The 57,671-nt window shown below is 39.5% G+C and carries 49 protein-coding genes and 4 pseudogenes; 33 read left to right on the top strand and 20 right to left on the bottom strand.

The window, feature by feature from the left end; genetic code table 11:
- Positions 1–147 precede the first annotated feature (147 nt).
- Entirely contained in the window at positions 148–327 is a 180-nt protein-coding gene (rpmF, locus tag ACFIKQ_RS02340) for a 50S ribosomal protein L32 (protein ID WP_005774555.1), read from the top strand.
- 1,621 nt (positions 328–1,948) lie between these two features.
- Here rpmF and ACFIKQ_RS02335 read toward each other — a convergent pair.
- From ACFIKQ_RS02335 to ACFIKQ_RS02325, 3 genes are all read right to left on the bottom strand, one after another.
- Positions 1,949–2,533 carry a CarD family transcriptional regulator gene (locus ACFIKQ_RS02335; protein ID WP_375635507.1) on the bottom strand — a complete coding sequence of 195 codons (585 nt, stop codon included), beginning with the start codon at positions 2,531–2,533 and terminating at the stop codon, positions 1,949–1,951.
- 305 nt (positions 2,534–2,838) lie between these two features.
- On the bottom strand, positions 2,839–3,180 hold the full coding sequence (gene fdxA / locus ACFIKQ_RS02330) for a ferredoxin FdxA (protein ID WP_375635508.1): 342 nt from the start codon (positions 3,178–3,180) through the stop codon (positions 2,839–2,841).
- 21 nt (positions 3,181–3,201) lie between these two features.
- Positions 3,202–4,782: a hypothetical protein gene (locus ACFIKQ_RS02325; RefSeq protein WP_375655787.1), complete on the bottom strand. Its 1,581-nt coding sequence runs from the start codon at positions 4,780–4,782 to the stop codon at positions 3,202–3,204.
- A gap of 580 nt (positions 4,783–5,362) precedes the next feature.
- On the opposite strand from ACFIKQ_RS02325, the gene ACFIKQ_RS02320 reads away from it, so the two are divergent.
- A complete protein-coding gene (locus ACFIKQ_RS02320) occupies positions 5,363–6,274 on the top strand; it encodes an RNA polymerase factor sigma-32 (protein WP_015856975.1) in 912 nt (303 codons plus the stop codon).
- A gap of 317 nt (positions 6,275–6,591) precedes the next feature.
- Here the strand turns inward: ACFIKQ_RS02320 and ACFIKQ_RS02315 are convergent, their stop codons facing one another.
- Positions 6,592–8,169, bottom strand: coding sequence for a M48 family metalloprotease (locus ACFIKQ_RS02315; RefSeq protein ID WP_375635510.1), 1,578 nt, complete (start codon positions 8,167–8,169; stop codon positions 6,592–6,594).
- Positions 8,170–8,316: 147 nt separating this feature from the next.
- Between ACFIKQ_RS02315 and ACFIKQ_RS02310 the strand changes: the two genes are divergently transcribed.
- The 4 genes from ACFIKQ_RS02310 (at position 8,317) to rimJ (ending at position 12,426) form a co-directional block, all read left to right on the top strand.
- A complete protein-coding gene (locus ACFIKQ_RS02310) occupies positions 8,317–8,952 on the top strand; it encodes a thiamine diphosphokinase (RefSeq protein WP_375647356.1) in 636 nt (211 codons plus the stop codon).
- 103 nt (positions 8,953–9,055) lie between these two features.
- On the top strand, positions 9,056–9,442 hold the full coding sequence (locus tag ACFIKQ_RS02305) for a hypothetical protein (RefSeq protein ID WP_015856972.1): 387 nt from the start codon (positions 9,056–9,058) through the stop codon (positions 9,440–9,442).
- Positions 9,442–11,304, top strand: a complete 1,863-nt coding sequence (locus tag ACFIKQ_RS02300; RefSeq protein WP_375655834.1) for an ABC-F family ATP-binding cassette domain-containing protein — start codon at positions 9,442–9,444, stop codon at positions 11,302–11,304. The genes ACFIKQ_RS02305 and ACFIKQ_RS02300 overlap by 1 nt, the downstream gene beginning before the upstream one ends.
- 558 nt (positions 11,305–11,862) lie before the next feature.
- On the top strand, positions 11,863–12,426 hold the full coding sequence (rimJ, locus tag ACFIKQ_RS02295) for a ribosomal protein S5-alanine N-acetyltransferase (RefSeq protein ID WP_375655832.1): 564 nt from the start codon (positions 11,863–11,865) through the stop codon (positions 12,424–12,426).
- Positions 12,427–12,968: 542 nt separating this feature from the next.
- On the opposite strand, the gene ACFIKQ_RS02290 is transcribed toward rimJ, so the two are convergent.
- Complete coding sequence (locus ACFIKQ_RS02290) at positions 12,969–13,229, bottom strand: DUF2312 domain-containing protein (protein ID WP_005774567.1); 261 nt, start codon at positions 13,227–13,229, stop codon at positions 12,969–12,971.
- A gap of 263 nt (positions 13,230–13,492) precedes the next feature.
- Between ACFIKQ_RS02290 and ACFIKQ_RS02285 the strand changes: the two genes are divergently transcribed.
- From ACFIKQ_RS02285 to ACFIKQ_RS02275, 3 genes are all read left to right on the top strand, one after another.
- Positions 13,493–13,981, top strand: coding sequence for a DUF1036 domain-containing protein (locus ACFIKQ_RS02285; protein ID WP_375644447.1), 489 nt, complete (start codon positions 13,493–13,495; stop codon positions 13,979–13,981).
- The gene (pyk, locus tag ACFIKQ_RS02280) at positions 13,978–15,414 is read left to right on the top strand and encodes a pyruvate kinase (protein WP_375655785.1); all 1,437 of its coding nucleotides are present in this window, start codon (positions 13,978–13,980) and stop codon (positions 15,412–15,414) included. The genes ACFIKQ_RS02285 and pyk overlap by 4 nt, the downstream gene beginning before the upstream one ends.
- Positions 15,415–16,081: 667 nt before the next feature.
- Positions 16,082–16,273, top strand: a complete 192-nt coding sequence (locus tag ACFIKQ_RS02275; RefSeq protein WP_375655783.1) for a hypothetical protein — start codon at positions 16,082–16,084, stop codon at positions 16,271–16,273.
- Between the two features lie 635 nt (positions 16,274–16,908).
- On the opposite strand, the gene ACFIKQ_RS02270 is transcribed toward ACFIKQ_RS02275, so the two are convergent.
- Entirely contained in the window at positions 16,909–17,286 is a 378-nt protein-coding gene (locus tag ACFIKQ_RS02270; RefSeq protein ID WP_375635514.1) for a cell division protein ZapA, read from the bottom strand.
- Positions 17,287–17,298: 12 nt separating this feature from the next.
- On the bottom strand, positions 17,299–17,574 hold the full coding sequence (locus tag ACFIKQ_RS02265) for a DUF4164 domain-containing protein (protein ID WP_005774573.1): 276 nt from the start codon (positions 17,572–17,574) through the stop codon (positions 17,299–17,301).
- A gap of 334 nt (positions 17,575–17,908) precedes the next feature.
- On the opposite strand from ACFIKQ_RS02265, the gene tkt reads away from it, so the two are divergent.
- The 6 genes from tkt to ACFIKQ_RS02235 all read left to right on the top strand — a co-directional run bounded on the left by tkt (position 17,909) and on the right by ACFIKQ_RS02235 (position 25,828).
- Entirely contained in the window at positions 17,909–19,915 is a 2,007-nt protein-coding gene (gene tkt / locus ACFIKQ_RS02260) for a transketolase (RefSeq protein ID WP_375655781.1), read from the top strand.
- A gap of 202 nt (positions 19,916–20,117) precedes the next feature.
- Positions 20,118–21,125 (top strand): type I glyceraldehyde-3-phosphate dehydrogenase, encoded by a 1,008-nt coding sequence (gene gap, locus ACFIKQ_RS02255; RefSeq protein WP_375655779.1) that lies wholly within the window; start codon positions 20,118–20,120, stop codon positions 21,123–21,125.
- Between the two features lie 514 nt (positions 21,126–21,639).
- Positions 21,640–22,833, top strand: coding sequence for a phosphoglycerate kinase (locus tag ACFIKQ_RS02250; protein ID WP_375655830.1), 1,194 nt, complete (start codon positions 21,640–21,642; stop codon positions 22,831–22,833).
- 129 nt (positions 22,834–22,962) lie between these two features.
- Positions 22,963–23,994, top strand: a complete 1,032-nt coding sequence (locus tag ACFIKQ_RS02245) for a class I fructose-bisphosphate aldolase (protein ID WP_375647357.1) — start codon at positions 22,963–22,965, stop codon at positions 23,992–23,994.
- 912 nt (positions 23,995–24,906) lie between these two features.
- Complete coding sequence (locus ACFIKQ_RS02240; protein ID WP_375655777.1) at positions 24,907–25,074, top strand: hypothetical protein; 168 nt, start codon at positions 24,907–24,909, stop codon at positions 25,072–25,074.
- Between the two features lie 622 nt (positions 25,075–25,696).
- Entirely contained in the window at positions 25,697–25,828 is a 132-nt protein-coding gene (locus ACFIKQ_RS02235) for a hypothetical protein (protein ID WP_375655775.1), read from the top strand.
- A gap of 1,219 nt (positions 25,829–27,047) precedes the next feature.
- Here ACFIKQ_RS02235 and ACFIKQ_RS02230 read toward each other — a convergent pair.
- The 3 genes and pseudogenes from ACFIKQ_RS02230 to rpmE form a co-directional block, all read right to left on the bottom strand.
- Positions 27,048–27,299: pseudogene (locus ACFIKQ_RS02230) on the bottom strand (ABC transporter); the annotation flags it as partial.
- Between the two features lie 338 nt (positions 27,300–27,637).
- The gene (locus tag ACFIKQ_RS02225; RefSeq protein WP_375635519.1) at positions 27,638–27,763 is read right to left on the bottom strand and encodes a hypothetical protein; all 126 of its coding nucleotides are present in this window, start codon (positions 27,761–27,763) and stop codon (positions 27,638–27,640) included.
- Positions 27,764–28,006: 243 nt separating this feature from the next.
- Positions 28,007–28,228 (bottom strand): 50S ribosomal protein L31, encoded by a 222-nt coding sequence (gene rpmE, locus ACFIKQ_RS02220; RefSeq protein ID WP_015856961.1) that lies wholly within the window; start codon positions 28,226–28,228, stop codon positions 28,007–28,009.
- 187 nt (positions 28,229–28,415) lie between these two features.
- Here rpmE and ACFIKQ_RS02215 point away from each other — a divergent pair, with 187 nt between their 5' ends.
- Both ACFIKQ_RS02215 and ACFIKQ_RS02210 read left to right on the top strand, forming a co-directional pair.
- On the top strand, positions 28,416–30,206 hold the full coding sequence (locus ACFIKQ_RS02215) for an ABC transporter transmembrane domain-containing protein (RefSeq protein WP_375655773.1): 1,791 nt from the start codon (positions 28,416–28,418) through the stop codon (positions 30,204–30,206).
- A gap of 879 nt (positions 30,207–31,085) precedes the next feature.
- Positions 31,086–32,354, top strand: coding sequence for a hypothetical protein (locus ACFIKQ_RS02210; RefSeq protein ID WP_375655771.1), 1,269 nt, complete (start codon positions 31,086–31,088; stop codon positions 32,352–32,354).
- Positions 32,355–32,828: 474 nt separating this feature from the next.
- Here the strand turns inward: ACFIKQ_RS02210 and ACFIKQ_RS02205 are convergent.
- The 7 genes and pseudogenes from ACFIKQ_RS02205 to ACFIKQ_RS02175 form a co-directional block, all read right to left on the bottom strand.
- Positions 32,829–33,105, bottom strand: a pseudogene (locus tag ACFIKQ_RS02205) (inositol monophosphatase family protein); the annotation flags it as partial.
- 92 nt (positions 33,106–33,197) lie between these two features.
- Positions 33,198–33,989, bottom strand: a complete 792-nt coding sequence (locus ACFIKQ_RS02200) for an inositol monophosphatase family protein (protein WP_015856959.1) — start codon at positions 33,987–33,989, stop codon at positions 33,198–33,200.
- Positions 33,990–34,000: 11 nt separating this feature from the next.
- Positions 34,001–34,576, bottom strand: coding sequence for an elongation factor P (efp, locus tag ACFIKQ_RS02195; RefSeq protein WP_273787683.1), 576 nt, complete (start codon positions 34,574–34,576; stop codon positions 34,001–34,003).
- 486 nt (positions 34,577–35,062) lie between these two features.
- Positions 35,063–35,428, bottom strand: a complete 366-nt coding sequence (locus tag ACFIKQ_RS02190; RefSeq protein ID WP_375644450.1) for a helix-turn-helix domain-containing protein — start codon at positions 35,426–35,428, stop codon at positions 35,063–35,065.
- 603 nt (positions 35,429–36,031) lie between these two features.
- The gene (locus tag ACFIKQ_RS02185; RefSeq protein ID WP_375655769.1) at positions 36,032–37,075 is read right to left on the bottom strand and encodes a tetratricopeptide repeat protein; all 1,044 of its coding nucleotides are present in this window, start codon (positions 37,073–37,075) and stop codon (positions 36,032–36,034) included.
- A gap of 342 nt (positions 37,076–37,417) precedes the next feature.
- A complete protein-coding gene (locus ACFIKQ_RS02180; RefSeq protein ID WP_273787687.1) occupies positions 37,418–37,783 on the bottom strand; it encodes a helix-turn-helix domain-containing protein in 366 nt (121 codons plus the stop codon).
- Between the two features lie 366 nt (positions 37,784–38,149).
- On the bottom strand, positions 38,150–38,515 hold the full coding sequence (locus tag ACFIKQ_RS02175; RefSeq protein ID WP_375652711.1) for a helix-turn-helix domain-containing protein: 366 nt from the start codon (positions 38,513–38,515) through the stop codon (positions 38,150–38,152).
- Between the two features lie 496 nt (positions 38,516–39,011).
- Between ACFIKQ_RS02175 and ACFIKQ_RS02170 the strand changes: the two genes are divergently transcribed.
- Both ACFIKQ_RS02170 and ACFIKQ_RS02165 read left to right on the top strand, forming a co-directional pair.
- The gene (locus ACFIKQ_RS02170; RefSeq protein ID WP_375619989.1) at positions 39,012–39,200 is read left to right on the top strand and encodes an antitoxin; all 189 of its coding nucleotides are present in this window, start codon (positions 39,012–39,014) and stop codon (positions 39,198–39,200) included.
- Positions 39,200–39,463, top strand: a complete 264-nt coding sequence (locus tag ACFIKQ_RS02165; protein WP_375655767.1) for a type II toxin-antitoxin system RelE/ParE family toxin — start codon at positions 39,200–39,202, stop codon at positions 39,461–39,463. The genes ACFIKQ_RS02170 and ACFIKQ_RS02165 overlap by 1 nt, the downstream gene beginning before the upstream one ends.
- A 401-nt stretch (positions 39,464–39,864) precedes the next feature.
- On the opposite strand, the gene ACFIKQ_RS02160 is transcribed toward ACFIKQ_RS02165, so the two are convergent.
- Together ACFIKQ_RS02160 and ACFIKQ_RS02155 are read right to left on the bottom strand one after the other, a co-directional pair.
- Positions 39,865–40,509 (bottom strand): TIR domain-containing protein, encoded by a 645-nt coding sequence (locus ACFIKQ_RS02160; protein ID WP_375655765.1) that lies wholly within the window; start codon positions 40,507–40,509, stop codon positions 39,865–39,867.
- 310 nt (positions 40,510–40,819) lie between these two features.
- On the bottom strand, positions 40,820–41,482 hold the full coding sequence (locus ACFIKQ_RS02155) for a thiamine phosphate synthase (RefSeq protein WP_375655764.1): 663 nt from the start codon (positions 41,480–41,482) through the stop codon (positions 40,820–40,822).
- Positions 41,483–41,848: 366 nt separating this feature from the next.
- Between ACFIKQ_RS02155 and ACFIKQ_RS02150 the strand changes: the two genes are divergently transcribed.
- From ACFIKQ_RS02150 to tolB, 11 genes and pseudogenes are all read left to right on the top strand, one after another.
- Entirely contained in the window at positions 41,849–42,991 is a 1,143-nt protein-coding gene (locus tag ACFIKQ_RS02150; protein WP_375655762.1) for an OpgC family protein, read from the top strand.
- Between the two features lie 182 nt (positions 42,992–43,173).
- Positions 43,174–43,692 (top strand): DUF1465 family protein, encoded by a 519-nt coding sequence (locus ACFIKQ_RS02145; RefSeq protein ID WP_015856950.1) that lies wholly within the window; start codon positions 43,174–43,176, stop codon positions 43,690–43,692.
- Positions 43,693–43,704: 12 nt separating this feature from the next.
- Positions 43,705–43,976 (top strand): annotated as a pseudogene (locus ACFIKQ_RS09120) (DUF1465 family protein); the annotation flags it as partial.
- A 963-nt stretch (positions 43,977–44,939) separates the two neighbouring features.
- Entirely contained in the window at positions 44,940–45,455 is a 516-nt protein-coding gene (ruvC, locus tag ACFIKQ_RS02135; protein WP_273787693.1) for a crossover junction endodeoxyribonuclease RuvC, read from the top strand.
- Between the two features lie 13 nt (positions 45,456–45,468).
- Complete coding sequence (gene ruvA / locus ACFIKQ_RS02130) at positions 45,469–46,083, top strand: Holliday junction branch migration protein RuvA (RefSeq protein ID WP_375655760.1); 615 nt, start codon at positions 45,469–45,471, stop codon at positions 46,081–46,083.
- A gap of 13 nt (positions 46,084–46,096) precedes the next feature.
- Positions 46,097–47,191: a Holliday junction branch migration DNA helicase RuvB gene (gene ruvB / locus ACFIKQ_RS02125; protein ID WP_375613207.1), complete on the top strand. Its 1,095-nt coding sequence runs from the start codon at positions 46,097–46,099 to the stop codon at positions 47,189–47,191.
- Positions 47,192–47,404: 213 nt separating this feature from the next.
- Complete coding sequence (gene ybgC / locus ACFIKQ_RS02120; RefSeq protein WP_375635534.1) at positions 47,405–47,845, top strand: tol-pal system-associated acyl-CoA thioesterase; 441 nt, start codon at positions 47,405–47,407, stop codon at positions 47,843–47,845.
- Positions 47,846–49,578: 1,733 nt separating this feature from the next.
- Positions 49,579–50,292, top strand: coding sequence for a protein TolQ (tolQ, locus tag ACFIKQ_RS02115; protein WP_375652716.1), 714 nt, complete (start codon positions 49,579–49,581; stop codon positions 50,290–50,292).
- Positions 50,293–50,307: 15 nt separating this feature from the next.
- Positions 50,308–50,760 (top strand): protein TolR, encoded by a 453-nt coding sequence (gene tolR, locus ACFIKQ_RS02110; protein WP_273787696.1) that lies wholly within the window; start codon positions 50,308–50,310, stop codon positions 50,758–50,760.
- Between the two features lie 106 nt (positions 50,761–50,866).
- Positions 50,867–52,279 carry a cell envelope biogenesis protein TolA gene (locus ACFIKQ_RS02105; protein WP_375655758.1) on the top strand — a complete coding sequence of 471 codons (1,413 nt, stop codon included), beginning with the start codon at positions 50,867–50,869 and terminating at the stop codon, positions 52,277–52,279.
- A 43-nt stretch (positions 52,280–52,322) separates the two neighbouring features.
- On the top strand, positions 52,323–53,648 hold the full coding sequence (gene tolB, locus ACFIKQ_RS02100) for a Tol-Pal system beta propeller repeat protein TolB (RefSeq protein WP_015856942.1): 1,326 nt from the start codon (positions 52,323–52,325) through the stop codon (positions 53,646–53,648).
- A gap of 1,079 nt (positions 53,649–54,727) precedes the next feature.
- Here the strand turns inward: tolB and ACFIKQ_RS02095 are convergent.
- On the bottom strand, positions 54,728–55,474 hold the full coding sequence (locus ACFIKQ_RS02095; protein WP_005774608.1) for a YebC/PmpR family DNA-binding transcriptional regulator: 747 nt from the start codon (positions 55,472–55,474) through the stop codon (positions 54,728–54,730).
- A gap of 367 nt (positions 55,475–55,841) precedes the next feature.
- Here ACFIKQ_RS02095 and ACFIKQ_RS02090 point away from each other — a divergent pair, with 367 nt between their 5' ends.
- The 3 genes and pseudogenes from ACFIKQ_RS02090 to ACFIKQ_RS02080 all read left to right on the top strand — a co-directional run.
- Positions 55,842–56,537 (top strand): DUF1013 domain-containing protein, encoded by a 696-nt coding sequence (locus tag ACFIKQ_RS02090; protein ID WP_375611764.1) that lies wholly within the window; start codon positions 55,842–55,844, stop codon positions 56,535–56,537.
- A 201-nt stretch (positions 56,538–56,738) separates the two neighbouring features.
- Positions 56,739–57,260 carry a peptidoglycan-associated lipoprotein Pal gene (pal, locus tag ACFIKQ_RS02085; protein WP_375655756.1) on the top strand — a complete coding sequence of 174 codons (522 nt, stop codon included), beginning with the start codon at positions 56,739–56,741 and terminating at the stop codon, positions 57,258–57,260.
- Between the two features lie 52 nt (positions 57,261–57,312).
- A pseudogene (locus tag ACFIKQ_RS02080) lies at positions 57,313–57,671 on the top strand (tol-pal system protein); the annotation flags it as partial.

Below are 57,671 nucleotides of genomic sequence, written 5' to 3'. Positions count from 1 at the left end.
CATTTTTGGTAAGAGGAGGAGCATTTTGACATTGCCTCTTCTTGTTTATCAGTGTATAACATCTTAAAATTTTATGGTGTTTTTAAATGAAGCATTGTCATTTTTGACATTGCTTTTTCTGTTTTAATGGATTTGGAGTGTCTTTTTATGGCTGTACCTAAACGAAAAACCTCTCCAGCGAAGAGGGGCATGCGCCGTTCGGCTGATGCTCTGAAGGCGCCGACTTATATCGAAGATAAAAATTCTGGTGAATTACGTCGTCCTCATCACATTGATTTGAAAACGGGAATGTATCGCGGGCGTTCCGTTTTAGTGGTTAAAGACTGAGCGTTTTATCTCTTTTCCAGTAGTAAACTTCTTTTGATTCATGAGTGAATGCACGTTTGTGGCGTGCATTTTCGCTTTAAGGTGGATGTTGAGGTCTCCTTGTGTCGCCCTTATCACATTGATTTATAAAGATCATTCGTTTTTTTTGCGTCTTGAATGAAAGATCTATCGTAGGATTTTCTCATTTCAAATTTCGCTCATGTTGAATCAATGGCAATCACTTGCTTTTCGGTCATAAGTGGGGCTGGTATGTGGGTAAAAACTCTATAAGAAAGGACAAAATGTCTATAATGAATACTTTCAAATGTAAGGATTTTTGTAATATTGGGGGTTAGTGTATGCTGATACCAGGGTGTTTTCTTATAAGCAGAAAAGAGAAAACCGTTACAAGACAGAAGGTGTACACATTCAATAATCTTTAGTGCTTTTGATGATAAAGGCACATGAGACTTTTCTATGAATATCACGCTTTCTTTTTATATTTTTGAACTAAGAATTGTCCATATATTTTTTCTTATTTTTGTGAATATAAGGGATTTGTTACGAACAGCTTGTAAAAATAAGTAAACTTAGAACCAGATGTTTTATGTATGGGGTTGAGCGAGGTATTTTATCAAAGCCGGTATGACTCTCCAGTTCATCGCTGGTTTATGAATGGTTTTATGGTGTTGCTTACCTAAGTTTGTGATTTTTTTGTTATCTGTTCATCAATATCTAATCTTTAGCGGTCTGTTTAAAACAGAGGTTAAGACTTTTAAGAGTTCTATGAATCGTTTTAGATTTTGTATGTCCGATTGGAGTAAGAATATTGCGTATATCTCGTAATCTCTGAAATGAGAATATAACCTCATTTTGGAAAAATATGAAGTTGCAAGGGGCAATATCAACGCTCATTTGTATTGTTATTTTTTTAAGTTAGCTTTACAAACTTTCAAAAGTATTTGGAATGCCTGTTACAGAATGGAGATAATGGTTTATTTCATGCTTTTGTTTATCGCGTTCTTTAATGGGGAATGCTTCTCATGCAAAATAGAGCGCCCAAGACAAAATATGCTTATGTTGTACTGTCACGCGTTTTTTTTAAAAGAAATATTTGTTGCATCCATTTTATGACGGCGTTTTTGAATGTTATAATGGTTTTGTAGAAGGGTAAATGGTAAAGTTTCGGTGCAGTGTATAAACGGCACTATGATCTTTACGCTTAATGAAAAAGCAAGCCCGCATCCTTACACATCTTGCCAGATTCCAATGTTGGTATATCCTTTGGTGCTTGAGACGGTTCTACTAGCTCTTTTTGTACAGTTTTTACTCACAGATCAGCTCCGCTTGCGACCGAAAAGCAAGTGATTTTGATTGATTCAACATGAGAGAAATTTGAAATGAGAAATCTTACGATACTCAAGATTCTAATTTAATATGAATAATGCTAGATTATGATGATTAATCAATTTGTTATCTATGAAGCAAGCAAATAGGGAGAAGGAATTTGTCGAAAAGTTAGATTGTTTATAGGTTGGCGCAGGTTAAGAAACTTTGTCCTTAAGGGCAGAGAGGATGTTAAAAAAATAAAACCAGCAAAAGCTGGTTTTATCAAAATATCTCATTATGATGAAAGAGTGTGTTATGCAGCGTAGACAGCTTTACTGCTTTCATCTGTTTCTTCTCTCTCAGTTTTAAATTCGCGTTTCGGTTTGTTGGAGAGATGCATCTCTATGAGATTGATAGCTTCTGTTTCAGAAAGACTATTAATAACCGCAATTTCGCGGGCCATTCTTTCAAGAGCAGCTGTATAAAGTTGGCGCTCAGAGTAAGATTGTTCAGGCTGTAGATTAGAGCGGAAAAGATCACGGACCACTTCGGCGATACAAATAAGATCTCCTGAGTTGATTTTAGCATCATATTCTTGCGCACGACGTGACCACATGGTTCGTTTAACGCGTGCTTTTCCACGTAAAACTTTTAAGGCGCGGTCGACAGAATCACTAGCAGATAATTTACGCATTCCAACGGAAAGGGCTTTTGCAATGGGGACTTTGACATCCATCTTATCTTTCGCGAAATGAATGACAAAAAGTTTTAATTTATGTCCTGCAACTTCTTGATCTTCAATCGCTATAATTTGTCCTACTCCATGCGTAGGGTAGACTATATATTCAGAGGTTGCAAATTCTTTGGTCTTGGAAGACGTTCCATGTTGGGATGCCATAATTTTAGTTTACTCCCTTATGATCAACAAATGTATCGGAAAACAGGTTATAAACCTGAGGGTTGAGTTTTCTTTAACCAAGTATATTGTACCAATTAAGCGAGCATAAAAGCCGAGTACTTTTAAATCCAAAAAAAATACATCGCTTTACTATAAAAAGCAAAGAAAAATACTTAGAAAGATGATCATGTTAAAATAACATTAACATCAAACTTCCAAAGAATCAATCATTTCGCTTAAGGATTTTTTTATTTTTACAAGAGAAGTCTTTCAATTGTTGGAGGAGGAGGGTGTACACTGTATCATTACTCTTCGCCGCTTCCTGGATTTTCTGAAAAATACTTTTCTAATTTATTTGGAACGCCATCCATTTCTTTTGCTTGAGGAAGAGGATCTTTTTGGGTGGTTAGATTAGGCCATTTGTCTGCATAATGAAGATTAAGTTCTAACCACTTTTCTAATCCTGGTTCTGTATCAGGTAAAATCGCTTCTGCTGGGCATTCTGGCACACAAACACCACAATCGATGCATTCGTCTGGGTGGATAACAAGCATGTTTTCCCCTTCATAAAAACAATCAACAGGGCAGACTTCAACGCAATCCGTATATTTGCAGTGAATGCAGTTGTCGGTTACTACGTGGGTCAAGATCAAACTCCATTTGTTATTTTAATTCTCTTTAGAGGAAAGTGTGTGCGTGTTTTTATGATTGGTGAGTTGATCGCGTAGTATAGCTAGTTTTGCAAAAGGTGAATCAGGATTAAGGCGCTTTTCTTTTTGAAAAGGCTTATGATTTGCATGTTTGCCTTGGGATTTGTGGAACTTATGAGAGCGTTTTGTTTGTGATAGCGCTTCTTGAGGGGAATTTTCATTTGTGTGTTCCCCTTTTTTTACAGCGCTCTTCGATTTATTTTGCCACTTATTTCCTAATTTATCACGTTTTTTTTGCGCGTGGTGATGAAATTGATGTCTATAATGCCATAGTAAAATAACTTTATCTTCTTCTGTAGGGAGAGGGGTTTTGGCAAAATTCCCAACAGGTTCAGCCGCCGGTAAACGATTGGTTTTATGGGGATGTTTTTCAATACCAGAGGATAAAGTATTTGGGTATGAGGTATTTTTTTCTTCTTGTGTTGTTTCTGAATCGCTTATTGTTTTCCATTGACTGCCAACGCATTCTGCTGCGGGAACATCTTGCATTGTCTCATTGATAGGGGAAGAGGCTTGGTGTGCAAGGAGATTTTGTTCAAAAACAGTATTGCTTATGCTGTACGATTGATAACCAAGTCCTTTGAGGATTTCTTCCATATCGTTTCCATTAGCCCCAAGAATGGACATCATAGCTGGTGTAACAAAAAAACTTTTGCCATCATAGGCGCCATCGGGTTTGGGATCACTTCCTTGTTTCCAATGCAGTGCGGGGCGGATGAGATTGGCGAGACGTTCTAAAATATCAATCCGTACAGCACGTTGTCCTAAGATTCGGTAGCCGGCTAATTGATAAAATTGGCGGTTATAGGTAGGGTCAACAATCAAAGAGGTTCGACCAGCAGATAATGCTGACAAAATTTCACCCAAACCAGCTTGATCTTGTCCCGCATTTTGAAGATTCCACAGGAGAGTAATGGCTTGAACCGGAGCAGGTTTAAGCATTCCGGCAACATAGATGTGAAAAGCGCCAAAACGCACACCTAGACGCCGAAGCACGGCACGTGATTCTTGCGCAAGTTCTTTGACAATGTCTAAGACTTCGCGGCGTGGTAAAATCCCTAAAGAGTTAAAAAGTTGTAAAGCAAGATTGTTTGTCGAATCCGTTAAATTATCAGCATTACGCAAATCAAATAGAGGTTTTAAAGTCGTTTCAAAATGAAAGGTGACAAAGCGTTCTAATCGTTTCACAACGTTATCGCGAGATTCTCCTGTGAGTTGTTCATCTGCTAAAACAATCAGTTTTGGTTTGAAAAAATCTTCTGTTGCTACAAGCTGTCCTACGGGCTGACCAATCCAGCGCACAATTCCATCAGAACCGAGGGTAAAATCTCCATTTGCACAAGCACAAAAACGTGTTGCACGTTTGGAAAAAGCAAGAATCAAATTTTCATTCTCTGTTGAAATTTGCTTCTCAGCTATTTGATCGGTACTGTTTTTGTTGGCATAAAAACGAAAACCTTCAAATTTACCCCTTCCGTGTTTTTCAATGAGAATATCATCTTGAAGAATTTCATCCTGTTGAACAATCTTGCTATCCATGATCATTTTCTTTCTCAGTGCGAAATTGGTCAAAAGCTTTTTGCGACAATTTCATAATGCTTCTTTTTCTTTAACATGTTTGTTGCGTTTGCTTCAATCACTCTTGTCGTTTTTTGCTGTTTCTTTTTGCGCCTTTAAAACTTGGATGATTCTTTTTTTATTCAGTTTTCATTCAGTTTGGATGCTTTATATTTGCAAATTACACTTATTAGTTGTATTGTAAAGATGAAAGCATAAATAAATTCTTCAATTTAAAAGGAAACAGAACCGGTTATTAATAAACAGCTTTTGTTTTACATGATCATTTTATTTTTTTTGCTGTTTTGTCATGAAAAGCGAAGAGAAAGTTTTTTCAAATATTTCATAGGCTAAAAGGCATATTGTAAAGGCATTTTGCAGGTGAAATTGTGTCTTATGACAAGAAATTTTACCATGACAGTAAAAAAAAACAATTGCGATTATAAAAATACACGTTAAAGTAGTGGATACAGAAGTTAACAACTTTTGCGTTCTTTTTAAGCAAAGAACAATGATGTCGTTGCCAAATCAATTTTGATAATTTTAATCGCAAGGGGTTATTATGGGTAATCTTTCAAATGCTGTTTATAAAAGCAGCAAAAATTATAGCGATGCAGACAAAAGCTTAGGACGTAATATGATGCGTTCTGCTATGCAAGCGCCTTATCTTGAACGACAAAAAGAGCATGATTTGGCTCTGCGGTGGAAAGACAAACGTGATGATGATGCCATGCATCAAATTGCAGCAGCTCATATGCGTTTAGTGATTGCTATTGCTAACCGTTTTAAACGTTTCAAAATGCCATTGGGGGATTTGGTACAAGAAGGGTATGTGGGACTATTGGAAGCAGCTGCACGTTTTGAACCTGATCGGGAAGTGCGTTTTTCAACGTATGCAACGTGGTGGATACGCGCTTCTATTCAAGATTATATTTTGCGAAATTGGTCAATCGTTCGAGGGGGAACTAGTTCTTCGCAAAAAGCACTTTTCTTTAATCTTCGGCGTTTGCGTGCAAAGCTGATACAAGATGATAGTGCTTTGTCAAAACAGGATATTTTTCGCACAATCGCTGAAAAGCTTGGCGTTTCCGTGCGCGATGTTGAAACGATGGATTTTCGTTTTTCCAGTTCTGATAATTCCTTGAGTGTTTCTGTTTCTGAGAACAGTGATAATCCCATTGCTAAGATGGATGTTTTGGTGGATGATAGTCCTCTTCCTGATGCTTTAATTGAGCAAGTAATTGATGGTCAACGGCGTACACAATGGCTTTACGACGCGTTACAAATTCTCAATGAACGGGAGTTGGAAATTATTCGCTTTCGTCGCTTAAATGAAGAGGGTGCAACTCTCGAAGTTTTGGGTGAAAAGTTAGGAATATCAAAAGAGCGCGTGCGTCAAATTGAAGCTCGGGCTTTGCAGAAATTGCGTTCTGCTCTTCTTACGGTTCATTCAGAAGATGCTTACGATATATAAGCAGTGAAAGGCTTTGTGGGAGGAAGAGAGAGAACGTATAAGTAAGGGGGTATATGAGAGTATGATGAAGTTGGATTTAGAGGATTGCCAGATTTGTCTAGGGATATGCCTCCTTGGGGATGTGTTTGGTGCTATTGATGAACAGAGGAAGATTGGGGGTGATATTAGTTCGAGGAAGTATGTATCAAACGGAGTCGTATGAAGGTATGATGAAATTGGTTTTTGAAATGTCCCTCTTCATTTGTGAATATGCTTTAAGGGGGAGGGAGTCATACAGATAGAAAAGAATCAAAACTGTAGCAGATGAGAAAAAAGGCTTATTCTGTAATGATTTTCACTTTTGTACCTGCGGATAAAGTTTGTGTTGGTGAGAGGGCGTTGAGGATGCGAAAGAGTTTTTCTTTATCTGGTGTGTGTTGCATTTTATTGGCTAGGTTTGCAACGTTTTCTCCTTGTTTAACGCGGACAACACGGATTTTTAAGGGCTTCAGTTTTTTTAATTGTGAAGATGAAAGAGAATGAAAGCTTTGTAGCGTTTTTTGGGCAACCTCTACAAAATTTTGAGAATTATGTGGGGCGGCTGTCAGAAAACGAAAGATGTGGTTGTTGAATGGAATGACAACTACATCAAATTGCCATTGCTCATTGGTAGCATGGGCTCGTGCTCCAAGTAAACTTTGGCTTTGGAATCCTTGACGCGTAAATTCTTGATGGGGGAGTCCCTGAATTGTGATGGGGCGGATAGATGATTGGTCTAGCCCGATAATCCAGCCGCTTTTCAAATAATCACTCGCAGATATTCCAGCAGGATGCGGAATAGCATCAAAACGAATCGCAATTTTATCTGGTCCACTGGCCCAAACAGTGTGTGCTGAATGTTCTATTGTAAAATTGTTTGGAACAGAGAAAGCTATGCGCAACTGTGGGTGAATAAATTGGTTGCCTCGTACAAAACCTGTATAAAATCCTCCTCCAAAAATCATGCCATCAATGCTTTTGAGAAAAGAATCGCGATCGGTTGTTTTACTATTCCCTTTACTTATTTTACGCGCTTTTTCTATCGCAAGCCGAATGCGTTGAGGGGTGGTTGGGTGAGAGGCTAGAAAATCTAGAGAGGCATTTTGGGTGCCGGAGATATTACGCAAAGCACTATAGGCTTCCATTGTTTGAAGAAAGCGTGGTGAAGCAAATGGATCATATCCTGCTTGTTGGAGCATTTCAAGTGCAAGGGAATCAGCTTCTAGCTCTTGATTGCGGGAAAATTGCGCGAGTTGTTGCTTGTTTTGCGTAGGGTTATGAAGTTTTTTGCCAATAGAAGAAAGAAGATGTGAAGATATGTGATTTGCCATCTTTAATTGGGCTTCTTTTTGCAGGCGTAAAATGCCATGATTGGCTCTAATATGTGCTATCTCATGGGCTAAAATGGCTGCAACTTCTGAAGAATCATTGGCTAATGCCAGCATACCACGAGTGATGTAGATCGCGCCATTGGGGAGCGCAAATGCGTTAATACTTTCTGAGTTTAAAATGGTTACAGAATAGCTTTGATGAGAACTATGGGATGCAACTGTCAGTTTACGGACAATCTTTGCTAAAAGGTGTTCAAGTTTTACATCATAATAAGCGCCGCCATACATTTGCAAAATACGTGGGTGTTGCAGAGCGCTTAATGTGACATAGATATTGTGATTGTTGGTACGTTTGATCGTTTTAGAAGAAGTGGAAGAAAGCCTATCATTTTGAGAGAGGGGCGTATGACAAGCCGAAAGGAGAAACGTTAAACTTATGAAAGTTGCTTTATACAGGCGTGAGCGAAAAAGAAACTTGCGTTGAAAAATGGAGTGCGTTGGATCATGGTGCACATTGTTTCTGCGGAGTAATTTGGCAAATTGCATTTGTATCTTTGTATCGTATGTTTCTTCAAGAGAGTCATCAGGGATAAGGATTCGTTTGGCTATATCACGCTTTTTGTTTATAAAAAATGACTCTCACTGATAAAAGGGTGCGCTATAAAGGAAATTTTGTGAAAGGCAAAGTATGGCATGACAACATTTACGATATTGTTAAATGGAGATGTTTGTATCACTGATCGCTTGCTTAATCAAATTCAAAACAGTCGGGTGATTGCTGCTGATGGTGGTATGCGTCATGCGGCAGCGCTTAATGTGTTGCCTGAGTTGTGGTTAGGCGATTTTGATTCATCGGATGAGAATTTAATACGCGAATATAGTCATGTTCCGCGTGAGATTTTTCCCTCTGATAAAGATATGACAGATAGTGCTCTAGCTTGCGAAAGAGCGCTGCAAAATGGTGCTAAAAAGCTTATTTTGTGCGGTGCTTTGGGAGGTGAAAGAAGTGATCATAGCCTTTCTCATATGACGCAAGCATTGGTGATGGCTGAAAGGGGCATTTCAGTGTTGTTGACAAGCGGTTTGGAAGAAGGCTGGCCGGTTTTGCCAAGACCTTGTTCGTATGATTTGCCTAAGGGATGTTTGTTTAGTATTATCGGTTTTTCTGATTTAAAAGGCTTAACTCTTGCAGGGGTAAAATGGCCAATTTGTGACAAAAATGTGTCATTTGGCTCTTCTTTAACACTTTCTAACCGTATTTGGGGAACCTTTTCTTGCCATTTAGGTTCTGGAAAAGCTATATTGTTAGCGTCTGTGCCTATTCCATAAAGCTCTTCCAATATATTTTGAATAAGGCAGGGGGGGGCCTAGTGATTAAGTGCCGACATAAACGATATATTATGTATTGATCTTGAGAAGGAAAGGTTTTGATATGTTAAAATCAATTTTTAAAGTGGCTGTTGTTTCAGCCATTGGTTTCAGTTCAGTCGCTTGTACCACAAACGATGAACGCGTTGCACGTTACGGCGTAGGAGGAGCAGCAATTGGTGCTTTGGCTGGAACTGCTATTGCTGGAAGTACTCCTGGAGCAGCACTTACCGGTGCAGCATTTGGTGCTTTGGCTGGAACAGTAACAGGTGCGGCTGCAAATCAAAGAAAACAACAAAGACAGGCATCACAATTGTGCACGTATCGTGGTCGTAGAGGGCATGTTTACCAAGCACCTTGTGCACAAAGAGTCCCTGTACGGCAATTGTGTGCTTACCGTGATGCAAGAGGGGTGATGTATAAAGCACCTTGTCCGCACCGCGTTCGTTAATGGCGCCGCCGCTCCTGCGGCTTGACCGCATTTTCTTAAATTTTGGAAAAACGCCTTTGCTCAATCAAGCTTGTTTATCGGTTGAGCAGGGGGCGCGTATCGCGCTGGTTGGCCGTAATGGTTGTGGAAAATCAACCCTATTAAAAATTGCCGCAGGAATATTAGAGCCTCATGGTGGCGAAATTTTTCGCCACCCGCGAGTGACGCTCCGTTATGTCTCACAAAATCCGGATTGTTCAGGATTTGAAGATATTAACGCTTATATGGAAGCGGGGCTGGACGATATATCTGATGTTCAGTGGATCAATACGCTTCGCACAAATTTAGGGTTTTCGGGGGCGGAAAAATTGGAAACGCTTTCGGGAGGCGAAAAGCGGCGTGTTTCATTGTTACAGGCCATTGCTGCAAAACCCGATATTTTGTTCTTAGATGAACCAACCAATCATCTCGATTTACCAACCATTGAATGGCTGGAAGCTGTTTTATCGTCTTTGCGTTCAGCGATTGTGGTGATTTCCCATGATCGGCGATTTTTAGAAAATGTTACGCGGTCAACGGTATGGCTTGATCGTGGCACAACCAAAAGACTGGAAAAGCGTTTTTCAGAATTTGAAAGTTGGCGTGATAAGGCGTTGCAAGAAGAAGCCATTGAGCAGCATAAATTGGGGCGCCAAATTGCCCGTGAAGAACAATGGTTGCGTTATGGCGTGAGTGCACGGCGTAAGCGTAACGTACGGCGTTTAGGCGAATTAAAAAACTTAAGACAGCGTCATCAAACCTATAAAGGGCAGCCTGGAAATGCACTTTTGACAGCAGCGAAAAGTCATGAGTCTGGGCAATTGGTGCTTGAAGCAAAGAAAATTTCAAAATCCTATGGTGATCGCATTATCGTGAAAGATTTTTCTTTGCGTATTCAGCGTGGTGATCGAATCGGGTTGGTAGGACCCAATGGTATCGGAAAGACAACGCTCCTTTCTGCATTAATTGGGCAAGAAGCCGTGGATAGTGGAACGGTGAGTCATGGCTATAACCTTTCTATGGCATTGCTTGATCAGCAACGTATTTTAAATGAAGAAGAAACTTTAGCGCATTATTTAACGGGAGGAAGAGGTGATACTCTTGTGATCAATGGGCTGGAGCGGCATGTAGTTTCTTATATGAAAGACTTTTTATTTTTGCCTGAACAAGCACGCACTCCCCTTAAAGAATTTTCGGGGGGAGAAAGAGCACGCCTCATGCTTGCACGACTTCTTTCACGTCCTGCAAACTTTTTGATACTTGATGAACCGACCAATGATTTGGATATGGAAACTTTGGATTTGTTGCAAGAATTTATTGCTGATTTTGCGGGAACAGTATTGTTGGTCAGCCATGACAGAGACTTTTTAGATCGTACTGTAACGCATATGTTGGCACCTCAAGGTGATGGTCATTGGGTTTTGTATGCGGGCGGCTATAGTGATATGATGGCGCAAAACCAGCATGCTCTGAGTTTACAACGAAAAAAAACAGAATTATCGCAGCGTAAAGCACCTTCAAAATCTCATGTGGGAGAGCTTTCAAAGCAGGACTCATCAACAGATCATAGCTTGATAGTGCGGGAGAAAAAAACACGAGGTAAATTGTCTTATAAGCAGGTTTATGCATTGGAAAGATTGCCTGAAGAAATTGCTGTTTTGCAAAATGAAATCAAAAAAATTGAACAAGAGCTCTCTGATCCAGCTCTTTATCGCAGTGATAAAGAGCGTTTTGAGCGTTTATCAACAGCGTTGGAAAAAAAGAAAAATACTTGCACACAAAAAGAAGAAGAATGGTTAGAACTTGAAATTTTACGCGAAGAAATGGAAGCGTGTTCACGGTAATATCTAAAAAATTTTAAAAGATTTGTATTGCATCATCGCTTTTCTTGGATTTGTTACAAGAGTTTGTGGCTGATTTAGCGGGAACAGTGTTGTTGATGAGTTATGGCAGAAACTTTTTAGATCGCACTGTAACATATAGCTTTTCAAGGTGATGGTCATTGGGATTTGTATGCGGGTGCAGTGATATGATAGCGCAAAACAAGCATGCTCTGAGTTTACAAGGCAAAGAAACAAAACTATCTTTGCCGTGAGTTTTTTCAAAATTTCGTATATGGAAGTACGCTAGTTCCATTGCATACTTTGCCAGTCCCCAATGTTGCTACAGCCCCCTTGGAATTTGAGAGCATTCATAAGAAACATTCCCTTATCTTTACCTTATATCCTAAATGCACCAACCCCGCTTCTGACGGAAAAGCAAATGATCTTCATTGATTCTAACGTGAGAAGTGTTGTGATGGGGAAAGCTTACTGTATTCGACGTTATGATTTAAGTTTAAAAATGATGATTTGTTAGGATAAATCAACGTGTTATTGTAACATTTCGAGGAGGAGAAAATGATGGCAATTAAAACAAAGCGAACAATTTCCACATTGATCGGTTTAGAAGATGCAGCTGAACTGTCTTCTTATTACCTCCGTAATGCGAATCATCTGCGTCCTTTTGAACCTGTTAGATCTGATGGTTACCACAGCCTAACAGCTTGGGAAATACGAGCTAATGCATTTGCTTATGAAAGTGCACAAGGACAAGCATACCGATATGCCGTACGATTAAAAAATGAAAAAACAGTCATTGGTGTTGTGAATTTTACAAATGTGGTTCGGGGTGTTTTTCAAGCTTGTCATCTTGGTTTTTCTCTTGATGAAAAACAACAAGGCAAAGGTCTCATGTTTGAGAGTTTATCGGCTCTAATACGGCATATCTTTCATGTTTATCATCTGCATAGAGTGATGGCAAATTATATACCTGAGAACATAAAAAGCGAACGTTTATTAAAGAGCCTTCATTTTGAAAAAGAAGGCTATGCCAAAGACTATTTGATGATTTCTGGAAAATGGAGAGACCACATTCTAACCTCTCGAATCAATGATCTGTATGAGCCCGTTAATAGATTCGAATAAAGTTTTGTTAAAAGTTCTATCAAGGGGCTTTTTATCAAATGTGTAAATATGCCGAATTTCTGCCTATCCTAAAAGACGAAGATCCTTAACCACCTCTTCTTTTGTAAACAGTTCAGACTCTCATTTAGCGGATTTCAACTGCTGACCACTTTATATGTTTCTTTTCGTAGATAATGAATTGATTTATCATCATCATTCATTTTTTCAATTTGAAGGAAGAGAGTCCTCAATATCGTAAGACTTTCTCATTTCAAATCTATAGATGTTTAATCATAAAAATCACCTCTCTTGCACATCACAAACTGGATTGGCGTACAAGTGAGGGTTTGTGTGGATAAAAATGATTGGAGGACAAGGATAAAAATGCTCTGTATAAATCCTTTTAATGTGAGGGCTGTTGCAATATTGTGTATTCTGTGACCGATAGTCTCGTTACAAGTTACACAAACTGCTTATTGTTGGGTGAAATTTTTATACATTCATTTTTTTTTTGCATTTTGCGTTTTCTTTTCTTAAGAAAATTTCCAATGGTATCAATGATTTTAATTCATACCAAGCGCATTTTTATAAAGCTCAATGATTGCTTCTTCTTCCATTCGTTCGTGCTCTTCTTTTTTACGCAACCGTATAATGCTTCGAACAGCTTTACTATCAAAACCAGAGCCTTTAAGTTCAGTGTAAACGTCTTTAATATCATCAGAAATGGTTTTTTTCTCTTCTTCTAGTCGTTCAATACGTTCGATAAAAGAGCGTAATTGGTTTACGGATATAGCGTGTGTTTGATCGGTTACTGTATCGTTCATTGTATTTTTCTCCAAGTTATATATTTTAAGTTGTTTTTCGACGACGAATTTATGTTGAAAAAGCTTGAAAAACAAAAAGTAAATCAAGCTACACTGTTTTTTTACAAATTGACTTTAAATATTTTGTAAAATTTTTAAGATATATGCATTGATAAAAGGGCTATAAAAAGAAAAATATAAAAATATACGTTTTAGACTTGAAAAGCTTTTGAAAAAGAAGTGTGTAATTTGTTTTGAGAATTTGACATCATAGAGGAAGTTTTGTGATTTTAAAAAAACGATATTGGGTGTTTCAAAAAGGATTAAAGGTTTTTCTCTTGAGCATTTTGCTCTTGTTTCCCCTTGTTGTTTTTGCAAAAGCTGACTTTAGGGTTTGTAATACAACCCAACAGTCTGTAGGGGTTGCTCTTGGATATCGTACATTTTCAGGGTGGGTGAGCGAAGGCTGGTGGACGGTACCCGTGACGGAGTGTAAAACCTTAATTGAGGGGCCTCTTGCTTCACGGTTTTATTATTTTTATGCGGAAGGGGCACAAAAAAAAGGGAACTGGGCAGGCTCTGTAACCATGTGTGTGCAAGATAGCCAATTTACCATTCAAGGGGTTCATGATTGTTTCCCTCGAGGATATCAAAAGGCTGAATTTAAAGAAATCGATACCGGAAATCAAACCAGTTGGATGGTACAGTTGACGGATGAGTCTTTGTTAAACAATTCTGTTGTCCCTTCTCTTTCAGGAAATGCTCCGCCGTGAAACGTGCACGTAAAGTGAAAATTATAGCGACTCTTGGTCCTTCTTCTTTTTCCAGTGAAATGATTGAGAAGCTTTTTAGGGCAGGAGCAGACGTTTTTCGTCTTAATATGAGCCATACTGACCGTGATATGATGGTTGATTTGGTCAAGTCTATACGAGAAGTTGAAAAAACAGTTCGGCGACCCATTGGTATTTTAGTCGATCTTCAAGGGCCAAAACTGCGTGTGGGTCGTTTTACTAAGGGTCAAGAAGATTTGCGTGTTGGGCAAAGCTTTACGTTAGATAATCGCGATGTGTCAGGTGATGCACAGCGTGTTTTTTTCCCTCATGAGGATGTATTTTCGGCTGTTAAACCAGGGGATCGGTTGTTGATTGATGACGGAAAACTGGAACTGCGTGCGCAAGTTTGTGATGGTCATTCTGTACAGTGTCGCGTGGTTGCTGGAACCCGTATTTCTGATCGAAAGGGTGTCAGTTTTCCCGATACAATTTTGCCTTTTGATTCGATGACGTCAAAAGATAAAGAGGATCTTCAGACTCTTTTACAGCAGCCTGTTGATTGGGTTGCTCTTTCTTTTATTCAACGTCCAGAAGATATTATAGCGGTACGTCGATTGACGAAAAGCAAGGTGTCTTTGATGGCTAAAATCGAAAAGCCTCAAGCCTTGGAGCATATAGAGAAAATTATTGATGTATCCGATGGTATTATGATTGCACGGGGTGATCTTGGAGTGGAAATGCCTTTGGAAAGGGTTCCTGCACTTCAGATGGAGCTCATAAAAGCTTGTCGTTTAGCAGGAAAGCCTGTTGTGGTGGCAACACAAATGCTCGAATCAATGATCTCATCTCCTGTTCCGACACGCGCAGAAGTGTCGGATGTTGCTACAGCAGTTTATGCAGGAACAGATGCGGTGATGTTGTCTGCTGAATCTGCTTCTGGTCGTTATCCTGAAGAAGCCGTGCTTATGATGGATCGAATCGCGCGGCAAATCGAACAAGATCACACTTATGCAGCTCAGGTTGGGGCACAACATCCAGCACCAGAATCAACAGGAACAGATGCGATTTCTCTTGCCGCGCGTCAGATTGCTGAAACACTTGAATTAGCAGCTATTGTTGCCTATACGGCTTCAGGAACAACGGGGGTGCGCGCCTCTCGTGAACGTCCCAATAGACCGATTATTGCTTTATCTCCCATTGTGGAAACAGCACGGCGTTTAGCTTTAGTTTGGGGGCTTCATTGTGTGGTTGCGCAAGATGCACGGAATTTAGAGGATATGGTTGATCGTGCAGCAGCCATTGCATTTCAGGAAGGTTTTTGCAAAGGGGGAGATCGCTTTCTTGTGACAGCTGGTGTTCCCCTTGGAACGCCTGGAGCGACAAATCTCTTGCGTATTGCTTCTGTCTCTCAAGATGGAACGAAAGGGATTTGAGCCGTTTACGCATGGTGTTTTTTCATGCGCCTTTGAACAGGCTTTAAACACAACGCGTGTGCGCTTTTTGTGAATGCTTCCATAGACCTATTATTCTTTTATCTCCCATTGTAAAGATAGCAAGGCGTTGCTTTAGGTTGTCAGGTTTGGGGATGGGAGCAGATGCGGTGATGTTGTCTGTTGATTTTGTTTTAGTTCTGAGGAAGCTGCTTTTACGGTAGGGCATTTAATGGGAGACTCCCTTTTATTTCATTGAGGCAGGCATAGTGGGGATTGCTTTATTGATGTTTATACGAGCGAGATGTTCATTAATAATGAGAGTTCATTCTTTTGCTTTTTGAATGAGAGCCTTGAAATTTTTCTCATTTTAAACTTTTGCAAACAGAATTGAATAAAATTAAAATTATGTGCCTAAAAAGTCATGCTGGTATGTCATGAAAAAAAGTGTTGGGTGAATGTGTTTTAAAAATATACTTTGTTGGCGCATTTGCAACATATTGATTTATAATGATAATATAGCGTTCTTTATATTCTATCAAAATCCCGAATACCGCAAGATTGTTTTATTTTAAATTTGTGCATGTTTTGTCAATCATAACTATTTGCTTGCACGTCACAAGCGGGGGGGCTTGTGGGGAAAAACTGTACAAGAAAGGCGTCCCCTCGTATGAATCTTTTTAAGAGCCAAGGGGGGGCTGTTGCAATATTGGAGGCTGGTTATGATGGTGCTGGTTTGCTCTTTCTTTTATTAAGCGTGGAGATTTTGAGGACTGGGGAGAGAGATATGGATGGATTGTTTGTTATAAGGATAAAGATGTTGGTAGAGAATGTTTTCAAGAGCTATTATTGTAGTTTATGATGTTTGAAGTTGTCGCAGATTAACATAATCTTCGGGTTTGGCTTTCTTCTTGCTCTAAAGGATGAAAATACTAAAGTTCACGCTGGTTTATAAATGATACGGTTCTTCTTAGGAGGGTTTCATCTGATGGACATTCTAGGTGCAAAGACTCCATAGTGCTTATATTATCAAATGGCGGTGTTTTACGGTATAATAGATAAGGTTATTTTTTAAATATATCTTAAATCTGCTTGATATTATCTAGGGGTAAGGACTTTTGGTATGCATTCATAGGGAACATGAATATAGTTCTTTTTCTCGAAGGATGCTTTATTTGTTTATTTCTGTTGTCATTTATATGATTTTTTTACAATGATGTTGGTTTTTTATCTTGTTGTGCTGTTAAAAGACATCTCATTTGAAGGGTGGTGATATAAGGTTTCCTCTTTGATATAAGAAGTGTTTGTGCAGGGGTGAAATATTCAGGGCCGAGTTTTTCTTGTTGAGTTTTAAGTTTATCCCATAAGTGGTGAGTAGCTGGAATCCTCTCTATAAAAAACTGGACCATTTACAGACTGGTGTGGGTTTAAGAGTTTTTATCCTGTGAGGTGTAGCGGACAAGTAAAATCACTGGTTTGTTACGCGCTGATGTACTTTTAGAAATCTTCCTGTTCTTGAAAGTTTGTGCTGTTTTGATCATCTTTGAGCAATTGGTTGGTGAGATTTTCAATGCGTTGTGTGGTGTCACGCATAATTTTCCCCATGGTGCGGTCTCTTTCGTTGTGGAGTCGTAAAAGAGCATTGTAGTCTTCTTGTAGTTTTTTATTTTCTCGTTTTATTTCTTCCATTTCATCGATAATCATTATGCCAGCCATAACCGATAAACGATGGTCGCCAATTTCACCAAAATTGTTCTTTAAATGTGTGATATATTGATCCAATTGAGCAGCAAGCGCGATAAGACGACGTTCTTGTCCTTTATCACAAGCCATGCGATAAATTTTACCATCAATGGTAACGGAAACAGTTTCCATACATTCAAACCTTTATCTATCAATGACAACACGAATTGTTTCCATTGCTTTAATAAGACGTTTGGAAACTTCTTTGTTTACGGACTCTAAGCGTTCAATTTGGGCTTCAGCTTTGTCAAGCGCTTGAGCAAGATGGCTGCGGTCAGCATTCATTCGTTGAATTTCTTCTTCCCATTCGTTATTTTTATCAATAACGGCATTGCGGTTTATTATGGTGATCTCTAAAGTTCTAAGTGCTTTTTCTAGGTGCTCTAGAGCATCTTGTAGAACCGTCGTTTCTTGGTTCATTGCTTTTATCCTTTGGGTAATTGTATCCTTTATCAATGTGTTATGCAAAAACGAATCACTTTCAATTTTGTATTGTGTGCATTTTATTTTTAAGTATGTAGGATATTTTAGCAAGCAAAGCAGGGGATAGATATAAATTAAAAGCTGGATTTTTTGCGCGTATTGACATAAATGACATGGATATACAGGACGCGTGAGGGGAATGTTGTTAATGTTATTGAAGTGGTGGCAAAAAGTTTCACGCTAATGGTTAAAAAATAGTATTCCTTGAGAATTTTAAGAGAATACGGAAAAAGCAACAGAATAACGTATTTAACGAAATGGTCGATTATTCATGACAAATACCCACCAACAGAATCAGATGGCCAATGCTATCCGTTTTCTTGCTATTGATGCGATTGAAAAAGCAAATTCTGGTCATCCGGGCTTGCCAATGGGGGCAGCCGATATTGCTACGGTCCTTTATACACAATTCCTTGCTCATGATCCTAAAAATCCTCGCTGGCCTAACCGTGATCGTTTTGTGTTATCGGCGGGGCATGGGTCTATGTTGCTTTATGCTCTCTTGTATCTTTCTGGTTATGAAGATCTCTCTCTTGAGGATCTCAAAAATTTTCGCCAGATAGGGTCTAAACTTGCTGGGCATCCAGAATATGGGCATATTGCAGGAATCGAAACAACCACTGGGCCACTTGGACAAGGGTTGGCAAATGCTGTGGGAATGGCGATTGGTGAGCGTTTGCAAAATGCCCGTTTTGGTGATCTCATCAATCATTACACTTACGCGTTGGTGGGTGATGGATGCCTTATGGAAGGGATATCTCAAGAAGCGATTTCCCTTGCTGGCCATTTGAAACTCAATAAGTTGATTGTGTTGTGGGACGATAATAATATTTCCATCGATGGAGAGATTTCACTTGCTGATAGTACTGATCAGATTGCGCGTTTTAAAGCTTCTGGTTGGGAGACCCATAAAGTCAATGGGCATGATCAAGCAGCAATTGCGCGGGCTATTGAGGCGGCACAAAATTCCGATAAACCAACTTTGATTGCTTGTAAAACAACAATTGGTTTTGGAGCGCCAAATAAAGCGGGTACCAATAAAGTTCATGGAGCTCCTTTGGGCGCACGAGAAATCACTGAAACCCGTATCGCTTTAGGGTGGGAGGCTGAGCCTTTCGTTATTCCAGCCGATATTCTCGATAGTTGGCGCTTGGCTAGTCTCAATGCTGCTAAAAAACGTCAAAAGTGGGAAGCAAAATTTGCTGATCTTCCTGTCTCAGAGCGTGTGGAGTTCGAAAGATTGATGCGAGGCGATCTCGTGGGTGGATTTGATGGCGCTATTGATACTTATAAACAAAAACTGGTTGAAGAGCGCCCCGTTGTTGCTACGCGTAAAGCCTCGGAAATGGCTCTTGAAGTGATCAATGAAGTCGTTGTTGAGACCATTGGTGGTTCGGCTGATCTAACCGGATCTAATAATACCAAAAGCAGTCAGATGAAAAGTATCTCTGCTGAAGATTTTTCAGGGCGCTATCTGCATTATGGAATTCGCGAACATGCAATGGGAGCCGTGATGAATGGTCTTGCCCTTTATGGCGGCTTTATTCCTTATGGGGGAACCTTTTTATGCTTTTCTGACTATATGCGTCCCGCTATGCGGCTCTCTTCTTTGATGGGATTGCGGGTGATTTATGTCATGACTCATGATTCCATTGGTCTTGGTGAGGATGGTCCTACCCATCAACCCGTGGAGCATTTGGCTTGCCTGCGCGCAATGCCTAATCATCTTGTGTTCCGCCCTGCTGATGCTATGGAGACAGTTGAGTGTTGGCAATTGGCTTTGAAAGCACGCAAAACGCCTTCTACCTTGGCTTTGAGTCGACAAAATCTACCGCTTTTGCGTCAAGAGTATGAAGAAGAAAATCTCTGTATGCTCGGTGCTTATGAATTCCTAACAGCTAGCGATGATGCACAAGTGACGCTGTTTGCTTCTGGTTCAGAATTGCAAATTGCGGTGGAGGCACATGCGGTGTTAGAAGAAAAAGGCATTCCAACGCGTGTGGTTTCTGTGCCTTGTTTTGAACTCTTTTCTCAACAATCTCTCTCCTATCAGCGTGCTCTCATTGGAGATGCGCCGATTAAAATTGCCATTGAAGCTGCTGTCGCCCAAGGATGGGACCGTTTTATTGGCTGTGATGGTGTGTTTATTGGTATGGAGGGCTTTGGGGCAAGTGGAACAATTGATGCCCTTTATGCGCATTTTGGTATTACTTGTGAGAATGTGGTCGCCACTGTTGAAAAAGAGCTTGGAAAGATCAAAGAGAAAAAGACAAAATGACAGCTTGTGTTGTCATGAATGGGGTGATTTTAGGACATCATATTCTGTGCAGTGTTCTGGATGATCTTGTGCATTATTGTGGATAAGTGAGTGAGTGATCAAGATATTGACATTGTGGGAATTAATGATTTGGGATTGGTGAAATACCCATTTATTGTGTTTTAAATGTTGTGCTTAAAAAATTGATGAGGAAACATGTGAAATGACAGTTCGTGTTGCAATTAATGGGTTTGGTCGTATTGGTCGCAATATTTTACGTGCGCTTGTGGAAAGTGAACGGCAAGATATTGAAGTGGTCGCAATTAATGATTTGGGATCGGTGGAAACAAATGCCCATTTATTGCGCTATGATTCAGTTCATGGGCGTTTCCCTGGGACCGTTAAGGTGGTAGGGGATGCCATTGATGTGGGGAGTGGTTTAATAAAGGTATGCGCAGAGCGTGATCCTGCTCAATTGCCTTGGAAAGATTTGGATATTGATATTGCTTTAGAATGTACAGGCATTTTTACTGCGCGTGATAAAGCAAGTGCTCATTTGGATGCGGGGGCAAAGCGTGTTCTTGTTTCTGCGCCTTCTGAAGGAGCAGATCTTACGGTCGTCTATGGGGTTAATCATCAATCTTTAAGCAGCGAGCATCGCGTTGTTTCAAATGCTTCTTGTACAACCAATTGTTTGGCGCCTGTTGCACAAGTCTTGCACAACACGGTGGGCATTGAAAAGGGCTTTATGACAACAATTCATTCTTATACGGGTGATCAACCTGTGTTGGATACAATGCATCGTGACCTTTATCGTGCACGTGCGGCAGCTCTTTCTATGATTCCTACCTCAACAGGAGCGGCAAAAGCTGTGGGATTGGTCTTGCCAGAATTAAAGGGATTGCTTGATGGTGTGTCGATTCGTGTTCCGACCCCTAATGTTTCTGTGGTTGATTTGACATTTACCGCTAAGCGTTCCACAACAATCGAAGAAATTAATACAGCCATTGCTGCTGCTGCAAAAGGTCCTTTGAAGGGCGTTTTGGACTATACAGAAGAAAAACTTGTGAGTTGTGATTTTAATCATAATCCTCATTCAGCTATTTTCCACAATGATCAAACAAAAGTGATTGATGGTAAGCTCTGTCGCGTTTTGGTTTGGTATGATAATGAATGGGGCTTTTCTAACCGTATGAGTGATACGGCTGTGGCTCTTGCTAAGACAATATAAGAGGACCTCAGGGTCCTCCTTTTTATAGGAAAAAGTCTCATTTTTGTACAATTTTGAGAAAAACAGATAGAGGATATTGTTCTCATGCGCTGGAGAAAAGAGACTATTGAAAAATTGATGATGTGTTTTGTTTTAATACTGGGTCAATACGTGCTTTTAAAAGCTGCATGAAAGAGTAAACTTTGAAAAAGTAAGATCTGAATGAGATATCCTTTGAGAAAACATTAGAAAATTAGGAGATGTAAATTCTTTTGCCTAGAAGTAAAAGGAAGCTTTAATAGAGATCAAGTTGAGCCAATGCATTTGTTTGCCACAATGGGATATGAAGATTAAGAACAATGGTGGGCTTTTGTACATTTGATGATGAAAGCTTTGGCTTTTCAAGCAGAGGGTGAGAGATAGGCTGTCGTGGATCTCTTGTAAAAGCAAAGAGGGGGATAAATGGAAAGAAAAGTGGGCAGGGTTGTTGGATGCGTTTTTATTTGAAACAATGGAAAGTGAAGAGGAAGCAGTGATGGGGTTTCGTACACTTGATGATGTTGATGTCACTGGAAAACGTGTTCTTGTGCGGGTGGATTTTAATGTGCCAATGGCGCAGGGCAAGGTCTGTGATACGACACGCTTAGAGCGACATAAAGAGACACTCGTTGAGCTACAAAAGCGGGGTGCTAAACTTATTCTGCTTTCTCATTGTGGTCGCCCCAAAGGAAAGGTAGAGCCAGAGTTTTCACTCCGTCCTGTTGTGCAAGTGCTGGAAAAGATCATTAATCAGCCTGTTTCTTTTGCTCCTGACTGCATCGGTTCGGTGGTGCAGGTTGCGGTTGAGTCATTACAAAATGGGGGTATTTTACTGCTTGAAAATGTTCGTTTTTATGCTGGTGAAGAAAAGAATGATTGTTCTTTTGCGGAAGCTTTGGCTCATAATGGGGATCTCTATGTCAATGATGCTTTTTCAGTTTCTCATCGTGCCCATGCTTCGGTGGAGGGAATAACGCATTTGTTGCCTTCTTATGCAGGGCGCTCTTTGCAAGGTGAGATGCAGGCGTTAGAAAAAGGACTTGGCAATCCAACACACCCTGTGGTTGCCATTGTGGGAGGAGCGAAAGTTTCCAGCAAGCTTTTTGTGCTCAATCATTTGGTGGAAAAGGTTGATCATCTCGTGATTGGTGGGGGCATGGCTAACAGTTTTTTAGCAGCGCAAGGTGTGTCTGTTGGTAAGTCACTGTGTGAACATGCGCTGATGGACACGATAAAAAAAATCATCAAAAAAGCGCAAGAGTGTCAATGTACCCTTCTGCTTCCTCAGGATGCTGTCGTTGGATTTCGCTTTGAAAAAGATGCACCGCATCGTCTTTATGACATTGAAGATATTCCACAAGATGGCATGATATTGGATATTGGGACACGCTCTATTGCGCATATCAATACTGTGATAGATAAAGCTGCTACTCTTGTGTGGAATGGACCCCTTGGTGTTTTTGAAATGTCTCCTTTTGATAAGGGGACCATTGCAGTTGCACGCCATGCAGCAGAACGTAGTTTGACGGGAAAGTTGGTTTCAATTGCGGGAGGGGGCGATACAGTTTTTGCTCTTAATCATGCTGGTGTTGCCAATGATTTTACTTATCTCTCGACTGCTGGAGGGGCTTTTTTAGAATGGATGGAAGGTAAGGTTCTGCCTGGCATTCTTGCCCTTATGCAGGCTTAGAGAGTTTATTGAAAGAGCAGCTTTAAAAAAGAGCTGTGTGTCGTTGTGTAGGCTGTGTTTAACGTGTTGCGCACTTTTGGAAGTTTAAGACAAAATGAAATTTTAAGACAAAATAAAGAGGAATTTTTTATGAATGAACGGCTTGAAGATATTGCACTTGCTTTGGTGCATGCGGGTAAAGGTATTTTGGCGGCAGATGAAAGTACGGCGACCATTGGAAAGCGATTTGAAAGCATTGGTGTTGAATCCAATGAAGATAGACGCCGTGCTTATCGTGAAATGCTTTTTAGTACAAAAGAAGCAATGGAAAGCGCCATCTCTGGGGTTATTTTATTTGATGAAACCATTCGGCAAAAAGCATCAACTGGGAAAATGTTGACGGATCTTATTCGGGATGCAGGCGCTTTGCCAGGGATTAAAGTTGATACCGGTGCAAAACCTTTGGCCGCTTTTCCACAAGAGACAATTACCGAAGGGTTGGATGGTCTTCGTGAGCGGCTAAAAGACTATTATGCTTTGGGAGCACGTTTTGCTAAATGGCGTGCGGTAATTGCTATTGATGAACACACTTTGCCAACAAGAGGCGCAATAAGACAAAACGCACAAGCTCTTGCACGCTATGCTGCTTTGTGTCAGGAGTTCAAGATTGTGCCGATTGTTGAGCCCGAAGTGTTGATGGATGGACCATCGTGTGGGCATTCCATTACACGCTGCTTTGAGGTGACAAAAGCTGTCTTACAGACCGTTTTTAAAGAATTGTTTGAAGCTCGTGTTCTTTTGGAGGGGATGATTTTAAAGCCCAATATGGTGATTGATGGAAAGGATGCCCGCAACGCTTCTGTTGAAGAAGTTGCTGAAAAGACCGTCCAGGTGCTTAAACAGACTGTTCCTGCCGCTGTTCCAGGAATTGCTTTTCTTTCTGGAGGACAGTCTGATCAGGAAGCAACGGCGCATTTATCTGCCATGAATTCTTTGGGCGCATTGCCTTGGAAATTGACTTTTTCTTATGGACGGGCATTGCAAGCAGCTGCTTTAAAAGCATGGGCTGGAAAAGATGAGAATATTGCTGTTGCACAGAAGGCATTTAGTCATCGGGCTTTGATGAATCATCTTGCGGCTTTGGGACAATGGACAACAGAACGAGAAAAAGCCTGCGCTTGAAGCACAAGCCTTATACCTAAATGCGGAGAGGTTTTACATGTTTCTGCGTGATTTTGGGTGCCCTCATCATGATAAAAATGGCGGGGGCGTTTTAGGCTTGAAAGCTTTCTCAGAGAGTTTTCTCCTTGGACCTTTTAAAAGTCTCTAATGGGTACTATCAAAAGATAAGATTGCGCAAGAGGTCCGATTTCGGGAAGGGGAGATGGTGCTTTAAAGGAAATTTGTGAATGCGCAGCATCTTAGTATGGTGTCGTTCATGGGTGGGCACTTGCTTTTTGAATGAAAATCATAAAGCTAAGACTGTATTGAATAGTTTGATCTTGTGATATTTTTTCTTTTTCATGTTATCATTACTTGTCATCAGCAGAATTCATTTGATTGCAGTTTCAAAGGTGGATTAAGCGGGTAGATTAGAGAGTTGCGATGTCTGAGTGGATTTTAATATACAGCTTATGAAGTTTTTGTGCGTCAGGATAGCTTCCTCTGCAAGGTGGGTGGCTTTTTATTGACGAACGGATTGAATAACTCTTGCTAACAAAATAGATTTGCATCTCAATAAAACACCTATTTTTCGTTAAAATGAATAAATTTTTCTTGTATTTTATGATGATATAATTACAAATAGCTAATTTTACAGCATTTTGGTTTAAAATGGGGGGAGTTGTGGACAGCATATCTTCTAAGAATACAAGCACAAAAAGAAAAAATCGATACGCAGAACAGAGCTTTTCTGTAATTATGATGCGAAAATTGTGCAATATGGTGCGTAGAGTATTCGCTGTAATATTTGGAGTGTTTACTTTCATAATTTTTCTTATCCTGTTCCGCATGCGTGGATTGGTTCATGCCGTACTAAGCTTCTTTGCGGGTGCGAGCGGATTAACGTGCTTTTTCTTTTTTGTCGGATACTACTTGGAACGCCGCGAAGCAACAGCAGATGAAGCCGGTATATCGTTCACATTAATCTTAGCAATTGGTGAAGGCGTTTTTTCTATTTGCTGCATGTATGCTGCATGGGGTTACGACGCTCTCTTATTCCGTTTAGCACCTCCTGAGTATGAAATTATTCTCTTTGAATAAATAGAGTGCAATTCGTTTGTGTATAAATCAAGATGAGAGGCTGTCTGCCTCTCAAATTCTTAATAATCGCTCTCCAAAATCGTAACATTAGACCTGCGTTTAATGAGAGGACTAACAAGCCTTGGTCCTTAAGCTCAAGGAAATCCTTTAAAGGTTGCGTCTAACGGCATCCTTGACCTTAAGACACCCAAACGGCTTATTTTGTTTTTCTCATGCGGCTCTGAAATCATGATATAAGGGGAAAGCTTCTCATGGTGCCTAAATGGTACCTTATCGTGTGTTAAATGGAAAAATCAGACAAAGCATCTTTATGCAATATAATCCAATTATGATTTTTTTATTTAAACATAAAGGATTTAAAGTTCTACAAGACTGATACGATAAAAGGGGGAAAATCGCCTATACTTAGCAACTAGGGCGTATTTTAGGTGCTTTTGATATAGCTATATCTCCAGATGACTTTGAATGACTTATCCTTTTAGCTCTATTCACGAAAAGGTCATTTTGAGGGGTCTTGGTTAATGATTGTAAAGGAAAATTAGCACGTAATATTTAGCTTTGCTGGTATAGATGCTGAATGAGTTAATTATCCAGAGGATCACTGAAGAGGGAGTGCTAAAAAATGATGGAAAATCCTCTGTACCTCGGTGAACTCGTGGTTGAAGATATAATTGTAGAACTTGGCTTATCTGTTACTGAAACAGCTGAACGGTTTGAAAGGGTTAGGGTGTCAGTTTTGCAGACGCTTGACTAGCTATAAAAAAATTATGATTTGGTGTAAGCTTTAAAACATAAATACCTTAAAAATATATCCTCTTTGTACATGTTTCTATCATCGTTAATGTGCCTTCTTAAAGCACGACAGGGGGTGGCTATAAAATTGAGGGCTGTAAATATAAATGATGGCGTTGGTGGTGGTGTGGGAAGATGGTGTCCAATTAAAGTACGCTATCCTTATTTTTATAGGCTATGACTGGAAGAAAGAGCTGGAGAGACAATTTGTGAGCAAAGAGAAAGTGTTTTGAGGATGCGTGTCTGCAAGAGCAGAACAGTGGTTGTGGTGATATTTACAAACAATAAATTTGATAAAATTTTACGATTTTGCCAACAGCTGGTTTATTATAAAAGCTGTTGCTTATACGCGCTCACAAAAGTTATAAGAAGCCCAAAAGCGCTAAAAGAGTTTTTGCTCTTTTTCAATAGTACGGATCTGCAAACAATGTTCAAAAAGTGTTCGTTTTTTTGAAAGAGAATAAAAGGATACTCTTGCAGATGAGAAAAGCCTATTTGTGAATTACAATTTGTCATGATTTTCGGTAAACACTATTGTTTAGGGCGGTGATAGAGGGCATGAAAAATTTTTCATATTCAGTTTTTTAAGAGTGTGATCAGTCTTTAGGGTAGAGCTTGTATCCAGCCTATAAAGTGGGCCGCATAAGGGCTTCCTCGGTAAGGCGAGCACCATTATACTCTTTGCCAGTCGTATACTCTTTCCAGCGCCCCAATGTTGTGACAGCCCTTGGTATTTAAAGGGATAAGAGAGGCATTTTGTTCTTTTTTGTAAAGCTTCACTCCACACGCTAACTCTGCTTGTGATGTGCAAGCCAAGAGATTTTGTTTGATTCACTATGAGGGTTTGACATGAGAAAATCCTATGGTATTCATGATCTCTCATAAAAAACAATGAATTATCCTTATAAATCAACGTAACAGTGCTGTTATGAAGAGAACTCCTTGCACATCTTAATAGTTCATAAAGATTAACTGGGATCATTTTATATTTTGTACACAGATGAAGTATTTTTATAAAAATGCTCCATCTCACGCAGAAAAAACAGCCCGTTAAGACTTTAAAAAGAAAAAACTCTCAATGCTTGCCCTCTTTTTTCCATGAGAGATTCAAATTGATAAGCCTGTCTGAAAAGAGTACTGTTTATGTGCCCTTAAAGATACTGCTCTTGTATCAAGATCACTTACTCAGGTGAAAATTGGAGTTTTGCGAGGTAAGCATAGACGCCATTTTTTGCCACAAGTTCTGCATGGGTTCCTTCTTCCACAAGAGCGCTTTTATCCATCACGAGAATACGATCAGCTTTTAAAATTGTTGCCAAACGATGTGTAATTACCAAGGTTGTACGATTTTGCATCAATCTTTCTAAGGCGTCTTGCACCAACTTTTTACTGTTTGCATCTAAAGCAGATGTTGCTTCATCAAGCAGCAACACTTTGATTTATAATAATAGTTCACTGTTTTGTATGTTGAATGGGGATCCCGAATATTACAGGATTTTCTCATTTCAAACCTGTTCCATGTTGAATCAACAAAAACCATGTCTCTTGTACGTTACAAGTGGGGAGAGACCGCGTGAATAAAAAAATATTAAGGAAGGACTTAAAATGTTTATAATAAATCCTCTCAAGTGCCAAGGGCTGTAGCAATACCCATGAGCTGGCAAATATAATGATGGTGCCGGCTTGCAGCAACAGGGGTGCATTTCTTAGAATTGCACGTGCAATATCAATGTGTTGTTTTGTCCCCCAGAAAGCATGGTACCACGTTCTCCTATTCACGTATCAAGCTATCTGGTAAAGCTTGAATCAGTTCAAGCGCATTAGCCGCTTTAGCGGCGACAAGAATACTCTCTTCACGGGTATTTTTCAGTTCCAAAAAAAGAAGAATGGTTTGCAATTATTTTATTTCAGGTCGTTATACTCTACGAGGAAGGATTTATGCTCGTATTTCAAACTGATTTTTAAATTTAAAAAACGCAGCCACCAAGATTTATTAGTGCCTAAGATCCCATCTATTTATGTTGGATGCGTTTTTGAATTAATATTTAAAGTGCACTCTTTACAGCATAAAAAAACCAATCACTTACAATAGAGCAATCATTTTTTAAAACTTGTGCTCTTTATAATCAGGAATAGGCTTTTACATGCCAATATTACCAAAACGATTTTTGAATTTAGAAAGACGACCGCCACGGTCTACGAGTGTCTGGGAGCCACCTGTCCATGCTGGATGCGTTCTTGGGTCAATATCTAGATTAAGAGTATCGCCTTCTTTTCCCCAAGTAGAGCGCGTTTTATATTGGGTTCCATCCGTCATAACAACGGTAATTGTGTGATAGTTGGGATGAATATTCGCTTTCATGCGTAAAAACCTTTTGCGTTTACAGAATGAAACAGCACTTGCTCGATTTTTTAAGTGCGCTTCCTTTGTCTTTTTGATACATTGATTAAAGTATTTATTCCTATAGCTGAGCATGCATAAAAAAACAAGTGTTCAAGATGCATCATTGTATCAAGTGTTATAAATTCAATATAGTGAGCGAAACCTTATGAATCTCTTCAATCATTCAGAAAAATCTACAAAGTCTTCCCCTAAAAAATCTTCATTCTCTTCGCTTGCAATTTTTTTTCCTTATCTTTTGCGCTATCGTTGGTTGTTTATCTTTGCCTTTCTAGCGTTATCTGTTGCTGCTCTTGTCACATTAGCTTTGCCTGTGGCTATCCGCCAAATGTTTGATCATGGGTTTTCTACTTCAAGCCACGGACATATCAATTTTTACTTCGGAATTTTGTTTATTTTAGCTTTGCTTCTCGCATTTGCTTCTGCTGGCCGTTATTATTGTGTTATCACATTGGGAGAGCGGATTGTTGCCGATTTACGGCGTGATGTGTTTATTCATATTATGAAACTTTCTCCTGCTTTTTTTGATCGGTCGCATTCAGGAGAGATTGTTTCAAGGCTTCTAACAGATACCACACAAATAAAATTAGCTGTGGGTTCTACCGCCTCTACTGCTTTGCGTCAGTTGATTATAGTGATCGGAGCCGTCGTGATGATGGTGATTACCAATGCTAAATTGTCTTTGTTGGTTTTGGTTGCTATTCCTGTTGTGGCCATTCCCTTGGTGGTTTTTGGGCGGAAAGTTCGCTCTCGTACGCGTGCGGCGCAAGATCGTCTGGCAGATGCCAATGCTGTTGCTACAGAACAGGTAAGTGCTATTCGCACTGTGCAAGCTTTTACCGCAGAAAAACTCGTTGCAACACGGTTTTCACAATTGATAGAACGGGCTTTTCAAACAGCACGTGCTTCTGTGATCCTGCGCTCCTTTTTTACGGGGTTTGCAATTTTTTTGGTTTTTAGCAGTGTGGTTGCTGTTTTATGGATTGGGTCGCGCGATGTTTTGAATGGAACGATGACAGGTGGGACATTAGGGCAATTTGTCCTTTATGCGGTTTTTGGAGCTTCTACTTTTGCGCAATTATCGGAACTGGGGGCAGAGTTAATCCAAGCAGCAGGCGCTGCTGAGCGGCTTTCCGAATTGCTACAAGAACAACCTACTATTGTAGCTCCTAAAAATCCTTTATCATTGGAACAACCTGTTCGAGGCGAACTTGTTTTTGATCAGGTTGATTTTATTTATCTTTCTAGACCACAAGAGAAGATTTTACGCTCGCTTTCGTTTTCTGTGAAGGCAGGCGAAACGGTTGCTTTTGTTGGGGCTTCAGGAGCAGGAAAAAGCACCATTTTTTCTTTGATCCTTCGTTTTTATGACCCGATAAGTGGAACAATTCGGTTGGATGGCATGGAAATTAATCGCCTTTCTTTAGAAGATTTACGCAGCGCAATTTCCTATGTTCCACAGGATGTCGCCATTTTTGATGGAACATTGCGTGATAATATTATTTTTGGAACTGAAAATACTCATGAAGAGGAAATCCTTTCTGCCGCTAAGGCGGCTAATGCACTTGAATTTATTCAAGCTTTACCAGATGGCTTGGATACGCAAGTAGGAGAACGTGGTACCATGCTTTCTGGGGGGCAAAAACAACGCATTGGTATTGCACGGGCAATTCTAAGAAATGCACCCCTGTTGCTACTTGATGAAGCAACATCTGCTTTAGATGCAAACAGTGAAAAGTTGGTGCAAGACGCCTTAGAAGGATTGATGCAAAATCGTACAACCTTGGTAATTGCACATCGTTTGGCAACAATTTTAAAAGCTGATCGTATTCTCGTGATGGATAAAGGCGCTCTTGTGGAAGAAGGAACCCATGCAGAACTTGTGGCAAAAAATGGCGTCTATGCTTACCTCGCAAAACTCCAATTTTCACCGGAGTAAGTGATCTTGATACAAGAGCAGTATCTTTAAGGACATAACCAGCACTCCTTTCAGACAGGCTTATCAATTTGAATCTCTCATGGAAAAAGAGGGCAAGCATTGAGAGGTTTTTCTTTTTAAAGTCTTAACGGGCTGTTTTTTTCTGCGTGAGACGGAGCATTTTTATAAAAATACTTCATCTGTGTACAGAATATAAAATGACACCCAGTTAATCTCTATGAACTATTAAGATGTGCAAGGAGTTCTCTTCATAACAGCACTGTTACGTTGATTTATAAGGATAATTCATTGTTTTTTATGAGAGATTATTAATACTATAGGATTTTCTCATGTCAAATTTAGTTATATTAAATCAATCAAAACCATGTCTCTTGTATGTGGCAAGCAGAGAGAGCCCGCGTGAATAAAACACTTTAGAAAGAATAAGTCCTCTTCATGAATCGTCACAAGTTTTAGGGACTGTCACAACGGGGGGCGCTGGCATAAGAGTATGATGGTGCTGGGCTACTTAAAGAAGAACTGATAAATAGGCAGAGAGGCGCTTTTTATCGATGTTATAAAACAGTGCGAACAAAGCACGCAGTTTGTTTTGCTGTTTGGTTGAGTTAAGGTTTTTATTACTTTGAAAATCAATATTTCATGGATCATGCATTTTGAGGGCTTATAAGGCTTTTCTTTAAAGTACATAAATCACTAAAACAGCATTATTAAATACAAATTGTTCTATTTTACCAACAAAAATATCTATATTTTGTGTATTGTTTTTATTAAAATATAATATGTAGTGATTTTCAAATCAGATGTACACACAATGATACAATATCGAGAAATCGATAAAAGAGCTGCGTTAAATGTTGGTGAGAATAAAAGAGAGCAAGAATGAGTGAAGCTGTCATAGTGATAGGGGGAATATTTATAGCAGGGAGTATAATCTATAGTCTTTGGTTAGTAAATTATCAGAAAAAGCAATTAAGTGAACAACTTGAACAGTTTGAGAAATTACTGCAGCTAAAAGATCGAGAGTGCGCGATATACCAAAATATTATTGCTCAATGGGAACAAAAGCTTGTTAAAAAAACTCAAAAAATATCGCCAAAATGGATTAAACAATGGGATAAAGAAGTAAAGGAATGGGAAAGAGATTTACTGGAGATAAAAAATCCTGAACATTGGCTATCTTCTGAATCGAGCGGACAATGGCCTTTGATGGTAAAAGATATTTGTATGCAAGGATATGGAGAAGCGTGGTTTTTGTATGAAACGGCGCTGACAAAAGAACTGACTGATGAACATATCAAAAAAATAAATGCGTTCATAATCACTTTTAAGGAAACTTATCTAAAAGCAGTGCGATTGATGAGAAAGAATAGGATCACTTTGCGAAAGTTTGTAGATCCTCTTACGAAAAAAAAACGATATAAACATACAATGTTGTCGCTTCATTGGTGTTTATATATGGTTGATGATATGATTACGGCTGAATATGAACAGCAACTACAAGAAAAGGCTTCAGGATACTATGAAGAGTTAAAATCTTTGGAAATTTATTATGAAGATATACCTAAATATACAGAATATGAAACGCTAGAAGAGATACTGTCTCGTTGGTATCTTAGTCTGCCTGGAGATGCTGAATTACTATGCATTTGTAAAAGAGAGCTTCTAGCATTATTGTATGATATTTCCAGTGATTATAAGGCGGCAAGAGAAACTTTCATTTACTATAAGCAGCTTATTGATACGGTAAAAGAAGGATATATGGCCTTTGATAAGGATTGTTGCTACTCCGCGGTTAGAAATGACATTGATGTTTGTAGAGAGAAAGATAAAGAAAAGAAAAAGGGGTTGCGTATTGCTAAAGAGACTCCAAAATTTGAAAAAGCCTATAAATTAGGAGTCATAAAATGGATGAAGTGGTCAAGTAAGAAATGTGATAATCAATGGATCTTTTGGGAAATGCTTGTCAAAATAGGAAATTCAAAAGAAAAATTAAAAATCATTTTCGGTGATGAAAAGGTAAATGCATTGGAAGAGGCTATTGAAAAAGATAAAGAGCAGCTTGCAAGTGAAGTGCAGAAAGCAATTCTCGAGAACAAAAATGTGCATTTTCATAAATCCCATGCCTATTTGATACATACTTTAGAATAATGCTGAAAAGAGGGAGAAGCTGGTAACAATTGTATGAATTAGTATATTAATGGAAATTGACATAATTGCGTATTTTTGTGAAAAGCAAATAGAGGTATATGCGGCAGATTTTTGAGGGAGGAGATTTTCGATCAATGGATAGCGCACTATAAAGAGCATATATTGAGGAGGAAATGGATTGTGTTTTTGTTTTGGGTTCGATAATTGCTTTTTGTAGCTTTTTGTTATGATGTTTTTTTGTTTATTGCCTTTTTTAGCTTGTTTGGAGGGGGATTTGAATAACAGAAACGTCAATAAGGTAAGCTGTTGAGGATTGCTTTTGTGGGGGGTATAGCGAGTATATTTTTTATTTGTGATGATGTTTTTGTCACTATCTGATCAGTTATTTCCTATCGTTTTATGTAAAGAAAATTTAAAACTCTCTCTCCACGTGGTTTTTTAAGGTTCTAAGGTTTTTGTAAAAAACTGTAAGAGTTAAATACTTTTTTTGAGGGTTTTTTCTAGTTTGATGCGAATGTGTTCATTGCCAGCAATGATATTTTTTTGCGGGATATATTGTTGCCTTCTTTATCGGTGATAAAACCGCCGGTTTTGCGAACCATCAGTATGCCGGTAGTTCTATCAAAAATTTGTAGGTTATCTTCCCAAAAGCCATCGGTTTTTCCTGCGGTGACATAAGCTAAATTAAGAGCAGCAGCGCTAAGACGGCGAAGTCCAGCAACTTTCATCATTACTTGCGCAATTCAATAAGAGATAAGGTTGCGTGATGAGAGATATCTCTATGGGGATGTTGCAAAGTTGCACTTTTAGCATTGCCTTTTAAAATGACACTACTTCTGAGGTCTAAATGCCTTTTTTGAGGGTTTTTTCTAGTTTGATGCGAATGTGTTCATTGCCAGCAATGATATTTTTTTTGCGGAATATATCGCTGCCGCCTTCTTTATCGGTGACAAAACCACCGGCTTCGCGAACCATCAATATTCCAGCAGCCATATCCCAAATTTGCAGGTTATCTTCCCAAAAGCCATCGGTTCGGCCAGAAGCAACATAAGCTAAATCAAGAGCAGCAGCGCCAAAACGGCGAAGTCCGGCAACTTCCGCCATCACATTGCGTAATTCAATAAGATAGGTTCCATGATTTGGGCGACCAAAATGAGGCATACCTGTGGCAATGACACAATCTTCTAGTCTGCGCCGTGCAGAAACGCGACAGCGTCGGTCATTGAAAAAAGCACCACAACCGCGTTCTGCGGTAAATAGTTCATCACTTACGGGATTGTAAATGACACCAGCAACGATTTTCCCTTGACTTTCTAAGGCAATGGAAACAGCAAAAAAAGGAATGCCATGAAGAAAATTTGTGGTGCCATCTAGAGGGTCAATAATGAAACGATGTTGGGAATCTTCGCCAATGATTTCTTCAGATTCTTCCATTAGAAAACCAAATTTGGGGCGCGCTTTGCTTAATTCATTGAAAATGATTTTTTCCGCTTTGCGATCTGCTTGGCTGACATAATCTGCTGGTCCTTTCAAAGACACTTGCAAATTTTGCACTTCACCGTAATCACGCACCAACGAGCGTCCTGCTTTCATTGCAGCTTGCACCATGACATTCATGACTGCAGAATGGGCCATTTTTTATTCCTTTATTTATCTTTTTCATTTGCGCGACGCAAATAAATCAACTCATTGGTGTCTACAATAATACGTTCACCAGCATTCATAAAGGGGGGAACAAGAATACGAATCCCGTTTTCAAGAATGGCGGGTTTATAAGAGGAGGTAACCGTTTGTCCTTTGATGGCAGGATCGGCTTCCACAATCGTGACAGCAACTTGATCAGGAAGTGAGATGCCAATAGGCTTTTCTTGATAAAGTTCAACTGTGACAGTCATCCCATCTTGGAGAAACGCAGCACGTTCACCAACAAAATCTTTTTGAAGTTCAAGTTGTTCATAAGATTCTGAATCCATAAAGACCAAAGCATCCCCTTGTTGATAAAGAAATGTGAAATCTTTTTGTTCAAGGCGCACGCGTTCAACCGTTTCAGCAGCACGAAATCGTTCATTAAGTTTTGTACCATCAATTAAATTTTTCATTTCAACTTGGTTAAATGCACCACCTTTTCCTGGTTTTACAGCGTTGCATTTAACAGCAACCCATAAGCTTCCTTGATGTTCGATCACATTACCAGGGCGAATTTCATTGCCATTAATTTTCATCGTTTCTATCCAATTCTATTCTTGCAAAAAGAACTCTTTTGTTGTCGTTATGGCGCTTTTCTTTGCTGCCTTTAACGGTGAGCTCTTTTGTTATTTTCGGGCTCAAATTCCTTTGATTAGCCTTGTGGCTCTCTCATGGTCCTGTGTGCTCCATAGGTTTTCTCATGTTTTTTGCAAAGAGAAAAGCTTAAGTAAAAAAGGACCTTGATGTATTTTTGCTTTTCAGTTCTTTGCAAGACCATAAAAAGCGCTCAGACGCAAGCTTTTTAAAAAATTGCACAAAAATTTTTTAGAATTTTTAGGGGAATTTATCCCGTTGTGTCGTAAAATATCATCATTGATGGCAATGATATAATTGATGGCAATGATATAAGTTCCGTAAAACCATGAGGTGTTTTTAATTGAGAATATGTGATGAATATTTGAATACGGAGTTTATTATAGTGTCTCATGGGATAGAGTGTGGTGTGTGCTATCCGTATGATGTTAGCTTGCATTCTCATCAGAGATCAGCTGTAAAATGGCTTTCTTTTTTACAGTGGTTAGAACTCTAAATCTTTTTAAAAGCAGGTATTCCTCTGTGCTTGATGCGATTTCATCATGGTGGTATGGGGGCTGTTGTTTTGTGACGATATCAGCATAGAAAAAGGAAACCGGAACATTTAGGATATCGGAAATCTCTTTTAAACGCCCTGCACTGACACGATTTAAGCCGTTTTCATATTTCTGGATTTGTTGGAAAGTAACACCTAAATGTTGACCTAAAGTTGTTTGAGACATTTTTAGCATTTTTCGTCTCAAACGAATTTTTTTGCCTACAAAAAGATCAATATGAGGATTTTTAGCTCGCATTTTAAAGCCCCCGCCGGTTGCGAGCGCCCTCGCGTTGGTATTCCGGGAGCTTGAAAATACTGAACTCAAATCAGCCTTTTTGCTTTTAGTGCTTAAAGCACCTGGACATAGCAAAAACTCCCGGAATTCCGGGATACCCACAAAGTGGGGTAAATTCATGTTTGAGTTTTCGGGTTTTCAAGGCCCTATTGGTCGTTGCGTATGCGACCAAAACATCTTTTAATTCATAAAGTAATTTTAGGGAATTTACAATAAAAAATAGTTTTTTTATAAGAGACGGCGTGTTTTTCATCCAAGCAAAAAGAATGAAAAAATAGAGCTTTTGGAATTTGCGTGATAGCCTAGTTCTTTTGCTTATTGGATATTGTTTGCTTAAGCAAATGACATCAGTGCGTTTTCTTTACCAATGGAAATGTCGTTATAAAGATCTTTGGTTTGCATTTCCCTCCGACGGGGTGCAAGCGCCCTCGCGTTGGTATTCCGGGAGTCTAAAAACACTGACCTCAAATCAGCATTTTGCTTTTAGGGCTTATCGCCCCTAGACAGTGCAAAATCTTCCGGAATTTCTATAAATTTTATCTTTTTGAAGCAGAGAGGAGTATTTTAAAAAACAGGAAGGAGCTTTATTGCTTCTTTGTGCGCTTTTTCTAGTTGTGTTTTGTCCATGCCTTGGAGCATCATTTCAAGATCAGGGGCTTGCATTTTTGCTTCCTTTGCGAGCATATACCATGCCGCTGCCATTATTATATCGCCTTTTGTTCCTGTGCCATCTCGATAAAGCCTAGCAAGAGAAATCTGTGCTGGTGCTATCATGTTGATAGCATTTCTTTGAAGTAAATGAAAAGCACGGGGAAGATCTGTTTCTCCTCCACGCCCCTGTATAAGCCATTGTGCTAAATGAAGTTGAGCTTTTAAGTGGTTGTTTTGAGCCGCTACCTCCATGAGTTTGCGGGCATTGCGATCATCCTTGGGTCGTGTTAACGTACCTAAGGCAAGAATTTTTGCAGCAGAAAAAGCAGCTTCAGCATCCCCAAGAGCAGCACCTTTTAAGTACAATTTTAAGGCTTGCTCGATTGCTTCATTTTCACGACTTTGGGAAGAAACACCGGGGAGAGCTTGTTTTTCCTGTGAGGCTTTATAAAGAAGCAGTTGTCCATAATAAAAATAGGCTTCCTTGACGCCTGCATTGACAGCTTTTTGAATGAATTGTTCACCAAGTTCTTGATTTTGTTTTATAAAGTGACCATCAAACAACATAAGTCCATAGCGTAGTTGTGCTTGGGGTTCCCCCTGTTTTGCGGCGCGTTCAAACCATAAAGCAGCACGCGCACCGTCAATAGGGACAGCACATCCCTCCATATAAATTCTGGCAAGAAGAGTTTGTGCAAAAGGATCATTTTTTTCAGCACGTCGGAGTGCTTCACGAAAAGCTTTTAAATAATAACCTTGGATGTAATAGTCATAGGCTTGATCATAGTCTCCTGCTTTTAAGGGCTGAAAAGGTTCTTGAGTGTTTGAAGCTTCTTGAATCGTATTGAAAGAGCCTTCAGAACTTGAGAATTCTTCAGTGTTTCCAGCTGAATTGACAGCAGAACTTGCAAGTCCAATCACGCCTAAGATAAGCAGCTTCACGCTTCTCTTGATCATGGTGTTTTCTCCTCATTACCGATCAGAATTTTCACATTTTTCTTTCATCATTACAAGCCGTATAAGAATCTCATTTCTATATTACTTTTTATTTCTCAGTTTTTCGTCTTAAGTTAGGGTAGGGGTGGGTAAGTTAAAAAAATAGCATAAATGTCGACGAGAGCCAGACTGTTTAAAACAATCCTGTTAAAAATAATAATAATGAAGGGGTGTCGTGTGTAAAAATGCTTATCTTCTATTATATTAAGGGCATCTCCTCCTAAAATGAAAAAATGCTTACAATGGGGGCTGCTTTTTAAAATACGTATGAATGCTTATGAATAGTGCGCTATCCGTGTGATGTTAGCTTGCATTCTCATCAGCGATGAGCTGTAAAAAGGCTTTCTTTTTAACCGTTGTGAGAGTTCTAAATCTTTTGAGCAACAGGTATTCCTCTGTGCTCGATGCGATTTCATCATGATGATATGGGGGCTGTTGTTTTGTTAAGATATCCGCGTAAAAAAAGGAAAGTGGAACATTCAAAATATCAGAAATTTCCATTAAACGCCCTGCGCTGACACGATTTAAGCCTTTTTCATATTTCTGGATTTGTTGGAAAGTGACGCCTAGATGTTGACCTAATGTTTTTTGAGACATCTTCAACATTTTTCGTCTCAAACGAATTTTTTTGCCAACAAAAAGATCAATATTAAGATTTTGAGATTGCATTTTTCCCCGCCGGTTGCGAGCGCCCTCGCATTAGTATTCCGGGAGTCTAAAACTGAACTCAAATCAGCATCTTGCTTTTAGTGCTAAGAAGCACCTGGACATAGCAAAATCTCCCGGAATTCCGGGATACCCACAAAGTGGGATAAATTCATGTTTGAGTTTTCGGGTTTTAGAGCCCTATTGGTCGTTGCGTATGCGACCAAAACATCTTTTAATTCATAAAGTAATTTCAGGAAATTTACAATAAAAATTAAAATAGTGTCTCTTACCGTGTCGTTTCTTAAAATGGAGGGGTGGCATGTTTTGCATTCAAGCAATAAAGCGTTCACAAAGGGGACTTTGAATAGCACACACTATCGCGTTATGTTAGCTTGCATTCTCATCAGCGATGAGCTGTAAAAAGGCTTTCTTTTTTACCGTTGTGAGAGTTCTAAATCTTTTGAGCAGCAGATATTCCTCTGTGCTTGATGCGATTTCATCATGATGATATGGGGGCTGTTGTTTTGTTAAGATATCCGCATAAAAAAAGGAAAGTGGAACATTCAAAATATCAGAAATTTCCATTAAACGCCCTGCGCTGACACGATTTAAGCCTTTTTCATATTTCTGGATTTGTTGGAAAGTGACGCCTAAATGTTGACCTAATGTTTTTTGAGACATCTTCAACATTTTTCGTTTTAAGCGAATTTTTTTGCCAATAAAAAGGTCAATATCAAGATTCTGAGATTGCATTTTTCCCCGCCGGTTGCGAGCGCCCTCGCATGAGTATTCCGGGAGCTTGAAAGTACTGAAATCTAATCAGCTTTTTTTGCTTTTAGTGCTTAAAGCACCTGGACATAGCAAAAACTCCCGGAATTCCGGGACACCCACAAAGTGGGGTAAATTCATGTTTAGATTTTCGGGCTTTCAAGACCCTCTTGGTCGTTGCGTATGCGACCAAAACATCTTTTAATTCATAAAGTAATTTCAGGAAATTTACAATAAAAATAGTTTTTTACTTACAAAATTTGTTTTTTAATGAGAGGCTATTCGCCTCTTAAACCTCTCTGGAACGATTACCAAAATCATGATATCAGATCCGTGTTTTTTGAGAGGGTTAAAAAGCCTTAAGTTTTAAGATCAAAAGAACTTTGGACGCTTAAAAGTTAAACATTTTCAATTCTCTAGTATTGACAACATAGCCAAGAGTAATTATTTTCAATATTCAGGAATAGAAAGGACATATATTATGAAGACCACCCTTTCTCCGCTAATTTCAGAGTTCGAAACTGTTGAACAGGAAAGCAGCTACACTGCATGGCTGCGCGATAAGGTAGCGAGAAGTCTTGCAAATCCATATCCTCCTATTCCGCATGATGAGGTTATGGCTGAAATGGAAGTTATAATCAGTCAGCTTGAAGCTGAACAGGAAAAGTGATGCTTCCGGTTGTTTGGTTGTCTTCGACGCGCGACGATTTGCGTCAGATTTTAACGTACATTGCTCGCGAAAATTCATCTGCTACGCGCCGAATGAAAAGGTTTTTAGAAGCCTCCGTACTGCCATTGGCAGAACATCCATATTTATACAGACAGAGTGAGAAGGTATTAGGATTACGAGAAATTGTAGCGCATCCAAATTACCTTATATTGTATCGAGTAGCTGCAAATCAAATCGAAATTGTAGCTGTAGTACATGCCTGACGTGAATTTCCTATTTTTCTTTAATCTAATCAGAGGCTATCTGCCTCTTAAACCTTTCTGGAACAATTACCAAAATTATGACAACAGCCCCGCGTTTATCAAAGAGACTAAAATGATTTCTTCTATGGTAATGAATTCACACGCAGTCTCTTCATTTAAATTTGCACAATTGCTTGCTGTTTGAGGAAGGGTGGGGGGTGATCGTTTCTTTGAGCCTATAGGATGTGTGTGTCTGTGGAATGTGGTAGGGTGCCTTGTGGTTTTGGGCGTGCGCTTTAAAAAATAAACATAAGCATTATTCAAATTTAATTTAATGCACGAGTAATTTCATTTATATTAAAAGAGAAATCAGCTTCTCCTAAGCGCTCTATAAGTTTGGGAAATGTTTCTTTTACGTGTTCTTAAAAAGAAAGGTAGTAAACTCCACCAACATCTGAAAGCATTTCAATGCCTTCTTTTTGTAGAATAGCAATCCTCTCAAGAGGAAGTGCGGCAGCTAACATGCCCATTTCGAAAATAACGTTTTGTCGTGCACGGGGTTGAACTTTTTCTGCACCTTGAGATATAGCATAACCCATGTCATCATGCGTGAGGAGTACAATACCAAAACCTATAGAACTGTCACAAATTTCTTTTTTCAAAGTTTGAATGATGGTTAAACCATTACCACTCGTGTTTTGTAAGATGTATGGTTCGAGACCAAGCTTGAGAAGAATAAGTTCAAGCTCCTTTAAGGCATAACGATCGTGACCATGAACGATAAAGATTTTTTTATTTGAGGTATTGGGGGCAGTTTTTGAGGAAGGAATCGTTGATGTTTCTTCTAGATGCTTTGCTAAATCTTCTATTAACTTTTGTTTTATGTTTTCTTTGCCTTGAACGTTGATTGTTCCTGTGCTTTCATACCAATTAATAACGCCTCCTTCGGAGGTTTTGATCTGATATCCTTTAGAAGAATTAAGTGATAGAGACTTAATTTCTATGATTTTATATCCAGCTGTTTTAACTATATCTTTAAGGTCTTCGAAGGTTCCGCTATATTTCACTGTTTATATTCTTTCAATATTGCTGGCTATTAATATAAAATGTTGGTTTATTTTTATAACTATTTGAATTTAAATAGCTTTATGATTTCATGTTCTTATACGATGCACAAAAAGAAACGGTCATCTTCCATTCAATTGATTGAAACGTGGGAAAACTTGACTAAATGATGGGAAATTTTACTGCGTGATGAAGCGATCTGATTGAATTGTGAATAAACGAAACGAATTTTTCTCCTATTTGTATATGCCGTTATGTGCTCTATATAAGAAGCACGAAAGTTAACGCTTTATTATAAATTCTCCTCCTATATTACAAGGGGGTGTTTTCACATTTTTCTTGCATTGTTTTAAGCAGTATTAAGGGGTTGTCGTTCCCAAAAATCACTTCTTCTACAGCAATGAATTCACATCCAGTCTTTAAGACTTCATCAAAAGTTGAAAAATCGCTTCCTGCTTGGATAATGGCGGGGGTTTGCATAATTTCTGCCCACCATGTTGCTAACTGGAGATTGCGGGGGTGCGCATGGGGTTTTTTATCAGCCCCTAATTTGCCAAAAAATAGATAATCAACACCTGTTTCCGCTGCAAGCATAGCACTATGGCGATTGCGTAAATTGCCAAAGCCTATGATTTTTTGTTCCTTTTGCTGATTTTTGAAGCTTTCAAGAGCGTTAAGATCATCTTCTATGTGCAATCCATCAGCCTTTATGCGTCCAGCAATGCGGCTGTCATCAGCGATGAGAAGGGCTGCGTCATGATGTTGAATATCTTCTGCGTAAGTTTGTGCTTGTTGTTGTAAAAAAGAGCTATCATCTTTCAACTTTTCAGAATCATAGAGGATGACGCATGCAAAAGACTTTGTTTGCAAAATTTGCTGCAAAAATGGGTGTGGGGTGTTGCGCCGAACATCGAGTGTTAAAATCAACTGAGGGAAAAGAGGCGGATCAATTGGTTTATTTTTTTGTTCTGTCATGTCAAATCCCTGTTTCTTAGAGAAAAATAATGCTTAAAATTAAAGTTTCATTCTATTATGCTTATTTTGCGATGAAAGTGACCACCATTTTCACGTAATTTAAAGGATTTGTGGGTGTGTGGGAGCCTGCTTATGAGAAATGAGAGTGTTTTTAAGCATAATATGTCGCCTTTTTGCTGTGATACATGTATGGATTCTTTTCGTTCTTTTACCTTTAAAAAAATTTTGCCTTTTAAAAAATAAACGCTTAAAATGAAACTTGACTCTTAAAAATTAAAATTTCATCCTGTTGATGCTTGTTGGCAATAAGGGTAACCACCATTTTTATGGGACTTCAAGGGGTTTGTGGCGTGTGGGAGTCCACTGATGAAATACCAAGGTGTTCTTGAGCATAATACTCAACCTTTTCACCGTGATACGCGTATTGACGTTTTTCGTTCTTTAGCCTTATTGACGATTTTCATCAACCATATTCCCAGAACGATCTATGAGTCTTTTACCCATAGAAATTTCGGTTTTTCTGATTGTGCAGAAGTGTTTGTTTTGCTTTCAGGGATTGCTCTTGGGTTAAGTTTTCATGGACGGTTACAGCAAAAATCCTTTGCTTTTATCATCCGAAAACTGTGGTACAGAGCTTTGCAGCTCTATGGCGCATATCTTTTTACTACTTTTGTCACGTTAAGTCTTTTTTTTGCTGCCTTTTTATTATGGCGAACAGAAAAACTTTTATCAATGAATAATATGAGACTCTTTTTTACAGAGCCTGTTACCGCATTTTTGAGTACCTTAAGTTTTGGGCATCAATTGGGATATAATAATATTCTTCCACTTTATATCGTTTTGATGTTTTTTGCGCCTTTTATCCTTTATTTGAGTTGTAAACAGACAAAGTGGCTGCTTTTGGGCTCGTTTACGCTGTATCTTATCTGCGGATTTTATAAAATTGCTCCTCCTTCTTATCCCTTAGAGGGAAAGTGGTTTTTAAATCCTTTGTCTTGGCAATTCTTATTTGTCATAGGATTGACCAGTACTTTAGCGCTTAAACAAGGAAAAACAATCGCTTTTCAGTCTTTTTGGATTGTTTGTGCGGCAGCGTATCTCTTGTTGGCGCTGTTATGGGTTCGCTTAAACTGGTGGGGTATTTTGGGGTGGCTTGGCTGGTCTTCCCCATTGCTGAACTTTAATAAAACCTTTTTAAGCTTGCCACGTTTACTCCATGTTCTTGCATTAGCCTTTTTTATTCTTTCTTTGCCCTGCATCAATAAATGGTTTTATGTCTCTCAGAAACATCCTTTAGCAATCTTAGGAAAACATAGTTTACCGGTCTTTGTAACGGGAACCATTTTTGCGATGTTTGGACAAATTATAAAAACAGTGATGACAGGAACGTTTTTTTCCGATACCCTCTTAATAATAACGGGTATTGCTCTGCAATTTGGAGTCGCCTATTATTGTGAAAGACGGCGATCTTGGCAGTGGTCCTTTTCAAGGAAACTGATCCGTTTATAAGAAAAACGGTCCTGTAGTGTTTGTTGGGTGCGTTAACCTTAGTATAAAAAGCGCGTTGCGCAAAAAAATTAAAAGAGGTAGCAGTTTAAAAAAAAAGCGTTCTACACAGCAACAAAAGAAACTTTTTAATACTCTATTCGTTGAGTGGTGTAATTTTGTGCTGATACTTGGAGTATAAAAGCGTGAGTGTACATAAACGTCCATATGATGAACCTATTATCATGATTGAGCATAATGCTTTTGAAAATGCTTTTAATCGTCTCTATGAAGAAACAATGGCGCTGATTGAAAAAACCGCAGCGTATATTGACTCAGAAGGGAAATTAGTGGCACGTTCCCTTTCGGCAGAAGTTTCTGCAATCTATGCGAAAGAAGCTATGTATTTAAGTACACGACTGATGCAAATCGCTTCTCAACTCCTTCTTCTTCGGGCAGAGCGCGAAGGGGAAATGTCATCAGAACAAATAAAAAAAGAAATTGTAAAAGTGTCACTTCATACACCAACATTGGAACTTGAAACCCCTCATTGGCATGAATTGCCAGAAATTTTCCGCCAATTTGTTTCTCATTCATTGCGTTTAGAAGCGCGCATACAGTATATGCGTGCTGGGTGGGAAACTGCAGCCTCCTGTGCCTTAGAAGATGATAATCCAGTAGGAAAACAAATCGAATTGCTCAAAACAGCCTTTGGGCGTTCTTAGAGGTATTTCTTGGCTTTGCGCGAAGGGGAAATGTCATCAGAACAAATAAAAAAGCAATTGTAAAAGTGTCACTTCATACACCAATATTGGAACTTGAAACCCCTCATTGGCATGAATTGCCAGAAATTTTCCGCCAATTTGTTTCTCATTCATTGCGTTTAGAAGCGCGCATTTTTTCGTTTAGATATGCGGCTGTAGTTTAAGCGCTCTGGTAAATAAGGGGAGGCTGTAGTTTAAGCGATCCAGTGGGAAAACAAATCGAATTACTGAAAACAGCTTTTGGGGGTGTTTTGAGAAGAATAGCGCCTTGCTTCTTTCTTGCGATATTTAGAGCAATCTACCCATTTTTTACAACCAAAATGTCACAACTAAAACCAATCTAGAGTGCTTTTTTCTGCCTAATTTCTATTTGAGCGTAGGAAATATCTTGAGCTTATAGCTGAGAGGTATTGATTTCGAATTATGGCATGGGATGGGGTATGGTTGGTCTTGTGGAAATCGGCTTTGATTGATTGCAGCTGGAACACTTTCTGTTGATATATCGTGTGATTTTGTTTTGGCTATGATAATGATCAGGCGCTAGATAGAGCTGGGGCTTGTATATCAATTTATTTATGCTCTATAACTTATGCCTATAAAGTTGCTGTAGAGCGTGTGTTAATGAGGATGATACACATTGTGTCAGTTTTTGGGCTTCTCTTGTTTTGAATGGAAGTTATTTTCTTCGCGTAAAATAAAACATCCAAAATAAAGTGCCATATAATGAATGCCTCAGGGGTTCTCTGTGCCCCCATGCAATGTCCCCTCTCTATGCAATGACATTGTGGTGTAATGGGCATATTCAAAAACACCTCTCAGTTCTTGTTCACATCCATTGAGCTCCCTCATCTTAACGCTTGCAACGGAGCAAGCCGGCACCATCATCATATTTGCCAGTCCCCAGTGTTGCGACAAGTTCTTGGCTCTTGAGATGGTTCATTAGAGGCATGTTTAGTCCTTTCTTGTACAGTTTCACTCCATACGGAAATCCCACGTGTGATGTGCAGATAAAAGATTTTGATTGATTTTAGTTATGCTTCATAAAGTATGTTCCATAAAGATGCTGTTCGTTGCGTTTTATAATTGTATAAATTGGGGGGGCATGACCATCTTTTGACTGGTTTTGTCTTGTGCTGCTGTTTTGTTTGTGGTCTTGTCTTTATTCACATCTTTATTCACAGGGGGGAAAAGTGTATAGACTGTAGTTTATGGCAGAGACGATTCGTATTATAGGCATTGATCCCGGATTACGGCGTACAGGGTGGGGCGTTATCGATGTTGCTGGTAATCGTCTTCAGTTTATTGCAGCAGGGACGGTTTCTTCTGATGTAAAGTGTGAGCTGGCTTCCAGATTATGTCAGATCCACAAAGGTCTTTCAGAGGTTGTGCATCAATTTATGCCCCATGAAGCCGCTGTAGAACATGTGTTTGTTAACAAAGATGCTACAGCAACTTTAAAACTTGGGCAAGCGCGTGCAATTGCACTGCTGGTTCCTGCGCAAGCAACTCTTCCTGTTTTTGAATATGCGCCCAACAAAGTGAAAAAATCGGTTATTGGTGTTGGACATGGGGCTAAAGAACAAATCCATATGATGGTAAAAGTTCTACTCCCACGGGCTGAATTTGATAGCAGTGATGCGGCTGATGCTCTTGCTCTTGCTCTTTGTCATAGTATGCATCGTAAGAGTATTGACCGATCTTATCAGGCAAGGATGGCGATATGAGTGGGGTGGCAACATGATTGGCAAATTAAAGGGCACCCTTGAACATATCTTTGATGATCATATCCTTCTTGATGTGCACGGTGTGGGGTATGTTGTTTTTGTGTCAAATCGGCTGCGTCCTTCTTTGCCTTCTGTTGGGGAGGCGTTAAGCCTTTTTATTGAAACGCATGTTCGGGAAGACGCAATCCGCCTTTTTGGTTTTGCTACAAGAGCTGAACAGGAGTGGTTTTGTCTTCTACAAAATGTTCCTGGAGTAGGGGCGAAGGTTGCTTTGGCAATCTTGGGTACTTTATCGCCAGATGAACTCGCACAAGCTATTGCCTTAAACGATGTTGCGATGATTAGTCGAGCGCCGGGCGTTGGTAAAAAAGTCAGTGAAAGAATTGTGGGTGAACTGAAAAGTAAAACACTCCCCTTTGAACAAGCGGTCAAAACTGTTTCGGTTTCTCAGCGAGAGATGACCAATCAACCTGCGCATGACGCGCTTTCCGCGTTGATGAAGCTAGGGTTTGAACGGGAGCAAGCATCCCGTGCTCTTGCTCTTGCGATGAACGCTCTTGAGGAGGAAACTGTTTCTTCTGCCCTGCTGATCCGCCATAGTCTCAAATTGCTTTCTTCTCCTACTTAAAATCAAGGTAACAATGCATAAAGATGAAGATAAACGCCTTCTGGGTTCCGCTCCCCTTCCTAACGATCCAGATCGTTCCTTAAGACCACAAGTTCTCGATGATTTTATTGGTCAAGAAGCGGCACGGGCTAATTTAAAAATATTTATTGAAGCAGCAAAAACGCGGCAAGAAGCGCTGGATCATGTTTTGTTTGTAGGACCTCCGGGGTTAGGAAAAACAACGCTTTCACAGATTATGGCAAAAGAATTAGGCGTTAATTTTCGCTCTACTTCAGGACCTGTCATCGCTAAAGCAGGAGATTTAGCCGCTCTCTTGACCAATCTCGAAGAACGTGATGTCTTGTTTATTGATGAAATTCATCGCTTAAATCCGGCGATTGAGGAAATTCTTTATCCAGCTATGGAAGATTATCAACTTGATTTGATTATTGGGGAGGGGCCGGCGGCACGTTCGGTGAAAATTGATCTGGCTAAATTTACTTTGGTAGCGGCAACTACACGTTTGGGGCTTTTGACCACACCGCTGAGAGACCGTTTTGGCATCCCAATTCGTCTAAATTTTTATACTATAGAAGAATTGGAATATATTGTGCAGCGTAATGCACGGCTTTTTGCCGTCAAGATCAGTGATGATGGTGCTCATGAAATTGCACGCCGAGCACGGGGGACTCCTCGTATTGCTGGGCGGCTTTTACGGCGCGTTTGTGATTTTGCTTTGGTTAAACAGGCAAAACAAATTGACCAAAAAATCGCCGATGAAGCGCTTTCGCGCCTTGAGGTCGATCATCTTGGGCTTGATCCGCTTGACCGTCGCTACTTGCTCCTGATTGCGGAAACTTTTTTAGGGGGACCGGTGGGGATTGAAACAATTGCTGCTGCTTTATCAGAACCACGCGATGCCATTGAAGATATTGTTGAACCGTATTTGCTCCAACAAGGTTTTATTCAAAGAACCGCTCGTGGACGCATTCTAACTGAAAAGGCTTGGAGCCATTTAGGGCTTTCTGCTCCTGCCTCTACAACGTCTATACAAAGGCGTTCTCAACTTTCTGATGCTCAAGACAATTCATCACTTCAGACGTCTTTATGGGATGGGGAAGATGACTAAGATATTCTCTTTATTAAAAGAAACTATGTGAATATTTTATAGCAAGGTCATAAAATACAAGAGACGTGCTTCTTTTAGTATATTCTGACCAAAAAGGTCTTGCACGATTAAGGGGGGGCTTTTTCTTTTCACAACTTCAACACAAAAATGTGTTCAATCTTTTGATTGATAAATAATTTGCTATATTAGATGATTTTATGGGACATGAAGCCAATGACAGAAATAACTCCTTTTAAGAGCAATCATACAAATGCTTTTCATAATTTTCAGGTCCGCGTTTATGTTGCGGATACAGATTTTTCCGGAGTGGTTTATCATGCGCGTTATCTTGAGTTTTTTGAACGAGGACGTTCAGAGTTTTTACGGGATACCGGTTTTAATAATAAGATGTTAGCAGCAGGGGTTGAGGGGGAAAAACTGTTTTTTGTTGTGCGTCATATGGAAATTAATTTTTCAAGACCAGCTAAAATTGATAATCTTTTAGTTGTTAAAACACGTGTTACTCATATCCAAGGGGCACGCTTTTTTATGGAGCAATCTATTTTGCATGAGGCGACCACGTTGGTAACAGCTAAAGTTGAAATTGCTCTGATTAATGAGGAGGCAAAACCGCGACGTTTACCCAAAGAACTTTTTGCAAAAATGCTTGGTTAAAAGTGTTATTCATTGAGCGAGCAGCTTCAGGAGAGATCAGGGGATGTAAAGTAACCTACAATCTAAGACCATACATTTATCATAGCCTAAATGTTTCCCAACAAGGTCACATGATACATCAAAAGAAAGCACCTCTGCTACAATAACTACACTAAATTGAAGATGATATCCCACAAAATTAAACACGCCTCATCCATGTTATGATTCAAAATCAATGTCTCATCATCCATTTTCTGCTATAAACTCAAGATATTTTCTTTCTTTTGAAGAAAGGTTCGTTGGCATAAGAAAACAGCAGAAAAGTACAAAACAAAAAAGAAATAAAAAATGGATTAAGATTTATTTTTATAAAAATGCACATACCCAGCACAATATTGCAATAAAGTGATAATAAGCTATTAGGTCAAAAATTTTCTCAAAACACCCAAAGAGTATTTTAAGCAATTTGATTTGTTTTTTACTGGATTGTCATTTGGCATCACAAGAGCGCATGTCCCATCCATTTTCATCCATAATGCATGACTTTATCTGTGCTCCTAAACGCACTGAATGAGTGAGAGATTAATGTATACAAAGCAGAAATGTATTCTGGATTTAAAGTTTCAAAAGCATATTATTTTATATAATAGATTGACTTAGAAAGATAAATTATCACTTCTCACGGGTACAAACCCCAATAGAGTCATAGAGTAAAATACTTTCATTTCAAATCTGTTCATGTTGAAACAATTAAAATCATTTGCTTATACATCATAAGATGAGCAATATAAATCATTGAAAAAATTGTAAAAATGTTTCTTATGGATCATTCTCAATGCAATAACGATCAAATATCGCAAGTGAGCAAAGAGAGCGAAGAAGCCGGTTTTCATGAAGTAAAGATGTGAAAAGGCTTTTTTTACGTCATAGAAGCTTTTACGTTATACTATGGTGTCAGAGAGACGATGGGCATTGAAAGGGGCGAATTCACAACACAATGAGACTATATGAGACTTACAATAGATTATATGGGACTACAATAGGGGTGCATGGGTGAGGCGCATTGTTGTGAGGCATTTTATGGTGGTTTATTGTCGTTTTTGTGCCCGAGGGTATCCCCGTATTAAATTCGATGAAAAATGAGAGAAACAATAGTCTGAGGCAAAGCGTAATCTTTCATGATTATAACATATTTATTTATAATGATAATTCATTGCGTTGTCACTTTTGGATAATTCTGAAACTTGTAAGATTTTTTCTTTTCAAGCCCTATTGCTGTGAATTAATCAAAAACATTTTCTTACATGTCACAAGCGGGGTTGGTGAGTGGATACAATACAGAAACACTTGAGAAAGGAATAAAAATGCCTCTTATGAATCTTTTCAAGTGCTAAGATTTATCGCTGCATTTTGAGCTTAAAACGTGTATGATGTTTTAGTTTTTTTTCATGAGCGTAAAGGTGGTGGTGCATAATAGATTTGATATCATGCATTTTTATATCTTTTGTTTTTATAGCATTTATGGGGAAGGCTTTATCGTTATATTTTTCATAAATGCTGTTGTGAAATGAGGGGGGGCGTGTGTTGAGGGATGTCTCTCGTCATCACTTTTTAAAGAAATTTAAGAAACAAGTCTTGTTTTAGCACATGAATTTATGTGAAACTAAGGTTTTTTACTTAAATTTAGAAACTATAAAATAATCTGTTTTATAGAATTTTAAAAAATACACCTTTTATTTAGAGGGACAAAAATTATGCCGCATGGTGAACTAACGAATCCGGAAACAATTGGAATGTTGCATTTGTTTATGCAAGCGAGTTGGATCGTGAAAGGTGTTATGATCGGGTTGCTGCTCGCTTCCATTTGGAGTTGGGCAATTATTTTTGATAAAATTTTTACGTATCGGAGATTACGGCGTGAAATAAAGCAGTTCGAACGTACATTTTGGTCAGGCAAAGCGCTAGAAGATCTTTATGCATCATGTAAAAGTCAACACACCAATAGTATATCCGCCGTTTTTATGGCGGCGATGATTGAATGGAAAAAATCTCTTGAAAAAGGGACCCATACATCGAAAAGTTTGCAGAGCAGAATTGATAAGGCTATGGATTTGACGCTGGGACGTGAAAGTGAAAAAATAGAATCAAAATTAAGTTTTCTTGCGACACTGGGATCTGCGGGGCCCTTTATCGGACTTTTTGGAACAGTTATTGGTATTATGGAGTCTTTTCTTTCTATTTCAGCTTCTCAAAATACATCACTTGCCATTGTCGCGCCAGGGATTGCAGAAGCGCTTTTAGCAACCGCTATTGGTTTGTTTGCAGCAATTCCAGCCGTTATTGCTTATAACAAGTTGACTCATGAAAGTGCGCGCATCATTGCACAAATAGAAAATTTTGCCGATGAATTTTCAACAATTGTATCGCGGCGTATTGATGAAACACGCACAGCACCTTCCTCATTATAAAAAGGAGCTTATCCCATGGGAATTTCTGTTGCTTCTTCTTCTCGAAAAAATACACGCAGGCGCTATCATTCACGAAGCCAACTGATGAGTGAGATCAATGTCACTCCTTTTGTGGATGTCATGCTGGTCTTGTTGATTATTTTTATGGTCTCTGCCCCCCTTTTAGTGAACGGTGTTCCTCTAGATTTGCCTCATAGTCAAGCGGGTCCCGTACGAGCTCAAAAAACGCCCCTTACGGTTTCACTTGACGCGCAAGGGCGCTTTGCCATTAATCAAGATTATTATGAAACGTCACAAGCACTGATTGCACACCTTAAAACTCTTCTGGAAGAAGATGCTACACAAAAAGATCAACGGGTTTTTGTGCGGGTTGCTAAAACTGTTGAATATCAGCAAGTATTAAAACTGCTGGCGGATATTCAAAAAGCGGGGTTTTCTCAAGTTGCGTTAGCAAGTCTAGCACAATAAATAATAAGTAATAAAATTTTCGCATAACCTGTTGTTTTTAAAGTGTTTAATAGAGCTCAGAGTGATTAAAAATGAAAAAATATAAGTCATAAATAAGGCATAAAGAATGAACAAAGACTCCTATCATAGCATGAAACGAGGCTTGGCTTTATCCCTTGTGGTCCATGTCATTTTTCTCAGTTGGGGAGCCGTTCAGTTTACAAGCTCTGTCTCTTTACCACAACCATTGGAAGCAATTCCCATCACTCTTGCTCCTTTAGTGGACGAGTTGTCCTCTCAACAAGGATCCGTGAAGGCTCCCATCCGTGCAATCCCTGCCGTTAAACCAACTATGCAACCACAAGAGAAAGAAGATGCACGCCATATTGGAGAGGGACAAATAGATAGTCTAGCACCTTTTCAACCAAAGGAAAAACTGCGTCCTGTTGAAACAGCATCGCTACCACCAAGCAAGAACACGTCAGAAACATTTGCACCCGAACTTACAAAACCAGAATTATTAGAAGCAAAAACAGAGGATACTCCCAAAGTTGCGCCTGAGATGCCTTTGAGAGCACCGGAGGATACCCCCAAGGTTGCACCTGAGATGCCTTTGAGCGCGCCGGAGGATACCCCCAAGGTTGCGCCTGAGATGCCTTTGAGCGCGCCGGAGGATACCCCCAAGGTTGCACCTGAGATGCCTTTGAGCGCGCCGCCGGAGGATACCCCCAAGGTTGCGTCTGAGATGCCTTTGAGCGCGCCGCCGGAGGATACCCCCAAGGTTGCGCCTGAGATGCCTTTGAGCGCGCCGGAGGATACCCCCAAGGTTGCACCTGAGATGCCTTTTAAGGCGCCGGAAGATGCGCTCAAGCCTGCGCACAAAAATGAAGAGATGATATCGCCAAAAGAATTGGCTCCAACGGTACAGAAGGTACCAGCAGAACAGATTGTTCATCAAGCGCCCAAAATTACACTTCCAGAAAAATCTCTTCTTCCACAGTTTAAACCAAAATTTGACGAAGAATTTCCAAGGAAGAATGCGGCTGCATTGAATCAAAAGACGCCAAAGCTTAACAAGAAAAACCAAGAAAAACAGACTATTGAAGATATTTTAGCACTGGAGGAAAATAATTTGCTCAATCGTGCGCGGTCACAAGGAGGGGGAGCAAAACGTTCTCATACACCAGAAGCTTTGGGCGCAAGAAAAAACATTGATGATACCACAAAAATGGCACAAACATTGGTCAATATTGCGGGGGCATGTATTCAACAGAAGCTTAAACTTGTGGCGCTTGGTGGCGATTTAAAAAACCGTCCGGTTGTGCGGTTGCGATTTTATTTAGATCGTGAAGGGATGGTTGTGGGCGATCCTATCATTGATCCCGTAAGCGGTCTTGAGAGTCAACAAGCTATTATGATAAGGCAGGTGTACGCCGCTGTCTTTTCATGCCAACCTTATGCAGATCTCCCACGTGATCAATATGATCTATGGGGGCAAGGTTTTGACTTTAATGTTGATCCCCTCCAAGAAATCAGATGATAAATGAGAAAAAATAAATTGGCTTAACGAAAGGACACATTCCATGATGACTATAACGAGACATAAAGTTTTTGCTTGGTTTATTGTCACTTGTGGGTTGTGGCTTTCAAGTATTTCATCGGGCTATGCGCAATTGAAAGGGACTATTTCGAGCGCTGATTTTAATCCCATTCCCATTGCAATTACAGACTTTATTTCCAATGATTCGATTGGGTTGAAAATATCTGCTGTGGTGACAGCCGATCTTGAGCGGTCGGGGCTTTTTTTACCGCTTAATAAAGAAAATTTTCTTGAAAATATTTCTAATCCTAATAAACAACCGCATTTTGCGTCTTGGCAGAAAATAAAAGCGCAAGGTTTAGTTACGGGGCAAGTCATGAGAGAAATCGATGGACGTTTGAGGGTCGATTTTCGTTTATGGGATGTTTTTGGACAAAGACAATTGAAAGGACGGCGTTTTTATACCGCGACAGAACGTTGGCGGCGTGTGGCACATATGATCGCAGATGAGATCTATAGTGAGATGACAGGAGAAAGTGGTTATTTTGATACACGAATTGTTTTTATCGATGAAACAGGCCCCCAAAATGCACGCATTAAACGCTTAGCAATGATGGATCAAGATGGCGCAAATTTGATTTATATGTCTGATGGAAGTGAATTGGTGCTTACACCACGTTTTTCCCCAAAAAGACAAGAAATGACCTATATGGCTTATGAGGACAATCAAGTACCTCATGTTTATCTTCAACAAATTGAAATGGGACAAAGAGAGTTGATCGGAACGTTTAATAACATGACAATTGCTCCGCGTTTTTCTTCTGATGGACAAAAGGTCATTATGAGTTTGTTACAAAATGATGGCAGTGCAAATCTTTACACCATGGATTTACGAACCCGTACGATGACGCGACTTACAACAACTTCTGCTATTGATACTTCTGCTTCTTATTCACCGGATGGAAAACAAATCGTCTTTTCCTCAGATCGTAGTGGAAAGCCGCAAATCTATAAAATGAATGCGGATGGGAGTGATATTCAGCGTATTTCTTCAAACGAGGGGAGTTATTCGACACCTATTTGGTCTCCACGGGGTGACTATATCGCCTTTACAAAACAATTAAGCGGACAATTTTCTATCGGTGTTATGCGCCCTGATGGACAAGGAGAACGAATTTTAACCACAGGGTTTCACAATGAAGGACCAACTTGGGCACCCAATGGTCGTGTGCTGATGTTCTTTCGCAAAAATCCCGGTATGGGACCAAAAATCTATACGATTGACATTACAGGACGCAATGAACGTCAATTACCCACCCCCAATGATGCTTCGGATCCAGCATGGTCGCCATTGCTCAATATACAGTAAAACAAAATGCTTAAAAACAGAACATAGAAGGAATATAGTCTATACAGTTTCAAGTTTACACAATCTCAATTGTCTTTAATTATTTAAAAGAAGGAATCGATTATAGTGGGCATGGGGAGTTATGTAGATTTCATCTATCATCTACGGTTGTTTATCGACAATAGAATTTCCTTGGGGGAAAATGCTTAAAAAATTCAAAAACAACATCTTGAAAAAATATAGTCGAAAATTCTGAGGTCTCTAGATTTCAACTTTTTATTCAAAGTGTCTCTCTATATTTTTTTGACTTCCTCTTTGATTTGGTTTGCGAAGAGTCCAGACTCTTGTCAAGGGTGTTTTTCTGCTGCTCTCTGATGTGTTTTATTCAAGTACGCTGTTGTTTTAGGTCAGAATATTGATTGATCGGTAATAGCAAAAGGACAGATTTTTAAGATAAATGACATTATTTTATGAAACATACGATGCCATAAAGTTAATGCTATAAAGTCAAAAATTTATCCGCAACGGATTAGAGAGATATATCGGCTTTTGGGATAATACTTTGCTAAACAATCAGCTCTGGCTTTCCATTTGCTTATTTTTATTCTGTGATGTTGTAAAAACACTGTCATTTGAGGTGTGGCGATATAAGGCATATAAACTTCCTTGAGATATTTAAGTGTTTTTTAAGTGCATGGCGAATATTTAGGGGAGTGTGTATTTTTTGAGCCTTAAGTTTCAAATGAATTCCATGAGTGATTCGTTATAGGAATACGTCAAGAAAATCCGAATTGTTTACAGACCAGATCATCTTCATTACTTGAGGGTGGGGAGGTTAATCTTAAAGAACAAAAAGATTAAATAGAGAGGGGTTATAGGGATAATCTTTGGGGCATGTAAGAAAGGCGTGAGACTACAGAGTTTTTTATGCTTTCTTTTTTGGGTTATGTTTTCTGGAATTAATGGCGGTTTTCTTGTTGCACCAATGGTTAGTCCCCGCTATTGATGCGGGGCTTTTATATGTGCGGATAAAGAGGCGAGGTGACAGATGCTTTTGAAGCCCTCATGAATGAAGAGAGGGCTTGTGCAAATGATAGGAATTATACAGATAATTTTGCCAAAATCTCATCGCTGACATCAAAATTGGCATAAACATTTTGTACATCATCATCTTCTTCTAATGTTGAAATCAGTCGTAAAACGGACAAAGCTTTTTCTTCATCTATTGGTGCAAGGGTGGTGGCTTTCCAAATCGTTTTAATCGATTCTGCTTCACCAAGTTTTGCTTCAAGTGTTTTGGAAACTTCACCAATATCTTCAAATGCGCAGGTAATATGATGTCCGGTTTCTTCTGATTGCACATCTTCAGCACCGGCTTCAATTGCTGCATCCATGATGTTATCGGCTGTCCCTGCTTCTGGCTTATAGATTATTTCACCAATCCGATTAAACATGAAACTGACCGATCCTGTTTCTCCTAGGGCTCCTCCTGATTTTGTGAAGGCGGCGCGCACATTTGAAGCGGTGCGGTTGCGGTTATCAGTTAAAGCTTCAACAATGACGGCAACGCCACCTGGTCCATAGCCCTCATAGCGTACTTCATCATAATTTTCGACATCGGTACCTGAAGCTTTTTTAATCGCGCGTTCAATATTATCTTTCGGCATCGATTGTGCTTTGGCATTTTGAACAGCCAGCCTTAAACGTGGATTCATGGCTGGATCAGGAGCACCTTGTTTTGCTGCTACGGTAATTTCCCGCGCAAGTTTAGAAAATATTTTCGAGCGCATTGCATCTTGACGCCCTTTACGGTGCATAATATTTTTAAATTGTGAATGGCCAGCCATAGTTTTCCTTCCTATTTTAGGGCTTTCTTTCCAGTTGGATACTCTTTAGAATTTAAGGCGACAAAACACGCATCCCACCAGAATAAATGTGCCACAGCATGAGGTGAAGTAATCGAATAAATCCTTTATAAGAAAATTCATCTTAAAGGTAAAGACACCTTAGTTGAGGATCATTACAAGAGAGATCTCTTGTCGTTGAGCAAAAATAACGCTATAACAGAATGTAATCTCATGGCAAAATGGTTTATTCCATGCCTCGCTTTGTTTTAGGAGTGGTTGGAGAGACCTAACATATAAAAAGTTCTAGTGCTCTTGAGTGGGCGGTAACCGGCCTCATAGAAGAGGCGCAGAAGAGGATTTATAAAAAATGGCAACGCAACTTTTGATGCCCAAAGCAACAGCTGTTTGGTTGGTTGATAATACAGCTCTTTCTTTTGATCAGATTGCAGAATTTTGTAAATTGCATGTTTTGGAAGTAAAAGCTATTGCCGATGGTGATGCGGCTTATGGTATTAAAGGTTTAGATCCGATTAGTTCTGGGCAATTGACGCGCAGTGAAATTGCACGGGTGGAGGCTGATCAAAACGCACGCTTGAAAATTTCTCAATCTAGGGTGCATATTCCTGAAAAAAAACGCAAAGGGGCGCGCTATATCCCTCTTTCTCGACGCCAAGATCGTCCCAATGGTATCCTATGGTTGGTTACGAACCATCCCGAGTTGAAAGATGCACAAATTGCACGGTTGATTGGGACAACAAAAGCGACAATTGAACAAATCCGCCTTAGAACCCATTGGAATAGTGCAAATTTGGTTCCTCTTGATCCTGTAGGACTTGGTTTGTGTTCGCAAATCGATTTAGATTTTGAGCTCCAGCGTGCGGCGAAAAATCGCCCTGTTGCTGCAGAAGAAGATAGGTCGTTGCTTCCCGCTTCTGTGACGGAAAACGCTGCCCTAGAGGAAAATGAGAGTGAAGAAAATCTGCATAAGACTTTTGATGCTGATAAAGTTTTTGCAAAGCTGAACGCGCTGCAAAAAAATCGTCAAGATCAAGATGATGCATAAAAAGCCATGACGTATAAGGGAAACATTTCTTATGGAAATGTTAGAGGAATGGCTGGAGAGAAGAAAAATTGGCAGAGACTCAAAAATAAAAATGATGACCAAAAAACAGAAAAATTTCGTCTTCATTAGGAATTAACGGTTATTCTTGAAAATATTTTTAAGAATTTACCCTTCTTTACGACACTCAAGGAGAAACGGACTATGCGCTCTACCCAAAAAACCCTCTCTTATTCCTTAGCTGTCCTCTTTTTTTTCGCACTATGCTTGGCTGGGTGTGGCAAAAAAAATGTCGGTGCACTTAACGGTATGAATGGCGCTTATATGAATGATGCTGGTTTGAATCAGGTGCCACCAGGCTCAGGACAAGAATTTACGGTTAATGTGGGTGATCGCGTGTTTTTTAGTCTCGATTCTTCTTCACTTGATGCTGATGCTGAACGTATTTTAACGCGCCAAGCGGAATGGTTGCTTCATTATCCTTATTATTCTATTATGATCGAAGGTCATGCTGATGAGAGGGGAACACGTGAATATAACTTGGCACTTGGACAGCGCCGTGCTGTTGCTGTGCGAAACTATTTGGTGTCTCTAGGTGTGTCTGAACAACGGATTCAAACAATTTCTTACGGAAAAGAAAGACCTGTAGCGGTCTGTGATGATATTTCCTGTTGGAATCAAAATCGACGTGCTGTGACAACGTTGAGTGACATGAATAGTCATTAAAAAGAAGATTGTTTGTTTCAACTATTCAATAAGCTCTTAAGGGGAAAAAGGAATGTATCGTAAAATCAATTGGAAAACACTCTTTTATATGGCGGTTTTCATAGCTTGTTCTACTTCACTTGTTCAAAGTGCGGCACGAAGGGCTTCCGAATATCCTGCACATGATACGGATAAAGTTGATGAAGTTGATAAGGCATCTAGCGCGGAGGAAAAAGCCACTGACACTGCTGATAAGGCTGTCGATGCAGTGAAGAAAGCACCTGAAGCAGCTGATAAAGCAGCATCTAGCGCGGAGGAAAAAGCCACTGACACTGTTAATAAGGCTATTGATGCTGTGAAGAAAGCACCTGATGCAGCTGATAAAGCAGCATCTAGCGCGGTGGAAACAGCCACTGACACTGTTAATAAGGC

This window comes from Bartonella sp. MR63HLJHH, assembly GCF_042194155.1.
Classification (GTDB): domain Bacteria; phylum Pseudomonadota; class Alphaproteobacteria; order Rhizobiales; family Rhizobiaceae; genus Bartonella; species Bartonella grahamii.
Note: the sequence above shows the minus strand (reverse complement) of the source record. Positions and strands in the feature narration are given on the sequence as shown.

Bases quoted from the DNA above. Each gene is read 5' to 3' on its own strand.
- rpmF (WP_005774555.1), top strand. From the start codon at position 148: ATGGCTGTACCTAAACGAAAAACCTCTCCAGCGAAGAGGGGCATGCGC.
- ACFIKQ_RS02335 (WP_375635507.1), bottom strand. From the start codon at position 2,533: ATGGCATCCCAACATGGAACGTCTTCCAAGACCAAAGAATTTGCAACC.
- ACFIKQ_RS02325 (WP_375655787.1), bottom strand. From the start codon at position 4,782: ATGGATAGCAAGATTGTTCAACAGGATGAAATTCTTCAAGATGATATT.
- ACFIKQ_RS02320 (WP_015856975.1), top strand. From the start codon at position 5,363: ATGGGTAATCTTTCAAATGCTGTTTATAAAAGCAGCAAAAATTATAGC.
- ACFIKQ_RS02315 (WP_375635510.1), bottom strand. From the start codon at position 8,169: ATGCAATTTGCCAAATTACTCCGCAGAAACAATGTGCACCATGATCCA.
- ACFIKQ_RS02310 (WP_375647356.1), top strand. From the start codon at position 8,317: ATGACAACATTTACGATATTGTTAAATGGAGATGTTTGTATCACTGAT.
- ACFIKQ_RS02305 (WP_015856972.1), top strand. From the start codon at position 9,056: ATGTTAAAATCAATTTTTAAAGTGGCTGTTGTTTCAGCCATTGGTTTC.
- ACFIKQ_RS02300 (WP_375655834.1), top strand. From the start codon at position 9,442: ATGGCGCCGCCGCTCCTGCGGCTTGACCGCATTTTCTTAAATTTTGGA.
- rimJ (WP_375655832.1), top strand. From the start codon at position 11,863: ATGGCAATTAAAACAAAGCGAACAATTTCCACATTGATCGGTTTAGAA.
- ACFIKQ_RS02290 (WP_005774567.1), bottom strand. From the start codon at position 13,229: ATGAACGATACAGTAACCGATCAAACACACGCTATATCCGTAAACCAA.
- ACFIKQ_RS02275 (WP_375655783.1), top strand. From the start codon at position 16,082: ATGAATCTTTTTAAGAGCCAAGGGGGGGCTGTTGCAATATTGGAGGCT.
- ACFIKQ_RS02270 (WP_375635514.1), bottom strand. From the start codon at position 17,286: ATGGAAACTGTTTCCGTTACCATTGATGGTAAAATTTATCGCATGGCT.
- ACFIKQ_RS02265 (WP_005774573.1), bottom strand. From the start codon at position 17,574: ATGAACCAAGAAACGACGGTTCTACAAGATGCTCTAGAGCACCTAGAA.
- tkt (WP_375655781.1), top strand. From the start codon at position 17,909: ATGACAAATACCCACCAACAGAATCAGATGGCCAATGCTATCCGTTTT.
- gap (WP_375655779.1), top strand. From the start codon at position 20,118: ATGACAGTTCGTGTTGCAATTAATGGGTTTGGTCGTATTGGTCGCAAT.
- ACFIKQ_RS02250 (WP_375655830.1), top strand. From the start codon at position 21,640: ATGGGGTTTCGTACACTTGATGATGTTGATGTCACTGGAAAACGTGTT.
- ACFIKQ_RS02245 (WP_375647357.1), top strand. From the start codon at position 22,963: ATGAATGAACGGCTTGAAGATATTGCACTTGCTTTGGTGCATGCGGGT.
- ACFIKQ_RS02235 (WP_375655775.1), top strand. From the start codon at position 25,697: ATGATGGAAAATCCTCTGTACCTCGGTGAACTCGTGGTTGAAGATATA.
- rpmE (WP_015856961.1), bottom strand. From the start codon at position 28,228: ATGAAAGCGAATATTCATCCCAACTATCACACAATTACCGTTGTTATG.
- ACFIKQ_RS02215 (WP_375655773.1), top strand. From the start codon at position 28,416: ATGAATCTCTTCAATCATTCAGAAAAATCTACAAAGTCTTCCCCTAAA.
- ACFIKQ_RS02210 (WP_375655771.1), top strand. From the start codon at position 31,086: ATGAGTGAAGCTGTCATAGTGATAGGGGGAATATTTATAGCAGGGAGT.
- ACFIKQ_RS02200 (WP_015856959.1), bottom strand. From the start codon at position 33,989: ATGGCCCATTCTGCAGTCATGAATGTCATGGTGCAAGCTGCAATGAAA.
- efp (WP_273787683.1), bottom strand. From the start codon at position 34,576: ATGAAAATTAATGGCAATGAAATTCGCCCTGGTAATGTGATCGAACAT.
- ACFIKQ_RS02190 (WP_375644450.1), bottom strand. From the start codon at position 35,428: ATGCGAGCTAAAAATCCTCATATTGATCTTTTTGTAGGCAAAAAAATT.
- ACFIKQ_RS02185 (WP_375655769.1), bottom strand. From the start codon at position 37,075: ATGATCAAGAGAAGCGTGAAGCTGCTTATCTTAGGCGTGATTGGACTT.
- ACFIKQ_RS02180 (WP_273787687.1), bottom strand. From the start codon at position 37,783: ATGCAATCTCAAAATCTTAATATTGATCTTTTTGTTGGCAAAAAAATT.
- ACFIKQ_RS02175 (WP_375652711.1), bottom strand. From the start codon at position 38,515: ATGCAATCTCAGAATCTTGATATTGACCTTTTTATTGGCAAAAAAATT.
- ACFIKQ_RS02170 (WP_375619989.1), top strand. From the start codon at position 39,012: ATGAAGACCACCCTTTCTCCGCTAATTTCAGAGTTCGAAACTGTTGAA.
- ACFIKQ_RS02165 (WP_375655767.1), top strand. From the start codon at position 39,200: ATGCTTCCGGTTGTTTGGTTGTCTTCGACGCGCGACGATTTGCGTCAG.
- ACFIKQ_RS02155 (WP_375655764.1), bottom strand. From the start codon at position 41,482: ATGACAGAACAAAAAAATAAACCAATTGATCCGCCTCTTTTCCCTCAG.
- ACFIKQ_RS02150 (WP_375655762.1), top strand. From the start codon at position 41,849: ATGAAATACCAAGGTGTTCTTGAGCATAATACTCAACCTTTTCACCGT.
- ruvC (WP_273787693.1), top strand. From the start codon at position 44,940: ATGGCAGAGACGATTCGTATTATAGGCATTGATCCCGGATTACGGCGT.
- ruvA (WP_375655760.1), top strand. From the start codon at position 45,469: ATGATTGGCAAATTAAAGGGCACCCTTGAACATATCTTTGATGATCAT.
- ruvB (WP_375613207.1), top strand. From the start codon at position 46,097: ATGCATAAAGATGAAGATAAACGCCTTCTGGGTTCCGCTCCCCTTCCT.
- ybgC (WP_375635534.1), top strand. From the start codon at position 47,405: ATGACAGAAATAACTCCTTTTAAGAGCAATCATACAAATGCTTTTCAT.
- tolQ (WP_375652716.1), top strand. From the start codon at position 49,579: ATGCCGCATGGTGAACTAACGAATCCGGAAACAATTGGAATGTTGCAT.
- tolR (WP_273787696.1), top strand. From the start codon at position 50,308: ATGGGAATTTCTGTTGCTTCTTCTTCTCGAAAAAATACACGCAGGCGC.
- ACFIKQ_RS02105 (WP_375655758.1), top strand. From the start codon at position 50,867: ATGAACAAAGACTCCTATCATAGCATGAAACGAGGCTTGGCTTTATCC.
- tolB (WP_015856942.1), top strand. From the start codon at position 52,323: ATGATGACTATAACGAGACATAAAGTTTTTGCTTGGTTTATTGTCACT.
- ACFIKQ_RS02095 (WP_005774608.1), bottom strand. From the start codon at position 55,474: ATGGCTGGCCATTCACAATTTAAAAATATTATGCACCGTAAAGGGCGT.
- ACFIKQ_RS02090 (WP_375611764.1), top strand. From the start codon at position 55,842: ATGGCAACGCAACTTTTGATGCCCAAAGCAACAGCTGTTTGGTTGGTT.
- pal (WP_375655756.1), top strand. From the start codon at position 56,739: ATGCGCTCTACCCAAAAAACCCTCTCTTATTCCTTAGCTGTCCTCTTT.